Here is a 55,319-nt window from a genome sequence, read left to right as displayed (position 1 = left end):
GGCCGCCGCAGCGTCCGTCGTGATCAGTCCGAGCGTCGTGCACAGCGCGAGGAAGGCGGTGACGATGACGTTCCACAGCTTCATGACCGGGTTCTGGGCCATGGCCCCTCACTTTCGGGTTGGGCGATTTGCGTACTTTGCTAATCATGTGTATGAGGGCTGCGAAGTGGTGGACCGACGCCCGCGACGCCTCGATCTTCGGATGAACACCACCCGTATGGGCGCAAGAGAGTAGAAAAGACAATGAGAGTGCCCAATCGGGGGCCAAAGTCACCGTCCGTGGAGATGTGATCACCCTCAGATCGGAGCGGTGACGTCCGGTTCTACTGCGGTCCGCCGGACGGGAGTTGGGGGTCAACACAGGTCACCGATCGGTCTCGGTCGGTGTGTATAGTCGGGCGGCAGAGGTCCCCTACGTCAAGGAAAGACGAGGTCGCGCGGTGAAGAAGCTTCTCCTGGTCGCACTGGCCGCCATCGGCGGGCTCCTCGTGTACCGCCAGATCCAGGCGGATCGCGCCGAGCAGGATCTGTGGACGGAGGCGACTGACTCCGTGCCCACGGGTTCGTGAGTACCGACATCCGGTTCTGAACAGACCCCGGCCGCCGAGCGGTCGGGGTTTTGTGTTGCCGCAGGGCCCGGAGGCGGGCGTTTCGGACGCTCGCACGCAATGCGCGGATGACGCGCGCTCCCGCGGGGCAGGATGGGCCACGGTCCGCAGTCCGGCAACGACGAGGGGTGGCGCGTGATGGGGCGGCGTACGGCGTGGTGGCGCGCCAGGGCATGGCGCGGTCGTCCGTCGACACACGCACGTACACGCGCGCGCGTGGCGGCCGTGGGAGCCGTCCTGTGCACAACAGCGGCGCTGGTGGCGTGGCCGGCCGGAGCCGCGGCGGCAGCCGGAACGCCGAGTGGCGACTACTCCTCCGCCTATGCCTTCGCGGAGGGCGCTCGGTCCGTCGAAGGCGCCAAGGGCACCACGGACGCCGAAACCCTCGAGCCCGGCAGGACGTACCGGAGCTCCCTCCCCAAGGGCGGGAAGGTCTACTACAGCCTCGAACTCGACGAGTTGTCGAACACCTACGTCTCCGCCACCGCCGTCCCTCGCCCGGGTGCCAAGCTCTCCGTCACCGACGGCATCAGGGTGTCGGTGCAGGACGCCGACAGCCACTCCTGTTCGTACGAGAGCGCGAGCTTCGGCGCCGCCCAGAGCCCGCACCCCATCACGGCATGGGGCGCACGGACGACCGCACCGGCCACCCCCGTATGCCAGGGCGCCGGCACCTACTACGTGGTCGTCGAACGCGTCGGCACGGCGGAGTCCTCCTCCGGCGCCTGGGACCTGGAGCTGGTCGAGGCGACCGAGCCGCCCTTGACCAAGGCGAGTGCGACGAGCTCACCCACAGCGTGGGACTCCGCATCGCCGGCGCCCCTCACCGGCCAGGCCAAGCACCGTCAGGGAGGCGCGGGGTTCAGCCGGGCCACGTCCGTGGGACAGGGCGTCTGGCGCGCCGACATCTCGCCCGGACAGACGCTCTTCTACAAGGTCCCGGTCGACTGGGGGCAGCAGCTGTACGCCACCGCCGAACTCGGCAGCCAGAGCGGCGACAGCCAGGGCTACGCGATCGACGCCCTGGACCTGGCGCTCTACAACCCCGTGCGCGCCTCCGTCGAGGGCGCGAGCGTCGGCTACGACGGGAAGCAGAAAACGGCCCCCCTCCCTCCCGTGCCGGCCGTCGACTACACCAACCGCTACGCCGCCGCCGACCAGGTGAACGGGATGCGGTTCGCCGGCTCGTACTACCTCGTGGTGCACCTGTCGGCGGGAGTGGCCGACGCGTTCGGCGACGGACCGTTCGGCCTGACGCTGCGTGTACGCCTCAAGGGCGCGCCGCAGGCCGGTCCCGGTTACGCAGGGCAGTCCGTGCCGTCGAACGCCTTCGAGGTCACGGCGCAGGACCGGCAGGCGGCCGCCGATGGCGGGGCCGGGGGCGGCGACGCCGCGATGAAGGCAGTCGCCGTGGGCGGAATCGGAGCGGGCACGGTCGTGCTCGTCGTGCTCGGGGTGTGGACGATCACGGCCCGGCGCCGGGCCGGGGCCTGGTGAAGCCGAGGGTCGGCGGCCGTCGGGGCAGCCCGGTGGCCTGTGCTCGGTGGAGGTTCAGATGCGGGTGAGCGCCCAGAAACCCACGGCGTAGCAGGCCAGCGCGAAGAGCAGTAGCGGAACCGCCACCCTGGCCGGAGGGCCGGACCGGCGTGCGGGCCGGGGGGCGCGGTGGTCGCGGCGCGTAATTTCCTGCGCGGAAGGCGGAACCTGCGGGACCTGGGCGGTGTACGAAGCAGTAGAGGCTTCAGCACGGTGGTGGGACATCGACAACGGATCCTGAGCCGGGTGCGGCGGCGCGGACGACCGGGAGGAGGGCAGAACATGCGTGGGGTCGTAGGGGGAGACCTGGGCGGACTGGTGTTGCCCGCCCTGGTGTGGCTGGGCCTGAGCCTCGACGTGGTCCGGTGGCGCCTGTGGTCCCGGAGCTCGGGGGGAGGAGACGGTGCTCTGCGGAGGCGGCAGGTGGAAACTGCCGGTGTCCGACATGCTGGGCGGCTGCGTGGCCGCGGACCGCTCCGGCCGGGACCCGGTGTCCTGACGGGGATCGGACGGAGGCACGACACCCACGGACGGTACGGAGCCGGCGTCCGACCCGGCCGACCGGGAGGCCGACTGGGAAGGTGCGTTTCCCTCAACGGGCCACGACGGCACCGCAGTTGCCCCGCTCACGGGAGCACCGGCCACCGAGCCCGTGTCACTCCCGCCGTTGCCGGGAGAACCCGGTCCCGCGCCCGCTCGCCTCTCCACACCCTGCGCGGGCTTGAGCGGCCCGCCAGGGGAGAACCCCGGTGGGAGCGGCCCGAGTTGGTCGAAGATCTCGATCAACTCGTCGTCCGGGCCCGGCTCCGGCAGGAGCTCCGAAGCCGAGGCGAGCGCCTTGCGCGCCCCCGTGGCCGTGCGGAACCGCGCCTGCGGGTCGGGCTGCAACAACGTCGCCACGACCTGCCACAGCGGCTCGGGAATGCCCTTGGGCGCACTCGGCGTCCCGTGCGCCGCAAAGTACTGCACGAGCGCCTTGGCGTCCGGCTTGGCGCCCTCCAGCAGATACAGCGCGACCAGCCCCACGGCGAACAGGTCCGCCGGGAAGTCCGGTTCGGCGCCCATCATCTGCTCCGGCGCGAGATAACCGGGCGTTCCCACCACGAGGTTGGTCTCCGTCAGCCGCGGCTCGCCCAGCCGCATGGCGATGCCGAAGTCCGACAACCGCAGCCGCGGCCGGCCTGTACCCGTGGCCTCCAGAAGCACGTTGGCGGGTTTGACGTCGCGGTGCACGACGCCCTCCGAGTGGACCGCGGACAGCCCCGACAGCAACTGGTCGAGCAGCGTGCAGACGAAGGCCGGCGGCAGGGGACCGTAGTCCCCGACCAGATGGACCAGCGAGCCGCCGGCGACCAGGTCCATCGTGAACAGGACCTTGTCGTCGTCGGCGGCCCAGCTGGCGGGCGCGAGCACATGAGGGTGATCGATACGCAGAGCCTGCTCACGCACGAAGCGCAGCAGTGAGTGAGCGTCGCGCTGCTGCAGGACCTTGGCCGCCACATAGCGGCGACGGCGGTGGTCCCAGGCACGCCAGACGGCGCCGACTCCTCCACGTCCGATCGGGTCGACCAGTTCGTACCGGCCGGCGAAGACCTCACCCATGGCTGTGCGTCGCTCCTCCCCCTTCGGCTACCCCCTTGCCTGCCCCTCGACGGGTGCTACGACTCCCCCTCGCACTGTTCCTCGATGAGAGACGCGTCGCTCCTCGATGAGAGATACAACCCTGCCCCTCGCGCTCTCCTCGGCCGTCGGCCCGGCAGCCGAACCCCCTTCGGCGACCGGGCCCCCGGCTCAGCTCTGGTGGGACTGGTAGTGCGCCACCGCGTCGGAGGTACGGCCGGCGCCGTACACCCGGAGGAACTCTGCCAGTTCCGGGTGGCTCGGGGCGAGAGTGTCCGCCGCCTCGATGATGTCGCCCGCGGCGGCCACCGAACGCAGCAGCGACTGGATCTCGCGGACCACCCGCTTGACCGTCGGCGCGCCCGAACTGCTCGTCGTGGTCGTGGTGTTGCTGAGCACGGAGCCCCCCTGTGACTTCTTGATCTCCTCCATGCGGTCGGTGGCCTCGGCCGCACTTACGCTGCCGTCCGCGACCTGCCCCGCCAGGTCCTGCAGCAGCTGCACCCGCTGCACGACGGCCGGGTTGCCGATCTTCGCCCGCTGCCCGCTCATCAGCTGTGACAGCATCGGAGCCGACAGTCCGAGCACCCCCGCGAGACGGGCCTGATTGAGGCCCAGATCATCTATGAGCTTACGGAAGAGCGCCCCCAGCGGCTCCCCGTACCAGTTCCGCTGCAGTTCCCGCGCTCTTGCGGTCGCTTCCTGCTGTGCGGCGTCCATTGCGTCTCCCCATCGCTTCCCCAAGTACTGTGGTTCGCTGTAGCGAACCACGCCGAGCATCTTACGGAGAGTGGTCGCCCGCGGGGACCCCCAATCTTTTTGCGAGATCCCGGGGGTGACCCGGTACTCTGGTCAGCGACGCCCGCCGGTACGTGGTTCTCCCGGCTGGACGCTTCACTTCCGGGGCCTTAGCTCAGTTGGTAGAGCGCTGTCTTTGCATGGCAGATGTCAGGGGTTCGACTCCCCTAGGCTCCACCCCACAAGCCCCTCCGACCTCAGAAAATCCTGGTCGGAGGGGTCTTTTCGTCCCCACCACCGAAAGCGCCGAGCCTGCCGCCGACCCAGTGGCGAACGTGATGGCCGGCCGCCGCACCTCCTCCGACGACCGGCGCCTGAGGGCCCATCAGGGCGTAGGACTGCTTTCGTAGCCGGTGCCGGTGAGGACCCGTACCGCGCCACGTCGGCGATGTCGTCCGGAGCGACGCAGGCGTTCGATGAGCCGCCGTACAGAGCCGCCACCGAGCCATCGCGTCGAATGTCGCCCGGGCAAGCCTGCCCGCCCCACTCTCACGCGCCTGCGTGACGTGCGTCACGCGAATGTACCCGAGGGCTTTGCGGAAGTTTGCGCAAATCGATGGTGTCCGTGAGGCCGCAGAGGCCGCCCCGCAGGTGACCGACGTGGCGACAGGGTGGCGAACCGCGGCGCGCAAGCCTGGCGTGAGCTGGCGTGAACGGAGAATCGTAATCAGAAGAACGCGCTCCGTTAAGAAAGTCTGTGCGGGCCTTGCACACGCGGCCCGTTGCAAACGTCATCGTGGACGGAAGGCGTAAACACGCGCCGTCCCGAGGCCGCCACAGATGCCACAGGCCTCGCCTTGCTCAGGAGAGGCAAGACAGTTCGTGACCATCGACCTTGCCGGTGATGTGCTCATCGCGGCACTCGCCCTAAGGGTGTTCGGCCGCGACGCGGTCGTCCTGCTGCGCCGCATGGCCGCAGCCGGCGTGCGGGCCGGCATCAGCGAAATGCACCGGGACCTGAACGAGGGTGCCGACAACGCGCGCGAAAGGGGGCAGGCATGACCCAAGACCACCCGCCCCAGGCACCCCGCGCCCAGCGCACGCAGCAAAAACTGCCACCGGACTTCGAGGCCTTCCACCAGATGTACCGGCCGCTGTACGTGAACTGGGCCAAATCCTGCCTTGGCAACCGCCACGACGCCGAGGAAGCCGTCGACGCCGCCTTCGAACAACTCCTCAAGTCCTGGAGCGCCGTCCTCTCCAAAGAAAGCCCCGCCGCATACGCCTGGCGCGTCCTCAGGAACGCCACCATCGACCTCTCCAGAGCCCGCCACCGTCGCCCGGCACTCATGGGCGAAGCCGCCTTCGAAACCGTGGCACTCGCCCAAGCCGCCGACCCCATCAGCCAGTTCGAGGAAAGCCTCGGCCTCTACGAAGCGATCGGCCAACTCCCACCCCGCCAGAAGGACGTCGTCCTCCTGCACTTCGGACTCGACTACAGCATGGTCGAAATAGCCGACGCACTCGGCATCACCCCCGCCGGCGTACGCTCCACCGTCCGCCACGCCAAACGACGACTGCAGCACGCATACGGCGTGAAGAGGAACCTCACAGCCGCACGCACCAGCGAGGAAGGACAAATCGATGACCTCGCACATTGACGAACTCCTCGCCCGCGCACGCCTGAACCGCGAGCCCTGCACCCAAGCCGCCATCGACGCCGCAGCCCGGCGCCTGGCCGCCCGCGCCGCCACCCCCGAACCACCCCCACCCACCACGTCGACACCCGCGCCACCCGCGGCCGACGACCTCCAGACCCTCTGCGAAACCGTCATCACCCACACCGACGCCCTCGCCGACCTCGAACTCTTCCTCGCCCGCGCCCGACTGCCCGAACCCCCCGGAGCCCGCGTCCTCGGGTGCATGCTCCAACTCTCACAACGCGAGGAATCCGCCCGCTTCTGGTGGCAGTACGCCGCCGGAGCCGGCGACCCCGCCGCCAGCTACTGCCTCTACCTCCACCACCGCGCGCTCGGCGAGGACGAACCCGCCGACTGGTGGCACGCCCAGCACGCCCAGCACACCTCCGCCGAGGACGAAGACGAAATCACCACCACACTCCGCGTGCTGCGCGCCCTCAAGCCCGACAACTCACCCGTCCCCGACCCCGTCAACGCCGTCCTGCACTACGTCCCCGCGGCCATCGCCTACGTCGACGACGACCTCGACCTCCCCCTGCCCGACCCCGACTTCACCGACCGCATACGCGCCCTGTCCGCACCCACCCGCGTCACACCCCAACGTGGCCGCGGACCCACCTCACTGCCCCACCGCCGCCGCACCCGCTCACGAGACCGGCATGGTTCCACGTGAAACATCGCCGTGGGGCGGGAGACCCACAAGTCTCCCGCCCCACGGCACAGTTCGACCGACCGGACGTCACCGCCCCTCGTCGCGCTGAGCGGCCTCCTCCTCGGCCTCCTTCGCCTGCACCTCGGGATCCAGCACGGACTGGCCACTGCCGTCCACCGACGTCAGCCGACTCGACTCGGGCACCTCCGTCGCCGCAGGCGGCTCCACCAGCCAGTCCGGGTTGGCCTGCTTGTCCCACCACTTCCAGGCAGCGAAAGCACCACCCGCCAGAGCACCGAGCACCAGCAGCACCTTCGCGGCACGACCGGCCCTCGCCCGCCGCTCATGCCTGCGGGCCAGCTTCTCAATCTCCTTCGGCGAGACCTGACCACGCAGCGCAGCCAACGCGGCAACGCCACGCGCAGTGGCCTCGTCCCTCACAGGCCCGGCCGCAGCCACCGCCTGCTCAATCCTCGGCCGCGAATACTCCGCCGCCTGCCGGGCAGCCAGACGAGTACGGGCGGCAGCATCATGGGCGGCCTGGTCGACCATCGGCGGCACATGAGTACGGGCCTGCTCGAGGCGCGGCGCGACATGGGCGTCGTACTGGACACGAGCCTGATCGGCCGCCAGCGACACCTTCGGCGCAAGCCGTACGCGTGCCTCGTGTGCGTAGTGCGCGGCCCTGTCCTTGGCCGTGTCGGCGTAGGGCGCCACCACTTCCGCGGCGTGCAGCACGCTGTCCTTCGCCGAACCGGTCGCGGCGCGCACGCTGTCGATGCGGGTCACGGGTTCCTCCTCCTCGGTGGCGTACGGTAATTCGACTTTCCACCCTTTTACGGATCATGCCTGTCAACGGACCCCGGGGCATGTGAGGGCGGGCATCCGGGTCATGCACACCGACTCCAGACGATCTCCCAACAAGAGCTGATCAAGAGCCGATCATGTCCAATAGAGGATGAATACGGGGCAACGGGCGCTTGTCGTCGACAATGCCACGGATCGCCGCCGAGCGCCCCCGGCCCGGGCGTACTCGCCCGGATTTCTGCACCCACCCACCCCCGCAAACGCACCCAGAAGCCGACGCCGGGCGACGCGCGGCGCGGACCGTGCGAGGATCGGGGGGTCACAGGAAGACAACGGAAGGCAGATCGTGGCTGAGCAGCTTTACGCCACCCTGAAGACCAACAATGGCGACATCGAAGTCCGGCTCCTGCCGAACCACGCGCCCAAGACGGTCCGGAACTTTGTCGAACTCGCCACGGGCGAGCGTGAGTGGATCAACCCCGAGACGGGCGCGAAAACCACGGACAAGCTCTACGACGGCACGGTCTTCCACCGGGTGATCAGCGGATTCATGATCCAGGGCGGAGACCCGCTGGGCAACGGCACCGGTGGTCCCGGCTACCAGTTCGAGGACGAGTTCCACCCCGACCTCTCCTTCAACAAGCCCTACCTGCTCGCCATGGCCAACGCCGGACCGGGCACCAACGGCTCCCAGTTCTTCATCACCGTCGCCCCCACGACGTGGCTGAACCGCAAGCACACCATCTTCGGCGAAGTCACCGACGCGGCCAGCCAGAAGATCATCGACGCCATCGCCACCGCGCAGACCAACCCGCGCACCGACCGCCCGGTCAACGACGTCGTCATCGAGTCGGTCGTCGTCGAGACCCGCGAGGGCTGAGTCTCCCGCACGGCAGGAACCAAACGCCCCGCTCATCCGTAAAGATGAGCGGGGCGGTGCAATTTGTGCCGAGCACCCGGACGACGACCCAGGGGACAGCCATGGACCACGCGGCAGGCAGCTCGCAGGACGCCCAGAGCCTGCCCGGCTGCTACCGCCACCCCGACCGCGAGACCGGCATCCGCTGCACCCGCTGCGAGCGCCCGATCTGCCCGGAGTGCATGGTCAACGCCTCCGTCGGCTTCCAGTGCCCCGAATGCGCCCGCGGCGACTCCGGCACCGGACACACACCGGCCGCCTCCCGGCCCAGAACCATCGCCGGCGGCACGGTCACGCGCGACCCACGGCTCGTCACCAAGATCCTCATCGGCCTCTGCATCGCCGCCTACCTGGTCCAGGTATCCGTGGGGGACAGCTTCACCAACCACTTCGAAATGCTCGGCAAGGCCTCCGCCAACGGCTTCCCGCCCTACGAAGGAATTGCCGAAGGCCAGTGGTACCGGCTGCTTACCGCGATGTTCCTGCACGCCAGCCCGATCCACATCATCTTCAACATGCTCAGCCTCTGGTGGCTCGGCGGCCCCCTGGAAGCCGCCCTCGGCCGCGCCCGCTACACCGCCCTCTACTTCGTCTCGGGCCTCGCGGGCAGCGCACTCACCTACCTCCTCGCCGCCCCCAACCAGCCCTCGCTCGGCGCCTCCGGCGCGATCTTCGGCCTCTTCGGCGCCACCGCGGTCCTGATGCGCCGCCTCAACTACGACATGCGGCCGATCATCGCCCTGCTGGTGATCAACCTCATCTTCACCTTCGGCTGGGCCAACATCGCCTGGCAGGCCCACATCGGCGGCCTCGTCGCCGGCCTCATCACCGGCTACGCCATGGTCCACGCCCCACGCGAGCGCCGCGCCCTCGTGCAGTACGGCACCTGCGCCCTGGTTCTGGTCGTCGTGGTCGTCCTGACCCTGCTCAGAACGGCCCAGATCACCTGACGTGCCCGGTTGTCCACACCGGGTGGCGAATCTTGTGCATGGAGTGGGGGAACAGCTGTGCCCCCTGTCACCGGCCCGCGTTTCTGCAGGTCAGGCAGGGGGCGAACTGGTTTTCCAAGGTGGGTGTGACAGTCGTATCGGCGTCAACACCGGACTGGTTATCCACAGATCGTCGTTCTATCCCCAGGGGCCTGTGGATATTGCTCTGGCTGTGGATAACTCAGCGGATACCCCTGGGTAGAGCTATGTCCACCGTGGCGAGGCGCTCGCGTAATGCTTACGCGGGACTTACTTCCACTGCGTGGAGACGCCGAATCCGGCGGCGATGAAGCCGAAACCGACCACGATGTTCCAGTTGTCCAGGCTGTCGATGGGCAGCGAACCGTCCGTCACATAGAAGACGACGATCCAGGCGAGCCCAATGAGGAACATGGCCAGCATCACGGGAGCGACCCAGGCGCGGCTGTTCAGCTTGATGCTGGTCGCCTGCTTCGCCGGCGGTGGCGTGTAGTCGGCCTTCTTGCGGATACGTGACTTCGGCACGAGGGTCTCTCCTGTCGATGCGCTGCGTGGCCGCGCAGGGAACTGTGGCTGGCTCCGGGGCAGCGTACAAGGGGACTCTTAGCGCTCCCCCGGGCGTCCGTTAGCGTAGTGCTTCCGCGGCGCCGAAGGAGATAAGGGTACGTTGAGCAATTCTGCCGACTCCCCCCAGGACGGATCCAGTCCTGCCGCCGGGCGCCGTTTCAGGCCGGTGCGGGTGCTCACGGTGGCCGTCTTCGCTCTCGCGGGGCTCATTTTCTTCACCAGTTTCAATACGGCCAAGGGCACCAATATCCGCACGGACACGTCCCTGCTGAAGCTTTCCGACCTCATCCAGGAGCGCAGCCGCAAGAACAAGGAGCTGGACGAGTCCAACGCCTCCCTGCGTGGCGACGTCGAGTCGCTGGCCGAGCGCGACGACGGCAGCACCAAGGCGGAGGACGAGAAGCTCGCCGGTCTGGAGAAGAGTGCGGGCACGCAGAAGGTGAAGGGCGAGGCGATCACCGTCACGCTGAACGACGCCCCGCCGAACGCCACCGCCAAGCTTCCCGGCTACCCCGAGCCGCAGCCCGACTACCTGGTCATCCACCAGCAGGACCTGCAGGCCATGGTGAACGCGCTGTGGCAGGGCGGTGCCAAGGGCATCAAGATCATGGACCAGCGTCTGATCTCCACCAGTGCCGTGCGCTGCGTGGGCAACACCCTGATCCTGCAGGGGCGGGTCTACTCGCCGCCGTACAAGATCACGGCGGTCGGTGACCCGGACAAGCTGAACCAGGCGCTGTCGGCGTCGAAGGCGATCCAGAACTACATGGTGTACGTGAATGTCTACGGCCTCGGCTGGAAAGTGACGGAGGACGGGACGGTGACTCTGCCCGGCTACTCGGGCACAGTGGATCTGCACTACGCCCAGCCCGTGGAGTGATCTGAGCCGTTCGGGAGCTGCCGGTGCGCGTTGTCGTGAGGACCGTCAGCGAACTGTGCATCACGGTCGGGGCACTGATCTGCCTGTTCGTCGTCTACGTGCTGTTCTGGACCGGTGTGCGGGCGGATGGTGCGATGGACCATCAGATCGATGTCCTGCACGACCAGTGGGCGAAGCAGACGGCGCAGCCGAAGTCGACGGCCGGGAGTTCCGCCGTACCGAAGAAGCCGGCGCCGTACACCCCTGGCAAGCCGTTCGCGATCATGTACATCCCGCGGCTTGGTTTCACGTGGAACAAGCCCGTGCTCGAGGACACGGCCGTGGGCACCCTGAAGAAGGGGCTCGGGCACTATGCGAACACCGGGCAGCTCGGGCAGGTGGGGAACTTCGCGGTCGCCGGTCACCGGCGTACGTACGGCGATCCGTTCGTGGACTTTCCGAAGCTGCGGCCGGGGGATGCGGTGGTGCTGACCGACGGGACCACCTGGTTCACGTATCGGATCGACAAAGGGCCCTACAAAACCGTGCCGACGGACGTTGAGGTGATCGACCCTGTGCCACGTAAGTCGGGGTATACGCGTGAAGGCCGGTATCTGACGCTGACCACGTGCGATCCGGAGTGGGGGCACAGTCATCGGCTCATCGTGTGGGCGCACCTGGACGGCACACAGCCTGTGGAGGAAGGCAAACCGGCGGCGCTGCGCCGTTAGTCTGGTGCGGGTACGGCGTGAGTCCGGTGCCGTGGTGGAACGGAAGGGACGGCATGTACGGCTGGATCTGGCGGCATCTGCCGGGAAACGTGTGGGTGAAGGCGCTGATCTCACTCCTGCTGGTCCTGGTCGTGGTCTACGTCCTCTTCCAGTACGTCTTCCCGTGGGCCGAACCGCTGCTGCCCTTCAACGATGTGACGGTGGACAACCAGTGAGTGCGCGGATTCTCGTCGTCGACAACTACGACAGCTTCGTCTTCAACCTGGTGCAGTACCTGTACCAGCTGGGCGCCGAGTGCGAGGTGCTGCGCAACGACGAGGTGTCGACCTCGCACGCCCAGGACGGCTTCGACGGCGTGCTGCTGTCGCCGGGCCCGGGCACGCCCGAGGAGGCCGGCGTCTGCATCGAGATGGTGCGCCACTGCGCCGCGACGGGTGTCCCGGTCTTCGGTGTGTGCCTCGGCATGCAGTCGATGCAGGTGGCGTACGGCGGTGTGGTGGACCGTGCGCCCGAGTTGCTGCACGGCAAGACCTCGCTGGTCGAGCACGGGGGCAAGGGCGTCTTTGCGGGCCTGCCGTCGCCCTTCACGGCGACGCGCTACCACTCGCTGGCCGCCGAGCCGGAGACGGTGCCGGCCGAGCTTGAGGTCACGGCGCGGACGCACGACGGGATCATCATGGGCCTGCGGCATCGTGAACTCCCGGTCGAGGGTGTGCAGTTCCACCCGGAGTCGGTGCTGACGGAGCACGGCCACCGGATGCTGGCCAACTGGCTGGTGGAGTGCGGTTACGAGGGTGCCGTGGCGAGGTCTGCGGGGCTCGCCCCGGTGGTGGGCAGGGCCACGGCGTGACCGCGCTGCGCCCCGAGCGCGAGTCCGGCGCCTCGTACGGGCAGGAGCCGTACGGGGCGTCCGGTGCGTACGAGGCGTCTGGTTCTTTCGAGGCTTCCGGTACGGCCGGTGCGTTCGAGGAGTGGGGCGGAGATCCGGCGGGGCAGCACGGGGCGTATGTGCCGGTCGGCGACGAGGCGTACGCGGTGCCGGTCGACGGGGGCTATGCGGCGCCTGTCGACGAGGGTTACGTGGCGCCCGTAGAGGTGGATGAGGCGTACTTGCCGCCCATCGACGAGGAGACGGTGGCGTTGCGGATACCGGAGCCGCCGTCGAGGGGGCCCACATCGCCGTCTGCCGCCTCAATGACCTCATCCGCCACAGGAACCACTCCGGGCGGCCGAGCGGCGCGCAGAAAGGCCGCCAAGCGCCGTCATGGGCGTCACGGGGGCCATGGGGGGCCTGGAAGCTCTCGTGCGGACTCGGAAGTCGGCGAGGAGGCGGCCTCCGGGGCTTCCAGGGCGCCGTTGTCGCGTGTGGAGGCCCGGCGGCGGGCGCGTGCCCGTAAGGCCAGTCCGGGTGTGGTCGCCAGCCGGGCGATCGGTGAGGTGTTCATCACCACCGGTGTGCTGATGCTGCTGTTCGTGACCTACCAGCTGTGGTGGACGAACGTGCGGGCGCATGCGCAGGCGGACAAGGAGACGAGCACCCTTCAGGACGACTGGGCGAGCGGCAAGCGTGCGCCGGGTGAGTTCGAGCCGGGGCAGGGCTTCGCGATCCTCCACATTCCCAAGCTGGATGTGGTCGTGCCGATCGCGGAGGGTGTCAGCAACAAGAAGGTGCTCGACAAGGGCATGGTCGGGCACTACAGCGAGGGCAAGCTGAAGACGGCGATGCCCGACGCGAAGACCGGCAATTTCGCGCTCGCGGGGCACCGCAACACGCACGGCGAGCCGTTCCGGTACATCAACAGGCTTCAGAAGGGCGACGAGGTCGTCGTCGAGACGCAGGACAAGTACTACGTGTACAAGATGACGTCGACGCTGCCGGTGACGTCGCCGAGCAATACGAGCGTGATCGGTCCCGTGCCGCCGCAGTCGGGTTTCACCAAGCCGGGCCGGTACATCACCCTGACGACCTGTACTCCGGAGTTCACCAGCAAGTACCGCTTGATCGTCTGGGGCAAGATGGTCGAGGAACGGCCGCGCAGCAAGGGCAAGCCGGATGCGCTCGTCGACTAGGGGCAGATGAACGTGGCAGCGACCACCGACGACACTCAACCGCACACGGATGCTCCCGGGGCGCCACCGGTACGCCGGCGTCCCGGCCGCATCGCCATGGCGGTGAGCGTCTTCGGCGAACTCCTCATCACGGCGGGCCTGGTGCTGGGCCTGTTCGTCGTGTACTCGCTGTGGTGGACGAACGTCGTCGCCGACCGCAAGGCGGACAAGGAGGCCGACAAGGTCCGCGACAACTGGGCCCAGCAGGACACCGGCCCGGGCGCGCTGAACACCAAGAACGGCATCGGCTTCCTGCACGTGCCCGCCATGAAGAACGGCGAGGTCCTGGTCGAGAAGGGCACGTCGACGAAGGTCCTGAACGACGGTGTCGCCGGCTACTACACGGACCCGGTGAAGGCGACGCTCCCCATGTCCGGCAAGAAGGGCAACTTCACCCTCGCCGCGCACCGGGACGGCCACGGCGCGAAGTTCCACAACATCGACAAGCTGAGGAAGGGCGACCCGATCGTCTTCGAGACGAAGGACAAGTGGTACGTCTACAAGGTCTACAACGTCCTCGACGAGACCTCGAAGTTCAACGTGAAGGTCCTCTCCCAGATCCCGAAGGAGTCCGGCAAGAAGAAGGCCGGCCACTACATCACGCTGACGACGTGCACGCCGGTGTACACGTCTCGGTATCGGTATGTGGTGTGGGGGGAGTTGGTGCGGGTGGAGAAGGTGGACAGCGAGCGGACGCTGCCGAAGGAACTGCGCTGATCTGACTGACCTCCTTCGAGGAGGTCAGTCGCCCCATGGCCGAGGCCCGAAGCCGCAACTACCCTTTGCGGCTTCGGGCCTCTTTGCGTCACGCCGTAGCTACTCCAGGATCTTCAGCGGTTCCCCGGCACTCCACTGCTCCAGCATGCCTCGGTGTACGGCGGTGATGCCTGCTTCCGCGGCGATGCTCAGCGCCTCGGCGGTGAAGGGACAAGTGGCCACGTAGAGGGCCACTTCCGCGCTGTACAGCACCTTGGCCGACCCGATGAACTTCTGGACGTCGGGGCTGGTGATGTTGAGGTAGGGGGCGAATCTCTTGCACTGCACGACCAGGCGTCGCCCGTCGGCCGTGAGCCCGATGATGTCGACGCCGCGGTCTCCGTGGCCGCCCTGTACGACGACGTTCGTGCAGCCGTCCCGCATCAGTAGTTTGGCGATGTGACGCTCGAACGCGCGGCCGTTCATGGCGTCCATGGCCGCCATGACTCCGATGGCGGGGCGGTCGTCCCGAACCCCTTCCAGCCGCTGCAGCCGCTCGTGGTGCTGGTGCAGCCGTCGCTCGATGCGCTGGACTCCCGACCGGAGGGCGATCAGCTCCTTGCGGTGCTCGCCCGATGTCTCGATCAGGGCGTTGAACATCGGTACGACCGTCTTGCCGAGGATGTGGGTGATGCGCTGGTCGATGCGGTCGTCGAGGGAGCTGGTGTCTGTGGGGACGGGGTTATCCACAGGTTGTGTGCGCGTCAGGTACTCCATGTCCAGGAGGTACACACGCACCTGACGTGCGACTTCGCTGTCTCGGAGCAGCATGGCGATGTTGAGGACGGTGCGGCGAGAGAAGAGCGCAAGGGACCGTGTGCGTGACTGGATCCCACTGAGGTTCTTGAAGGACCTCAGTTCCTCGCCGGTCAAGAGGCGGTAGCCGTTGGCCTCTAGCTCTGCTCGGTGGTCCTTGACGAGTGACTTGATGGCTTCGAGGCCGACTTCGAAATACACCGCCACCATCGCCGTCGTCACATGCATCCCGTCCGGCAGCAGTGACAGTGCCTTGACTCTGTCGAGTACGTCAGTCCGCTCCAGGACGCTGTCGCGCAGTGTCTTGGACTCCAGCAGTGCTGATTCGTTGATCACGGTTCTGCCCTTCCGTTTCGTGGTGTGGCCGTGCGGCCTGGGCAGAGTTCCGACACCCCGCCCCACCCGATCAACGAGTCGTGACATATGAAGACACGATCTATGTGCGTACTGGTGTGTGTGGCGAGGTCGTGCCAGAACGAACGAAGGGATCCTCGGCGACCGTGAATGGCTGCCGGGGATCCCTTCGTGGTGAGAGCTGTCAGTCCTCCGTGCGGGCTGCTGTTCCGGTGACGCCGCCGAAGAAGTTGGTGCCGCCGTTATTGCCGCCGTTGTTCCCGCCGTTGCCCACGGTCGTGAGGGTGATCGTCGTGCTCCCGGGGTCGTTGACCTGGGTGTTGCCCTGCGGGTCCTGCTGGAGCACGATCGCGTCGTCGCTCTGGTCGCTGCCGTTGGCGAACTGGATGTTGTTGAAGCCGGCCTGCTGCAGGGCCTTCTTGGCGTCCTTGACCCTCTGGCCGACGACGCTCGGGACCTGCGCCTGCTCCTGCTTCTGACCGATGTTGATCTGCACCGCGGTGTTCTTCTTGACCGAGGTGCCGATGGTCGGGTTGGTCGAGATGACCTTGTCGACCTGGTTGTCGTCGGTGGTGGGCGTGTTGACGCAGTTGCCGGTCAGGCCGACGGCCTGGAGTGCGGATTTGGCGTCGTCGCAGCTCTGGCCGGAGACATCAGGCACCGCGACCGTCTCCGGGGCCTTGGCGACGGTGAGGGTGATCGTGGTGCCCTTCTCCTTCTCCGTGTCGCCCTTCGGGTTCTGCGAGAGGACGATGCCCGGTGTCTGGCTGGACTCCTGGGTTTTCTGCTCGACCTCGAAGCCCTTGTCCTCGAGCTGGGACTTCGCCTTGTCGTACGTCAGACCCCTGACGTCCGGAACCGTTACCTTCGGCGCTCCGGTGGACACCACGAGGTTGACCGTGGAGTTCTTCTTGACCTCGGTCCCCTTTGCCGGGTCCTGTGAACAGACGGTGCCCGTGCTCTGGGCCTCGCAGGGCTGCTTCTTGACCGTCCCCACCTTGAGGTCGCTGTTGGTCAGCTGTTTCTCGGCGTCGGACTGACTCAAGCTGACGAGGTTCGGCACAGCCACCGTGTCGTTCCCGACACCCCCGCCACCCCCGAACGCCCACTTGCCGATCAGGATCGCGCCGACCAGCACCAGGATGCCCGCCACGACCAGCAGGATCGTCGAGGTGTTGGACTTCTTCTGGCGGCGGCGGTCCACGCGGTCGTCGTAGCCGTAGCCGCCGTCGTCCGGGTTCATGGGCGGCAGCATCGACGTGGCGCCGCCGTCCGTGGCGCGCAGGGCCGTGGTCGGCTGGTCGTCGGGGTAGCCGCCGTAGCCGACCGAACCCATGGCCGCGGTGGCCGCGACGGGCTGGCCGTCGAGGCAGGCCTCGATGTCGACGCGCATCTCGTCGGCGGACTGGTAGCGGTAGTTGGGGTCCTTGACCAGTGCCTTGAGGACGATGGCGTCCATCTCCGGCGTGATCTCGGGGTCGAAGACGGACGGCGGCTGCGGCTCCTCGCGGACGTGCTGGTAGGCGACCGCGACCGGGGAGTCGCCCACGAAGGGCGGGCGGACCGTCAGCAGTTCGTACAGCAGGCAGCCGGTGGAGTACAGGTCGGAGCGGGCGTCCACCTGCTCGCCCTTGGCCTGCTCCGGGGAGAGGTACTGGGCGGTTCCGATGACCGCGGACGTCTGCGTCATCGTCATGCCGGAGTCGCCCATGGCGCGGGCGATGCCGAAGTCCATGACCTTGACCTGGCCGTTGCGCGTCAGCATGACGTTGGCCGGCTTGATGTCGCGGTGGACGATGCCGTTGCGGTGCGAGTACTCCAGGGCCTGGAGGATGCCGATGGTCATCTCCAGCGTGCGCTCCGGCAGCAGTTTGCGGCCGGAGTGCAGCAGTTCGCGGAGCGTGGATCCGTCGACGTACTCCATCACGATGTACGGGATCGAGACCCCGTCGATGTAGTCCTCGCCCGTGTCGTAGACCGCGACGATCGCGGGATGGTTGAGCGAGGCGGCCGACTGGGCCTCCCGGCGGAACCGGGCCTGGAAGGACGGGTCGCGTGCGAGGTCCGCTCGCAGCGTCTTCACCGCCACTTGGCGCCCGAGGCGGGTGTCATGCGCGAGGTAGACCTCCGCCATGCCACCACGACCGAGCACCTGGCCCAGTTCGTACCGGCCGCCGAGGCGACGCGGCTCTTCCATAGCTTCCTACCAGCCCTCTCCGTCGGTCCCGACCGGCACGGGTGTGCGGTCGGAGGCTGCCGTCCGGGCCTACCGTACCCGGCTAGCTTTGTGTGACCTGGCCAAGTGCGTCACCCGATACAGGACCGGTATCGCAACGTGCACCGATGTGAAGGGGACGTGAGCGGGGTCACTTCTTGGAGTTGATGACCGCCTCCATCACGCTCTTCGCGATCGGGGCGGCCAGGCCGCCGCCGGAGATGTCGTCGCGGTTGGCCTGGTCGTCCTCGATGACGACGGCCACGGCGACCGGCGAGCTGTCGTCGCTGAGCTTGGCGTAGGAGATGAACCAGGCGTAGGGGTTCTCGCTGTTGGCGACGCCGTGCTGGGCGGTACCGGTCTTGCCGCCGACGGTGACGCCGCCGATCTGGGCCTTCTGGCCCGTGCCCTCCTTGACGACCGTCTCCATCATCGACTGCAGGATCTGCGCGTTCTTCGACGACAGGGGCTGGCTGAGCTCCTGCGGGTCGGTCTGCGCGATGGTGTCGAGGTTCGACGACTGCAGCTTGTCGACCATGTACGGCTTCATCAGCTTGCCGTCGTTGGCGACCGCGGAGGCGACCATGGCCATCTGCAGCGGGGTCGCGGCGGTGTTGTACTGGCCGATCGAGGACAGCGCGGTCTGCGAGGAGTTCATGTTCTCGGAGAAGACCGAGGAGCTGGAGCGGACCGGCGTGAACTGCTCGGAGTCGAAGCCGAACTTCTTCGCCTCGGCGAGCATCTTGTCGTTGCCGAGGTCGGAGCCGATCTTGCCGAACACGGTGTTGCAGGACACCTTCAGGGCGACCCGCATCGTCGCGTTCTTGCAGGGGATGTTGCCCTCGTTCTTCAGCTCGGTCGTGGTGCCCTTCATGATGTAGGGCAGCGGCGAGTTCGTGGCCTGGTCCGCGGAGGAGTACAGGCCGTTCTCCAGCGCGGCCGCGGCCGTGACCACCTTGAAGGTGGAGCCCGGCGGGTAGGTCTCGCGCAGTGCCCGGTTGAGCATCGGGTCGGCGGAGTTGTTCTTCTTCTGGAGCTTGGTCCAGTTCTTGGAGTCCGTCGACGTGGAGTTGCCGGCGAACGTCGAGGGGTCGTACGAAGGGTAGGAGGCCAGCGCCAGGATCTTGCCGGTGGACGGGTCGAGCGCGGCGACCGCGCCCTTGCCGCCCTGGGCCTTCAGGCCGTCGTACGCGGCCTTCTGCGCGGCGGCGTTGAGCGTGGTGACGACGTTGCCGCCGGCCTTCTCCTTGCCCGTGATCATGTCGAGGGTGTTGCGGAAGAAGAGGCGGTCGTCGGTGCCGGAGAGGATGCCGTCCTCGACGGACTCCAGCTGGTTGGCGCCGAAGGCCTGGGAGGCGTATCCGGTGACCGGCGCCCACATGGGGCCGTTCTTGTAGGTGCGCTTGTACTTGAGGTCGTTCAGGCCGCTGGTGCTGGTCGTGGTGGACCCGGTGATGGGGTCGCCGTCGACGATGATGTCGCCGCGCGGGGTGGAGTAGCGGGCGATGGTGACGCGGCGGTTCTTCGGGTCGTCCTTGAGGCTGTCGGCCTTGAGGTACTGGAGCCAGTTGTCGCGGAGGAGCAGGGTGAGGACCAGGAGGCCGCAGAAGATCGCGATCCGGCGCAGGGGCTTGTTCATGACGGGCGGACCACCTGGGTCATCTCGGCGTCGGGGTTGCCGGCGGGGGCCGGCGCCGGGCGGCGTGCGGTGTCGCTGATTCTGATGAGGATGCCGATCAGCGCCCAGTTGGCCAGCACGGACGAACCGCCGTAGGCCACGAACGGCATGGTCATACCGGTCAGCGGGATGAGGCCCATGACACCGCCGGCGACGACGAAGACCTGGAGGGCGAAGGCACCGGACAGGCCGACGGCGAGCAGCTTGCCGAACGGGTCGCGGGCGGCGAGGGCGGTGCGGACGCCGCGCTCCACGATCAGGCCGTAGATCAGCAGGATCGCCATGATGCCCGCCAGGCCCAGCTCCTCGCCGAAGGTGGCGAGGATGAAGTCGGAGTTGGCGGCGAAGCGGATGAGGTCCGAGTGGCCCTGGCCGAGGCCGGTGCCGAGGGTGCCGCCGGAGCCGAAGGCCCACAGGGCCTGCATCGACTGCTCGGAGTGGCCGACGACGCCCTTCTGGCTGAGGGTGTACTCCTTCATCGGGTCGAGCCAGGCCTGGACACGCTGCTGGACGTGCGGTTCGAAGCTGGCCACGCCCACGGCGCCGGCCGCGGACATCAGCAGACCGAAGACGATCCAGCTGGTCCGCTCGGTGGCGACGTACAGCATGATGACGAACATTCCGAAGAACAGCAGCGAGGTGCCGAGGTCGGTCTCGAAGACCAGGATGAGGATCGACATCAGCCAGACGACCAGGATCGGTCCGAGGTCGCGGCCGCGCGGCAGGTACAGGCCCATGAAGCGGCGGCTGGCGAGGGCCAGGGCGTCGCGCTTCACCATCAGGTAGCCGGCGAAGAAGATCGCGAGGGCGATCTTCGCGAACTCACCGGGCTGCAGGGAGCCGAGGCCGGGAACGCGGATCCAGATCTTGGCGCCGTAGATGTTGGCGCCGAGGCCCGGCACCAGCGGCAGCACGAGCAGGACCAGGGCGCCGAACATGGAGATGTACGTGTAGCGCTGCAGGACGCGGTGGTCCTTGAGGAAGATCAGCACGACGACGAACAGGGCGATGCCCAGACCGGTGTACAGCAGCTGGCGGGGCGCGGCCGTGAAGTAGTTGGGCAGCGACTGCAGCAGCTTGGACTGGTCGAGCCGCCAGATGACCACGAGTCCGAGTCCGTTGAGGAGCGTGGCCAGGGGCAGCAGCAGCGGGTCGGCGTACGGGGCGAACTTCCGTACGGCGAGATGGCCGACGCCCGCGAGCAGGCCGAGTCCCAGGCCGTAGCTCAGCAGTCCGGCCGGCACCTTGTCGTCGATGGCCAGGCCCACGTTGGCGTAGGCGAAGACCGGGATGACGACGGCGAACAGCAGGAGCGCGAGCTCGGTGTTGCGCCGGCTCGGTGCGCCGATCGCGCCGATCGTGGACGTATGGTGCGTCGGTGTGTTGGTAGTACTGCTCATCGTGTGACGGGGCCTCTCACGGCTTGCCTACTGCTACTGCTTACCGCACAGCGAGACGACCTTCTGCTCATCCTCCGAGAGGGTGGGGCCGGGGCTGGGGGTGGGAGCGGTCGCTGATGTGGACGGGGTCGGGGAGGTCGAGGGGCTGGGTGATGCCTTGGACGTGAGGGAGGTCTTTGTGGTTCCCGTGGTGCCGCCCGCCTGGCCCGTGCCGGTCTTCGAGTTCTTCTCGCTCTCGGCCTGCTGACGCTCCGACTCCTTCTGGCATGCGGAGGCCTGCACGGCGAGCTCGTCGATCTTCGACTGGGCGTCCTTGAGTCCGCCCTCGGCGATCGTGTTCTTGACCTGCTTCTGCTGGTAGGGCGGCAGGTACTTGAGTTCGATCTTCGGGTAGTCCTTCTCCACCTTGGACAGCGAGACCCACGCCAGGTCCTGGCTGATGCCCCGGTACAGCGCGACGTGCTCGTCGTTGGTGCCGACGTAGTACTGGGTCTGTGTCCAGCGCCAGCCGCCGTAGAGGCCGCCGCCGACGACGGCGAGGGCGAGCACGATGTAGAAGGATCTCTTGGCCCACTTGCGGCCCTTGCGGGGTTTGACGAAGTCGTCGTCGGTGTAGTCGCCGAAGCTGCCCGCCGGGATGTAGCCGGTGGTGTCACCGGAGCCGGGCGGGCCGAACTCGCCGCCCCCGCCCTGTCCGTGGCCCTGGCGGCCGAGGCCCGAGGCACGCCCCGCGGGGGTCTGCATGATGCCGTTGTCGTGGTGCTGGTGCTGGTTCTCGGCCACGGCGCCGACCACGACCGGGGTGTCGGAGAGCTGCCCGGCGAGGGTGTCTCCGGTGTCCAGGTCCAGTACGTCGGCGACGATGACCGTGATGTTGTCGGGGCCGCCGCCGCGCAGCGCGAGCTGGATCAGCTCCTGCACGGTCTCCTGGGGGCCCTGGTAGCTGGCGAGGGTGTCCTCGAGCGTCTGGTGCGAGACAACGCCGGACAGGCCGTCGGAGCAGATCAGGTAGCGGTCACCGGCGCGGACCTCGCGGATGGAGAGGTCGGGCTCGACGTGCTCGCCGCTGCCCAGCGCGCGCATCAGCAGGGAGCGCTGCGGGTGGGTGGTGGCTTCCTCTTCGGTGATACGGCCCTCGTCGACCAGGCGCTGCACCCAGGTGTGGTCCTGCGTGATCTGGGTCAGTACGCCGTCGCGGAGCAGGTACGCGCGCGAGTCGCCGACGTGGACGAGACCGAGGCGCTGGCCGGTCCACAGCAGGGCGGTGAGCGTGGTGCCCATGCCCTCCAGCTGCGGGTCCTCCTCGACCATCGCGCGCAGCTGGTCGTTGGCGCGCTGCACGGCGGTGCCGAGGGAGGTGAGGATGTCGGAGCCCGGCACGTCGTCGTCGAGGGCGACGATGGTGGAGATGGCCTCGGAGGAGGCGACCTCGCCGGCGGCGGCGCCGCCCATGCCGTCGGCGATCGCGAGCAGGCGCGGACCGGCGTATCCGGAGTCCTCGTTGCCCTCCCGGATCATGCCTTTGTGCGATCCGGCGGCGAAGCGCAGTGACAGACTCATGCGCACCTCGCCCGTCGGCTCCGGGTACATCCGCACGGTGCCCACCCTCCGGTCGGGAGCGCGCCGGGGCCCGTTGTGGGGGCCACCGCTGCGTGCTCGCTCCGCTCGCTCATTGTCGTACTACTTCCGCAGCTCGATGACTGTCTTGCCGATGCGGATCGGCGCGCCCAGCGGAATCGGCGTGGCGGTCGTCAGCCGGCTCCGGTCGAGGTACGTGCCGTTGGTGGAGCCCAGGTCCTCGACGATCCAGTTGCCGTCGCGGTCCGGGTAGATCCTGGCATGGCGGCTGGAGGCGTAGTCGTCGTCCAGCACGATCGTGCTGTCGTGCGCCCGGCCCAGGGTGATGGTCTGGCCCTGGAGGGCGACGGTGGTGCCGGTGAGGGTGCCCTCGGACACGACCAGCTTGGTGGGGGCGTTGCGGCGCTGGCGGCCGCCGCCCTGCTGGCGCTGCTGCGGCGGCGCGGCCTGTTGGCGGGCGGGCTGCTGCTGGCGCCCGGCCTCCCTGCGCGACCCGCGCTGGGTGACGCGCGTACCGAACAGGTCGCTGCGGATGACCTGCACGGCCACGATCACGAACAGCCACAGTACGGCCAGGAAACCCAGCCGCATGACCGTGAGGGTCAGCTCTGACATTGCCCCCGCTTCACCCTTCGGCTTGCCGGTAAATGATGGTGGTGCTGCCCACGACGATCCGCGAGCCGTCGCGGAGCGTAGCGCGGGTGGTGTGCTGCCCGTCCACCACGATGCCGTTGGTGGACCCGAGATCCTGGATCGTCGAGGGCGTTCCGGTCCGGATCTCACAGTGCCGGCGCGAGACGCCGGGGTCGTCGATCCGCACGTCGGCTTCGGTGCTGCGGCCCATCACCAACGTCGGGCGGGAGATCTGATGGCGGGCGCCGTTGATCTCGACCCAGTAGCGGGTTCGTCCGCCGGCCGCCGGAGCGGCCGGGGCCGACTGGAGATAGGGCGCGGAGCCGCCGCGGCCGCCGGGCGGCGGTGCGGCGGGCATGGGCGGGGCGCCCGCAGGGGCGGCGGCGGGCGGATAGCCGTAGCCGCCGGGCCGTCCCGCGGCCGGGGGCGCCGCCGGAGCGGCGGACCCGGGAGCCTGCTGGTTGGTGGAGGAGGCGAGCGTACGGCTGCGCACCCGGTACAGGCCGGTGTCGAGGTCGTCCGCCTTCTCCAGGTGGACCTTGATGGGCCCCATGAAGGTGTAGCGCTGCTGCTTCGCGTAGTCGCGCACCATGCCGGCGAGCTCGTCGCCGAGCTGCCCCGAGTAGGGGCTGAGGCGCTCGAAGTCCGGCGCGCTCAGCTCCACGATGAAGTCATTGGGTACGACGGTCCGGTCGCGGTTCCAGATCGTCGCGTTGTTGTCGCACTCCCGCTGGAGCGCACCGGCGATCTCGACCGGCTGGACCTCGGACTTGAACACCTTGGCGAAGGTGCCGTTGACCAGACCTTCGAGGCGCTGCTCGAACTTCTTCAGGACTCCCATGGGGCACCTCCTCCGTCGTTGCCACTGTGTCGTGCCTGGTACTGCTTACTGATCGTATCCACGCGCCGTTGAATCGGCTGGTTCCCCCTGTCGGCCCCGTCGACGGGTGTCGACGCCTGTCGAAGTTCCCTCCGGAGGTTCCCTCCGAAGCTCCCCTTCGAACTCGTCCCTCGAACTCCTTCTGCCCAGGATCGTAGAGGCGGCCGCAGACCAGTGTCCCGCACCTGACTGTGGACCCTGCCCGGCTCCTGGGGAGACGGGCCGTACCGGTACGAGGTTGATACGTGAACCGGCACGTGTTGATACGGAGCAGGCTGCGGCGCGGGTCGGCCGACGGCCGGCCGGATCGGGAGACCGTGCTGGTGAGCGGCTGCCCGCGGATAAGGGATGTGAACCCACCCCTGCCAGCGTGCTAATGTTCTGCGTGTCGGAAGGCGCCAAACCCAAGGGGCGAGGGGCCGGAGGACACACCCAATGCGCGGGTGGCGGAATAGGCAGACGCGCTGGATTCAGGTTCCAGTGCCCGCAAGGGCGTGGGGGTTCAACTCCCCCCTCGCGCACCAGCCGGAAGCCCCCAGGTCTCGGACCTGGGGGCTTCCGCGTTGTCCGGGCCGGTGTGAGGCGTATTACCTGGTGAGGACAATCACACGGGCCCGCCTCGCGGTCGGCGGGAAGGGTTTTCCACAGGCGCCGAGTTGTCCACAGGGTCTGACGCGTTCCGGCCACCGGCTGTACGGTCTCCACGAGTTGATGTTCGTGGGCGTGCGTTTTCGGGCGTGCGGTGGAGGCGGTCGCTGTGACTGAAGACGTGGTGAGGGCGGGCGTGGGCCGGTTGCCCCGGGTGCGCGGGTTCGCCGACTGGCCCGTGGCGGGGTCGCCCAAGGACGAGGGCAAGGCGCTGCGCAAGGTCGTCCCGCGCAGTGCGCACTCCGCGCTCGACCTCGACGGCTCCCGGCCCCATGCGGTCAGCGCCGTAGAGGAGTCCAACCGCGGCCGGATCGCCGAGCTCACCCCGATACGGGCGGGCCGGATGGCGGCCACGCCCTTCGCCTTCCTGCGCGGCTCGGCCGGCCTCATGGCGTACGACCTCGCGCGCACGCCCATGACCCGGATCGGGGCGCAGATCTGCGGCGACGCCCACGCGGCGAACTTCGGTCTGTACGGGGACGCGCGCGGAGACCTGGTCATCGACCTGAACGACTTCGACGAGACGGTCCACGGCCCCTGGGAGTGGGACCTCAAGCGGCTCGCCGCCTCGCTCGTGCTCGCGGGCCGGGAGGCCGGTGCCGACGAGGACCGCTGCCGCAAGGCCGCCTACGACGCGACCGGTGCCTACCGCCGCACCATGCGGCTGCTCGCCAAGCTGCCGGTGCTGGACGCGTGGAACGCCATCGCGGACGAGGAACTCGTCTCCCACACCGACGCCCACGACCTCCTCGGCACGCTGGAGCGGGTCTCCGAGAAGGCGCGGGCCAACACCAGCGGACGGTTCGCGGGCAAGTCGACGGAGCAGACCGAGGACGGCGGGCGGCGCTTCGTCGAGGCGCTGCCGGTGCTGCGGCGGGTGCCGGACGCGGAGGCCGCGGCGGTGGCGGCGGCCCTCGAGCAGTACGTGACGACGCTCTCCGAGGACCGGCTCCCACTGCTGGCCCGGCACGCGGTGCACGACGTGGCGTTCCGGGTCGTCGGCACGGGCAGCGTGGGCGCGCGGTCGTACGTGGTGCTGCTCCTGGACCACCGGGGCGAACCGCTGGTGCTTCAGGTGAAGGAGGCCCGCCCCTCCGCGCTGGTGCCGCACCTGGTGACCGCCGGCTTCGAGGCGCCCGAGGTGGAGCACGAAGGGCGCCGGGTGGTCCTCGGTCAGAAGCGCATGCAGGTCGTCAGCGACATCCTGCTGGGCTGGACCTCGGTGGACGGACGGCCCTTCCAGGTACGGCAGTTCCGCAACCGCAAGGGCAGCGTCGACCCCGCGGCCCTGGCCGCCGACCAGATAGACGACTACGGCCGCATGACCGGCGCCCTGCTGGCCCGCGCCCACTCCCACAGCGCCGACCCGCGCCTGGTCGCCGGGTACTGCGGCAAGAACGAGGAGCTCGACGAGGCGATCGCCGACTTCGCCGTCGCGTACGCCGACCGCACGGAGGCGGACCACGCCGATCTTGTGGCGGGCGTGCGGGCGGGGAGGGTTGCGGCGGAGATGGGGGTTTGACGGGAGGACGCGAGAACAGGGGGGCGGGAGGGGGGAGGGGGGAGGGGGAGGGGAACCCCCCGAAGGCGGTGACCGTGTGCCGCAAGGGCCGCCCCGGTCGTGGCCTACGCTGGTCGGGTGACGAGCCCGGAAGCTGAGCAGGGTGGTGTCGCCGGCGAGGCGCAGGCGACACCCGAGGACGGTGTGCCGCGCCCCGAGGAGCGGCTGGAGCGGGCCGTGCGCGCCGCCGAGCAGGCGCTGATCGAGTACGAGATCGCCGTCGAGACCTTCCGCGTGGAGGTCGAGAACTTCTCCCGGCTGCACCACCAGAAGCTCGGCCCGATGTACGCCCGCCTCGACGAGCTGGACGCGCAGATCGCCGAGGCCCGGGCCGCCCGTACCGGCGACCCCGAGGACCTGCGCAAGGCGGACGAGGCGCGTGCCCGGGTGATGCCGATGCCCGGCGTCGAGGAGCTGTTCCACGGCTGGATGGACGGGGAGGGGCTCTTCCCGGAGGCCGTGGCGATGCTCACCGACCAGCCCGTGCGGCCCCCGCAGCGGGTGCGTCCCAGCGACGAGGCCCGCAAGCTCTACCGCGAACTGGTCCGCAAGGCCCACCCCGACCTGGCGCAGGACGACACGGAGCGGGCGCGGCGCGAGGAGTTCATCACCCGCGTCAACGCCGCCTACGCCCGCGGTGACGCGGCCCTGCTGCAGGAGCTGGCCGAGGAGTGGGCCAAGGGGCCGGCGCCGGAGGAGCGCGGTCCGAGCCGCAGCGAGGAGCTGTACGCCCGCCTCGAATGGCTCGCCCAGCGCAAGGAACTGCTCACACTGGTCGCCAAGGAGCTGGAGGAGGGCGCGATCGGCGCGATGCTCCGGCTGGCGCCGGACGATCCCGACCGGCTTCTGGACGAGATCGCCGAGAAGCTCCTGGCCGATGTCGCCCAGCGTGAGGCGGATCTGGCCGAGCTGCTCGGGTAGACCGGATCGGCGCATGCCGGTGGCGGGCGGTCCCGAGGCGGTCTCGGGCGGCCCGTTCGCGGCCCGCCCGCGTCGGGTAGCGTCTCAGGCATGCATTTCGGAGCTGGTGTGCCCACGGTCGAGGTCGGAGACCTCAAGGACGGCGACTTCCTGCTGGACGTCCGCGAGGACGACGAGTGGCAGGCGGGTCACGCCGAAGGGGCGCTGCACATCCCCATCAGTGAGTTCGTGGCCCGCTACGGCGAGCTGACCGAGGCCGCCCCGCAGGACGGCCGCGTCAACGTGATCTGTCGCTCCGGCGGCCGCTCGGCGCAGGTCGCGATGTACCTCGTCCAGCAGGGCATCGACGCCGTGAACGTCGACGGCGGCATGCAGGTGTGGGCCGCCGCGGGTCGGCCCGTCGTCACGGACGAGGGCCAACCCGGGTTCGTCCTGTAGGACCTGGGTCCGGGGGCTGGACCTGGGTTCAGTGGCGGTCAGCCCAGAGGGTGCGCCGCCAGCAGGTCGCCCAGGGTCTCCTCGTGCGCCGCTGCCGGGCCGAGCGACAACTCCAGGTGCTTGGCCCAGGCGTGGTACCGGTGCAGGGGGTATTCGACGTCCGCCCCGAATCCGCCGTGCAGATGCTGTGCCGTCTGCACGACCCGTCGTACGCCCTCCGAGGCCCAGATCTTGGCGACGGCGACGTCTCCAGAGGCGGGCAGCGCGCCGGACGCTCCCGAGGCGATCCGCCAGGCGGCCTGCCACAGGGTGGCCTCCATGGCGCGCAGGTCGATGTAGCGGTCGGCTGCCTGTACGGCGACGGCCTGGAAGGTGGCGACCGGGAAGCCGAACTGCTCCCGCTTGCCGGTGTATTCACTGGTCATCGCCAGGACCCGCTCACCCAGGCCGAGCGCCAGCGCACACGTGCCGGTGGCCAGCAGCTCGCGCAGCCATTCCCACGCGCCTTCGGCATCGATGACATCCCGGGCGGCGATCCGCGCGGACTCCAAGCGCAGTTCGCCGAGCCGCTCGCCGGTGGTGGAGATCTGCTCGGCCAGACCGACACCTGGATGGACCCGGGGGACCACGGCGAGGAGCGTGCGGTCGGTGGTCGTATGGGCCGGTACGAGGACGAAGTCGGCGGTGTGCGCCCACGGCACGGCCGTCTGCACCCCGTCCAGGATCCACTCTCCCCCACTCTCGGCTTCGCTCGAGCGGGCGGTGCCCCCGTCGTCCTGCCGTGCGGTCACGGCGAGTTCGGCCGGGTCGTGACCGGTACGGCCGTTCGCGGCGACCGTCAGTACCGTCTCGCCCCGGCCCGCGCGGGCGAGCAGCGCCGCCTTCAACTCCTCGCCGCCGTATGCCTGTACGGCTGCCGCGGCCGCGCTGCTCTCCAGCAGCGGCACCCGCGCCAGTACCTTGGCCGATTCCCGCAGCACCAGGCACAGCGCGATGGCGTCCAGCCCCGCCCCGCCGTGGCGCGCGTCCAGCAGCAGGCTCAGCAGGTCCGCCTCGGCGAGCCTCGCCCACAGCGCGCGGTCGAAGTCGTCGGCGACGGCACCGGGGACGAGGGAGGGACTGGGCACCGCGTCCGGCTCGACCCCGGCGAACACCCCCCGTGCCGCCTCGGCCGCCGCCTGCTGCTCCTCGGTGAAGGTGAAGTCCACGGTCCTGTCCCTCCGGAGGGTCCGCTGATCTGACGGACCGTCAAGATAGAACAGGTTCTAGAAGAAGGGAACGGTCTGCCTGCTCCCGAACAGCTGCCGTGGGTTCACCGGTCGAAGTCCAGCTCCACCTTCTCCGTCACCGGATGCGACTGGCACGCCAGCACATAACCGGCCTCCGTCTCCTCCGGCTCCAGCGCGAAGTTGCGGTCCATGCGGACCTCGCCGGTGACCAGGAACGCCCGGCACGTCCCGCACACCCCGCCCTTGCAGGCGTAGGGCGCGTCGGGCCGGTTGCGCAGGACCGTCTCCAGCAGGGACTCGCCGTCCTGCACGGGCCAGGTGCCGCCGCGGCCGTCGAGCCGGGCGGTGACCGTGCTGTGCGCGGGGGCGGTCACGGTGACCGTGGGGGCGGCGGCGTCCACGTGGAAGATCTCCTCGTGGATGCGGGTGCGGGCGACGCCGAGTCCGCGCAGGGTCCGCTCCGCGCCCTGCACCAGACCGAACGGCCCGCACAGGAACCAGCCCGCCACCTGCCCCACCGGCAGCAGCGCCGGAAGCAGCCCGGTCAGCCGCTCCTGGTCGAGCCGCCCGGACGGCAGCCCTGCCTGCTGCTCCTCCCGGGACAGCACCGTCACCAGCTGGAACCGCTGCGGATGGCGGTCCTTCAGGTCGGCCACCTCGTCCAGGAACATCGTCGAGGCGGCCGTACGGTCGCTGCGTATCAGACAGAACCGGGCCTTTGGCTCGCGTGCCAGCAGCGTCGAGACGATCGACAGCACCGGCGTGATGCCGCTGCCGCCGACGATCGCGGCGTACAGGCCGGGTGCCGGGTCGAGGGTGAAGCGGCCGGCCGGGGTCATCACCTCCAGCTCGTCGCCGACGTTGATCTCCTTCAGGGCGTACGTCGAGAAGGCCCCGCCCTCGACCAGCCGCACCCCGACTCGCAGGGTGTGCGGACCCGCGCCGTCGGCGGCGGGTGCCGGGGAGCAGATCGAGTAGGTGCGTCGTATCTCCTGCCCGTCGACCAGGCGCCGCAGGGCGAGGTGCTGGCCTGCCGCGTGCCGGTACTCCTCGCGGAGTTCCGGGGGCACGGTGAGGGTGAGGGCCACGGAGTCGTCGGTGAGCCGGTCGACCGCCGCCACCGGGAGCGCGTGGAAGCGGGCCATCACAACTCCTTGAAGTGGTCGAAGGGTTCACGGCAGGCGAGACAGCGCCGCAGCGCCTTGCACGCGGTGGAGGAGAAGCGGCTGAGCAGCTCGGTGTCGGTGCTGCCGCAGTGCGGGCAGCGGATCGGGTCGGGGTCGGGGGCGCCTTCGTCGGCGAGCGTGCGGGTACGCCCCAACTCCAGGGCCACGGGGCCGGAGTCCCGCCCTGTGCGTGGCGGTGCGATGCCGAACTCCCTGAGTTTGCGCCGCCCTTCGGCCGTGATGTCGTCGGTCGACCAGGCGGGCAGCAGCACCTTGCGGACGGTGACCTCGCGCATGCCGTGCGCGTGCAACGCCCGCTCTATGTCCGAAGACATCGCCTCGAGGGCCGGGCAGCCGGTGTACGTCGGGGTCAGCTCGACCTCGACCGAGTCCGTGCCGGACAGGTGCACCGCGCGCAGGACGCCCAGCTCATGGAGGGTGAGCACCGGCAGCTCGGGGTCGGGCACCGAGCCGGCGATCTCCAGGAGTTCCGCCTCCAGGGCGGTGGCCGTCACCATGACGCCCCCGGGTGACTGCGGTGCAGATGCTGCATCTCGGCGAGCATCCGCCCGAAGGGCTCGGTGTGCACGCCCTGGCGGCCCGCGCCGGCCGTCCACGCTCCGGTCTGCGGTCCTTCGGGGACGGTCAGGGTCGCCCGGCGCAGTATGTCCGTGACGGACTCGAGCCAGGTCTCCTCCAGCCCGGCCCGGTCGACGTCCAGACCGTCCACCGGCTGGAACATCTCGCCGGTGAACCGCCACAGGGCCGTGCACGCGCGCTGCATCCGCTCGTGGCCGACCTCCGTACCGTCGCCGAGGCGCAGGGTCCACTGCTCGGCGTGGTCGCGGTGGTAGGCGACTTCCTTGACGGCCTTCGCGGCGAGACCGGCGAACGGGCCGTCCCCGGCGGCCAGTTCGGCGTACAGCAGGTGCTGGTAGGTGGAGAAGTAGAGCTGGCGGGCGATGGTGTGGGCGAAGTCGCCGTTCGGCTGTTCCACCAGCTGGAGGTTGCGGAAGGCACGCTCCTCGCGCAGATACGCGAGCTCGTCCTCGTCGCCGGCCATCGACAGCAGCACCCGGGCCTGGCCCAGCAGGTCCAGCGCGATGTTGGCGAGGGCGACCTCCTCCTCCAGGACGGGCGCGTGGCCCGCCCACTCACCCAGGCGGTGCGAGAGCACCAGGGCGTCGTCGCCGAGGGCGAGGGCGGCGGCGTTCGCGGTCACGTCGACGGTCACAGGTGCTTCACCCCCTCCGGGATCTCGTAGAACGTCGGATGCCGGTACGGCTTGTCGGCGGACGGCTCGAAGAACGGGTCCTTCTCGTCCGGCGAGGACGCCGTGATCGCGGACGAGGGGACGACCCAGATCGAGACGCCCTCGCCGCGCCGGGTGTACAGGTCGCGGGCGTTGCGCAGGGCGAACTCCGCGTCCGGCGCGTGGAGGCTGCCGGCGTGGGTGTGCGAGAGGCCGCGGCGCGAGCGCACGAAGACCTCCCACAGGGGCCAGTCGGTGTTCGTCATGCTCGGGTCGCTCCTGTCTCGCCGGTGTGCTTGGCCGCGTAGGCCGCGGCCGCCTCCCGTACCCAGGCGCCCTCTTCGTGGGCCCGCCTGCGCTGGGTGATCCGCTGTTCGTTGCACGGGCCGTTGCCCTTGAGGACCTCCCGGAACTCCGTCCAGTCGATCGCGCCGAAGTCGTAGTGACCCCGCTCCTCGTTCCACTTCAGGTCCGGGTCGGGCAGGGTCAGGCCCAGTGACTCGGCCTGGGGGACGCAGATGTCGACGAAGCGCTGGCGCAGCTCGTCGTTCGAATGCCGCTTGATCTTCCACGCCATCGACTGCGCCGAGTGTGCGGACTCGTCGTCGGGCGGGCCGAACATCATCAGCGACGGCCACCACCAGCGGTCCACCGCGTCCTGCGCCATCGCCTGCTGCTCGGGGGTGCCGCGGCCGAGGGCCAGCAGCAGCTCGTACCCCTGGCGCTGGTGGAAGGACTCCTCCTTGCAGATGCGGATCATCGCGCGCGCGTACGGGCCGTAGGAGCAGCGGCACAGCGGGACCTGGTTGGTGATCGCGGCGCCGTCCACCAGCCAGCCGATCGCGCCGACGTCCGCCCAGGTCAGCGTGGGGTAGTTGAAGATCGAGGAGTACTTCTGGCGGCCGGAGTGGAGCTTGTCGAGCAGTTCGTCGCGGCCGGTGCCGAGGGTTTCGGCCGCGCTGTAGAGGTAGAGGCCGTGTCCTGCCTCGTCCTGGACCTTGGCCATCAGGATGGCCTTGCGGCGCAGCGAGGGCGCGCGCGTGATCCAGTTGGCCTCCGGCTGCATGCCGATGATCTCGGAGTGGGCGTGCTGGGCGATCTGGCGGACCAGCGTCGCGCGGTAGGCGTCGGGCATCCAGTCGCGCGGCTCGATGCGCTCGTCGGCCGCGACGGCGGCGTCGAAGGCACGCTCGTACGCACCGGTGGCGGCGGTGTCTTCCTCGGTGTCGTACGTCTGGTGCGCGGCTGCTGTCGCCATGAGGCCCCCTCGACCTGGACTCTGTCCGGAGCTGGCTCCCGACCGATCGTTCGGTTCGTGCGATTCCATGGTGAGACGGGCGCCGTAAGGTGTCAACCGCTGTGGATAACCTGCGCACGTGCCCTGTGGACAAGTGGGGAGATCCCGTGCGCTGCGGCGAGGTCTTCCGAGAGGGGCTGTGCGCCGCGGGCGGGCCTGAGTACCGTTCCCGTGCGAGTGGGCCCGGAAGTGGGACCGGGATCGGGAGACGGGGTGGAATGGACGCGTACGGCACAGACTCGGACGCCCGGCAAGGGCCGGACGAGCCGGGCAGTGCGCCCGAGCCGGCCGATGTGGCCGCGCCGAGCGGTGCGCCCGGGCCGTTCCCCGAGCCCCGCACCGGTGTGGCCGCCCTCTCCCTGCGGTACCAGATAGGTGCCGCGCTGGCGCTCGCCGTCGTCGCCGTCGTCGTCTGCGTCCACGTCGGCATGGTCTTCCTGCACGTCGCGCCGTCGAACACGGTCACCAAGGCGCACGGCAAGGCGATCGACGACTGGATCTACCCGGAGTTCGAGCAGAACTGGAAGCTGTTCGCGCCGAACCCGCTGCAGCAGAACATCTCGGTCCAGGTCCGCGCCGACGTGCGGACCGGGGACGGCGGGCTGCGCACCACCGGCTGGTACGACCTGTCCGCCGAGGACGGCCGGGCCATCGACGGCAATCTGCTGCCCAGCCACACCGAGCAGAACGAACTGCGCCGGGCCTGGGACTTCTTCGTTGCCACGCACGACGGCAACAACCGTCCGACCGGCCTGCGCGGCGCACTGTCAGAGGCCTACATACGGCGCATCGTGGTGCTGCGCCTGGACCGTGAGGACGCGGCCGGAAAGGGCGGCGTCATCGACAGGGTCCAGGTCCGTTCCCGTACCACCAATGTGACCCCGCCGAAGTGGAGCCGGGAGAAGATCTCGGACCAGCCGATCTACCGCGTGCTGCCCTGGTGGCCGGTCACGGCCTCGGACACCGTCGGAGGCGCCGAGTGAACCGCTTCACCCTGTCGGTGTCCGCCGGCATCGCCCGCATCACCGAATCGGCGCTCGGCCCGTACCAGACCGCCGTGGTCCGCATCGGCTTCAGCGCGACCTGGCTGCTGTTCCTGCTGCGCGAGTTCCCCCACCGCGAGGAGCTCTACGGCCCCTCCGGCCCGTGGAGCTGGGATCTCGCCCAGCAGTTGATCGCCTCCAACAGCGCCTTCACGGCCCTGATGTGGTCCGACGGCCGGGGCTGGTTCGAGTTCGTCTACGCGCTCGCCGTCCTGTCGAGCGTGCTTCTGCTGCTCGGCTGGCGCACGCGCGCGATGTCCGTGGTGTTCATGGTCGGCGTGCTCTCACTGCAGAACCGCAGCGTCTTCATGGGCGACGGCGGCGACAACGTCCTGCACCTGATGTCCGTCTACCTCGTGTTCACGCGCTGCGGCCAGGTCTGGTCGCTGGACGCGCGGCGGGCACGGCTCGCGCGCGAGGCACGCGAGCGTGGAGAGCGCGTTTCGGACCGGGCCGGGCCCGCGCTGTGGGGCGTGCTCGGGTTCGCGCTGGTCGCGGCGACCGCCGGAGGCCGCTTCGAGGGTGTCGGCCCGACCGTGCCGGTGATCCTGTGGGGCGTGTGGCTCGCACACGCCGTGTGGTGGGTCGTCGACCGCCGCGCGAGGACCGCACAGCCGCGGATCCTGCTGGACGTCGTCGCCAACATCGTGCACAACGGCGCCCTCTTCGTGATCATGGCCGAGGCCTGTCTGATCTACGCGACGGCCGGCTGGTACAAGATCCAGGGCACGCGCTGGCAGGACGGCACCGCGGTCTACTACCCGCTCCACCTGGACTACTTCTCGCCCTGGCCCGGGCTCGCCGACCTGCTGTCGTCCAGCGGCACGATGGTGATGCTCGTGACCTACGGGACCGTCATCGTGCAGGTCGCCTTCCCGTTCACGCTGTTCAACCGGCGGGTCAAGAACGCCCTGCTGGCCGCCATGATGACCGAGCACGCCGTGATCGCCGTGGTGCTGGGGCTGCCGTTCTTCTCGCTGGCGATGATCGCGACGGACGCGGTCTTCCTGCCGACGTCGCTGCTGCGCCGCCTGGGCGAGTGGGCGGCACGCGCGCGTGGGCGCGTCCTCGCCCGCCGTGGCCGTACGGCGCCGTCCGCGCCGCGCGCCCCCGAGAATCCCGAACCCACGCATGCGAGCTCCACGGCGTGAACGCCCTGCACACGCGCACGTAGGCTGCACGCCATGACCGACCCCGTGAGCGCTTGGCACCGCCTCGCAGACACCTGTGTGCTGCTCGACGGCTTCCACGCCCTGAAGCACGCCGTGCGCTTCGGAGCCGAGGTCCCGGTGGCGGTCACCGCCGACCGGCGGGCGGCGCTCGCCCTCGCCGACGAGCTGGCCCCCGACGTACGGGACACGCTGGCCGCACTCCTCAGCGAGGTGCCGGAGCCGACGTACCGGAGCCTGGTCCCGCGCCCGCATCCCACCGCCGTGGCCGCCCTGGCCGTACGACCCCCTCGCGCGGACAACCTCGAGAAGCTCGCGCACACCCCTCGCACCGCGCCCGTCGTGGTCCTCGACAACCCGCGCAACCTCGGCAACGCGGGCGCCGTGATCCGCCTGGCCGCCGGTTTCGGCGCGACCGGCGTGGTCACCACCGGCACGCTCGACCCGTGGCACCCCACGGTCGTGCGCGCCGGCGCGGGGCTGCACTTCGCGACGGCCGTGGAACGACTGGACGTCGACGAGCTGCCGGCCGGCCCGCTGTTCGCGCTCGACCCGGAGGGCGACGACATCCGGGGCGTCAAGCTCCCGGACGACGCCGTCCTCGCCTTCGGCTCCGAGCGCAGCGGGCTGTCCGCCGAACTACGCGCGCGTACCGACCACTTGCTGTCCCTGCCGATGCGCCCCCAGGTCTCCAGCTACAACCTGGCGACGAGCGTGGCCATGACGCTGTACCACTGGAGCGCGACGGCTGCGTTCTAGGCCTCCCGGCGGACTTCCACCACTCGGAAGCGGTTGGCGACGAACGCCCCGTCCGTGAGCGCCGAGTTGGCCGCCGGGTTGCCACCCGAACCGTGGAAGTCGGAGAACGCGGCAGTCTGGTTGACGTACACCCCGCCCGTCAGGTTCAGCGACAGCTGGGCCGACTCCTCCAGGCAGACCTCCTGGACCGCCTGCTCGACCTCCTCGTCGGTCGTGTACGCCCCGACCGTCATCGCGCCCTTCTCACGGATGGTGCGCCGCAGCAGCTCCGCGCCGTCCGCGGCCGAGTCGACCGCGACCGCGAAGGAGACCGGACCGAAGCACTCGCTCATGTAGGCGGCCTCGTCGTCGGGCTTGGCGCCGTCCAGCTTCACGATCACAGGCGTGCGTACGACCGCGTTCGGGAACTCCGGGTTGCTGATCTCCCTTGACGCCAGGGCGACTTCACCGAGACCGGCCGCCGCCTCCAGGCGGGCCTTCACGTCCGGGTTGACGATGGCGCCGAGCAGGGCGTTCGCGCGCGCGTCGTCGCCGAGGAGGCCGTCGACGGAGCGGGCGAGGTCGGCGACGACCTCGTCGAAGGTCCTGGGGCCCTCGTCGGTGCGGATGCCGTCGCGGGGGATCAGCAGGTTCTGCGGGGTCGTGCACATCTGGCCGCTGTACAGGGACAGCGAGAACGCCAGGTTGGACAGCATGCCCTTGTAGTTCGCGGTCGAGTCCACGAGCACCGTGTTGACGCCGGCCTTCTCGGTGTAGACCTGCGCCTGGCGGGCGTTGGACTCCAGCCAGTCGCCGAATGCCGTCGAGCCCGTGTAGTCGATGATCCGGATCTCGGGGCGGGTGGCCAGCGTCTTCGCGATGCCCTCGCCGGGGCGCTCGGCCGCCAGCGCCACCAGGTTCGGGTCGAAACCGGCCTCGGCGAGCACCTGGCGCGCGACCTGCACGGTGAGCGCGAGCGGCAGCACCGCGCGCGGGTGCGGCTTCACCAGGACCGCGTTGCCTGTGGCCAGCGACGCGAACAGGCCCGGGTAGCCGTTCCACGTCGGGAAGGTGTTGCAGCCGATGACCAGCGCGATCCCGCGCGGGACCGGCGTGAACTGCTTGGTCAGCGCGAGCGGTTCCCGCTTGCCCTGGGGCTTGGTCCACTCCGCCGTGTCGGGTGTGCGGACCTGTTCCACGTACGCGTAGGCCACCGCCTCCAGGCCGCGGTCCTGTGCATGCGGGCCGCCCGCCTGGAACGCCATCATGAACGCCTGGCCGGAGGTGTGCATGACCGCGTGCGCGAACTCGTGCGTCCGGTCGCTGATCCGCTTGAGGATCTCCAGACACACCACCGCGCGAGCCTCCGCCCCCGCGTCCCGCCAGGCCTTCTGGCCCGCCTTCATGGCGGGCAGCAGCACGTCGAGGTCCGCGTGTGGGTACTCCACGCCCAGCTCGATGCCGTACGGCGACACCTCGCCGCCCACCCAGTCGTCCGTGCCCGGCTGGCCGAGGTCGAGGCGCGTGCCCACGAGGGCGTCGAAGGCGGCCTTGCCCGCCGCCATGTCCAGGCTGCCGTTCTCGCCGTATGCCTTGGGGTGCTCGGGGTGCGGGGACCAGTACGCACGTGTGCGGATCGCTTCCAGCGCCTGGTCGAGGGTGGGCCGGTGCTTGGCGATCAGCTCGTGCGCGGTCAGTTCGGCGGCCATGCGGGACCAACTCCTCGTCTTGTGAACTCTTCGTTGAGCTCATGACCTGGGCAGAAACATGGGCAGGAACAGCCAGTCAGAGTTAGAGTAACCGAACGATCGGTCGGGACAAGGGGGCCTGCCGCATCTGTGGAAAACCCCGTGCGGGAGGATCGCGCACATGACAGCACTCGACCTCAGCAGCCCCGTGGCCGTCGTCGGCACCGGCACCATGGGCCAGGGCATCGCCCAGGTCGCGCTGGTTGCAGGCCATCGCGTACGGCTGTACGACGCCGTCCCGGGGCGCGCCCCGGAAGCGGCCGAAGCCATCGGCGCGCGCCTCGACCGGCTGGTCGAGAAGGACCGGCTCACGGCCGCCGACCGGGACGCGGCACGCGCGCGTCTGCTGCCCGCCGCGGACCTCGCCGACCTCGCGGACTGCTCCCTGGTCGTCGAGGCCGTCCTGGAGCGGTTGGACGCCAAGCAGGAGCTCTTCAGCAAGCTCGAGGACATCGTGGGCGAGGACTGTCTGCTCGCCACCAACACCTCGTCCCTGTCGGTGACGGCCATCGGCGGCGCCCTGCGCAACCCCGGCCGCTTCGTCGGTCTGCACTTCTTCAACCCGGCGCCGCTGCTGCCTCTCGTCGAGGTCGTCTCCGGGTTCGCCACCGACGTCACCTCGGCCACGCGCGCGTACGAGATGGCGCGCGCCTGGGGCAAGACGCCGGTCGCCTGCGCCGACACCCCCGGCTTCATCGTCAACCGCATTGCCCGGCCCTTCTACGCCGAGGCCTTCGCGGTCTACGAGGCCCAGGGCGCCGACCCCGCCACCATCGACGCGGTGCTGCGCGAGTCCGGCGGCTTCCGGATGGGCGCCTTCGAACTGACCGACCTCATCGGACAGGACGTCAACGAGTCCGTCACGCACTCCGTGTGGCAGTCCTTCTTCCAGGACGTGCGCTTCACGCCCTCACTCGCCCAGCGGCGCCTGGTCGAGTCGGGCCGGCTCGGCCGCAAGAGCGGGCACGGCTGGTACGACTACGGCGACGACGCCGAGCGCCCCGAGCCGCACTCTGCCGAGAAGCAGCAGCGGCCCGCGTACGTGGTCGCCGAGGGCGACCTGGGTCCCGCGTCCGAACTGCTCGCGCTGATCCGCGAGGCGGGCATCCAGGTGCGAGAGGAGGACGAGGACCACGGCACCCGCCTGGTGCTGCCGGGCGGCGGCCAGCTGGCCCTCGCCGACGGCCAGACCTCGGTGGAGTTCCGGGACGTCGTCTACTTCGACCTCGCCCTGGACTACCGCAGGGCCACCCGCATCGCCCTGTCCGCCTCCCAGGACACCTCGCCGCAGACCCTCGCCGAGGCCACCGGCCTCTTCCAGGCGCTCGGCAAGGACGTCAGCGTCATCGGCGACGTCCCGGGCATGATCGTCGCCCGCACGGTCGCCCGGATCGTCGACCTGGCGCACGACGCCGTCGCCAAGGGCGTGGCCACCGAGGAGGACATCGACACCGCGATGCGCCTGGGTGTCAACTACCCGCTCGGGCCCTTCGAGTGGAGCCGCAGGCTCGGCCGCAACTGGGCGTACGCCCTCCTCGACGACCTGCATCTGCGCGACCCCTCGGGGCGCTACGCGCCGTCCCTCGCGCTGTACCGCCACGCGTACGCCACCGACAAGCGGGAGGGCAGCACGTCATGACCACCGCCAAGCGCGACACGTACACCCCGGAGACGCTGCTGTCCGTCGCCGTCCAGGTCTTCAACGAGCGCGGCTACGACGGCACCTCCATGGAGCACCTCTCCAAGGCGGCCGGCATCTCCAAGTCGTCGATCTACCACCACGTGGCCGGCAAGGAGGAACTGCTGCGCCGCGCCGTCAGCCGGGCCCTCGACGGGCTCTTCGGGATCCTCGAGGAGGAGCACGCGCGCGTGGGGCGCGCCGCCGAGCGCCTCGAGTACGTCGTGCGGCGCATGGTCGAGGTGCTGATCGGCGACCTGCCGTACGTGACGCTGCTGCTGCGCGTGCGCGGCAACACGGACACCGAGCGGTGGGCCCTGGAGCGGCGCCGCGACTTCGACCACCAGGTGGCCGAGCTGCTGAAGGCCGCGGCCGCCGACGGGGAGGTGCGCGGCGACGTCGAGGTGCGGCTCGCGACGCGGCTGGTCTTCGGGATGATCAACTCGATCGTCGAGTGGTACCGCCCCGACGGGCGCGGGATGAGCGAGCGCGAAGTGGCCGACGCGGTGGCGCAGTTGGTCTTCGGCGGCCTGCGCAAGGAGGCCTGAGAGAGCCGCAAGAAGGTTCAGCCCTGCGGCTCCAGGTCCTCCTCCTCGAACACCAGCAGCGTGCGTGTGCTGAGTACCTCGGGCATGGCCTGGAGGCGGGTGAGCACCAGTTCGCGCAGCGCCTTGTTGTCGGGTGTGTGGACGAGCAGCAGGACGTCGAAGTCGCCGCCCACCAGGGCGATGTGGGAGGCGCCGGGCAGCTGTCTGAGCTGTTCCCGCACCGTGCGCCAGGAATTCTGGACGATCTTCAGGGTGATGTAGGCGGAAGTGCCCTGACCTGCGCGTTCATGGTTGACGCGGGCGCCGAAGCCGCGGATGACGCCATCCTCGATGAGGCGGTTGATACGCGCGTAGGCGTTCGCGCGCGACACGTGCACCCGTTCTGCGACCGACCGTATCGACGCGCGGCCGTCCGCCTGGAGCATCTGGAGGATGTCCGAATCGATGGCGTCGAGCGGACGCGGCAGCGGCAGGGGGCTTCCGCCTTCCGATCCCTCGGCCATTTGTTCAGGTGCCATGTCCCCCCGCCTCCCTACCATGGACGTACTGCGTTCATTTGAGGTTGTGGAGAACCGATTGTCCACAGCCCGAAGGGGCCTGTAGCCAAAATGTGCCGGCGACCGAACAATCGGTAGGTGAGGCGCGACACACACCCGTGGTGCGCCTGAAGCCGCTCCCACGAGGAGGTGCCGTCATGACGGTCATGGAGCAGCGGGGCGCGTATCGGCCATCGCCGCCGCCCGCCTGGCAGCCCCGCACCGACCCCGCGCCGCTGCTGCCCGACGCGGAGCCCTACCGCGTCCTCGGCACCGAGGCCGCCGGCAAGGCCGACCCGGCCCTGCTGCGCCGTCTGTACGCCGAGCTGGTGCGCGGCCGCAGGTACAACGCGCAGGCGACCGCGCTCACAAAGCAGGGCCGCCTCGCCGTGTACCCCTCCAGCACCGGCCAGGAGGCCTGCGAGGTCGCCGCGGCACTCGCCCTTCAGGAGCGCGACTGGCTCTTCCCCAGCTACCGCGACACCCTCGCCGCCGTCGCCCGTGGCCTGGACCCCGTCCAGGCGCTCACCCTCCTGCGCGGCGACTGGCACACCGGCTACGACCCGCACGAGCACCGCGTGGCCCCTCTGTGCACCCCCCTCGCCACCCAGCTCCCGCACGCCGTGGGCCTCGCGCATGCCGCCCGTCTCAAGGGCGACGACGTGGTCGCGCTCGCCATGGTCGGCGACGGCGGCTCCAGCGAGGGCGACTTCCACGAGGCGCTGAACTTCGCCGCCGTCTGGCAGGCCCCGGTCGTCTTCCTCGTCCAGAACAACGGCTTCGCGATCTCCGTACCGCTCGCCAAGCAGACCGCGGCCCCGTCGCTGGCCCACAAGGCCGTCGGCTACGGCATGCCCGGCCGCCTGGTCGACGGCAACGACGCGGCCGCCGTGCACGAGGTCCTCACCGACGCCGTACGGCACGCGCGCGAGGGCGGCGGCCCGACGCTGATCGAGGCGATCACCTACCGCGTCGACGCCCACACCAACGCCGACGACGCGACCCGCTACCGCGGCGACGCCGAGGTCGAGGCCTGGCGCGCGCACGACCCCATCGCGCTCCTGGAGCACGAGCTGACCGAACGCGGCCTGCTCGACGAGGACGGCATGCGGGCCGCCCGCGACGCGGCCGAGACCATGGCCGCCGACCTGCGCGAACGCATGAACCAGGACCCGGTGCTCGACCCCATGGACCTGTTCGCCCACGTCTACGCCGAGCCCACCCCGCAACTGCGCGAACAGCAGGCCCAGTTGCAGGCCGAACTGCACGCGGAACAGGAAGGCGGCCACTGATGACCACCGTCGCCGTCAAGCCGGCCACCATGGCGCAGGCCCTCACGCGCGCGATGCGCGACGCCATGGCCGCCGACCCCACCGTGCACGTCATGGGCGAGGACGTCGGCACCCTCGGCGGTGTCTTCCGCGTCACCGACGGACTCGCCAAGGAGTTCGGCGAGGACCGCTGCACGGACACACCCCTGGCCGAGGCCGGCATCCTCGGCACCGCGGTGGGCATGGCGATGTACGGCCTGCGCCCGGTCGTGGAGATGCAGTTCGACGCGTTCGCGTACCCCGCCTTCGAGCAGCTGATCTCGCACGTCTCCCGCATGCGCAACCGCACCCGCGGCACCATGCCGCTCCCGATCACCATCCGCGTCCCCTACGGCGGCGGCATCGGCGGCGTCGAGCACCACAGCGACTCCTCCGAGGCCTACTACATGGCGACTCCGGGGCTCCATGTCGTCACGCCCGCCACGGTCGCCGACGCCTACGGCCTGCTGCGCGCCGCCATCGCCTCCGACGACCCCGTCGTCTTCCTCGAGCCCAAGCGCCTGTACTGGTCGAAGGACTCCTGGAACCCCGAGCACCCGACGGACGTTGAACCGATAGGCCGCGCGATGGTGCGGCGCTCGGGCCGGAGCGCCACGCTCATCACGTACGGACCGTCGGTTCCCGTCTGCCTCGAAGCCGCCGAGGCGGCACAGGCCGAGGGGTGGGACCTCGAAGTCGTCGACCTGCGCTCCCTGGTGCCGTTCGACGACGAGACGGTCGGCGCCTCGGTACGGCGGACAGGGCGCGCGGTCGTCGTACACGAGTCGGGCGGGTTCGGCGGCCCGGGCGGGGAGATCGCGGCCCGTGTCACGGAGCGCTGCTTCCACCACCTGGAGGCGCCGGTGCTGCGCGTGGCCGGGTTCGACATCCCCTACCCGCCGCCCATGCTGGAGCGTCACCACCTGCCCGGCGTGGACCGGATCTTGGACGCCGTGGGGCGTCTGCAGTGGGAGGCCGAGAGCTGATGGCACAGGTGCTCGAGTTCAAGCTCCCCGACCTCGGGGAGGGGCTCACCGAGGCGGAGATCGTGCGCTGGCTGGTGGAGGTCGGCGACGTCGTCACGGTCGACCAGCCGGTCGTCGAGGTCGAGACGGCCAAGGCGATGGTCGACGTGCCCTGCCCCTACGGCGGTGTGGTCACCGCCCGCTTCGGTGAGGAGGGCACGGAACTGCCCGTCGGCGCACCGCTGATCACGGTGGCTGTCGGCGCGCCGGTCCCGGCCGGCGAGGCCGAGGCCCCGGAAACCGAGGGCTCGGGCAACGTGCTCGTGGGCTACGGCACTTCCGAGGCGCCCGCCCGGCGGCGCAGGGTCCGGCCGGGGCAGCCGGTGTCCGCAGCGGTGAACGGGCAGTCCACGACTCCTGAGGCGGTCGAGGGACCCGTCCCCGTGATCTCGCCCCTGGTGCGTCGCCTCGCCCGGGAGAACGGTCTCGACCTGAGGGAGCTCGCCGGCTCCGGACCGGACGGGCTGATCCTCCGGGCCGACGTCGAGTACGCACTGCGGGCCGCGGCCGCGCAGGGCCGGGCGACGGCACCCGCCGAGCCGCAGAAGGCACCGGCGCCCGTACGGACCGCACCCGGCGCCACCGGCATCCGCGTCCCCCTCAAGGGCGTCCGCGGAGCCGTCGCCGACAAGCTCTCCCGCAGCCGCCGGGAGATACCGGACGCGACCTGCTGGGTGGACGCCGACGCGACGGAGCTGATGCGCGCGCGGACGGCGATGAACGCAGCCGGCGGCACCAAGATCTCCCTGCTCGCCCTCCTGGCAAGGATCTGCACCGCCGCCCTCGCCCGCTTCCCCGAGCTCAACTCCACGGTCGACATGGAGGCCAGGGAGGTCGTCCAGCTCGAACACGTGCACCTCGGCTTCGCCGCGCAGACCGAGCGGGGCCTGGTCGTACCGGTCGTACGGGACGCACATGCGCGGGACGCCGAACTGCTGACCGCGGAGTTCGCCCGCCTGACCGAGGCGGCCCGGGCGGGAACGCTCACGCCCGGGGAACTCACCGGCGGGACCTTCACGTTGAACAACTACGGAGTGTTCGGCGTCGACGGCTCCACACCGATCATCAACCACCCCGAGGCGGCCATGCTCGGCGTCGGCCGCATCGTCCCCAAGCCATGGGTGCACGAGGGCGAGCTCGCGGTGCGGCAGGTCGTCCAGCTCTCGCTCACCTTCGACCACCGGGTCTGCGACGGCGGCACGGCGGGCGGCTTCCTGCGGTACGTGGCGGACTGCGTGGAACAGCCGGCGGTGCTGCTGCGCACACTCTGATCCCGCGGGATCGGCGGCCTCCCCTGCGTTCCCTGTGATCGCGGCGGCACGCATACTCGGGGGGTGACCTCGTACGAGCCGACGGACGCGCAGGGCGCCGCCGAAGCCGGGTCCGTCGCGTATGACGCCGTCGTCCTCGCCGGCGGCGCCGCCCGGCGGCTGGGCGGTGCGGACAAGCCCGGCCTGCGCGTGGGCGGCCGGGCCCTGCTCGACCGGGTCCTGACCGCCTGCGCCGACGCCCGCACCACCGTCGTCGTCGCCGACTCCCGGCCCACCGCCCGCCCCGTGCGCTGGACCCGCGAGGACCCGCCCGGCGGGGGACCCCTCGCGGCGCTCGGCGCCGGGCTGCGGCACACCACGGCGGAGCAGGTCGTCGTCCTCTCCGCCGACCTGCCCTTCCTCGGCGCTCGGACGGTACGGCGGCTGCTGACCGCCCTGCGCGGGGGCGCCGCCGACGGCGTCCTGCTCACCGACGCCGACGGCCGCGACCAACCGCTCGTGGCCGCGTACCGCACACCCGCGCTGCACCGCGAACTCGCCGCGCTCTCCACCGAGCACGACGGCCTCACCGGCCTGCCGCTGCGCAGGCTCACCGCCGCCCTCGACCTCACCCGCGTCCCCGACCCCGTCGCATCCTTCGACTGCGACACCTGGGACGACATCGCCACCGCCAGGGCACGTATCAGGGAGCATGGGCACGTGTTGGATGAATGGATTTCCGCAGCCAAGGACGAGCTGGGCATCGACCTCGACGTCGACACCGGCGTCCTGCTCGACCTAGCCCGCGACGCCGCCCACGGTGTGGCCAGGCCCGCGGCACCACTGACCACCTTCCTCGTCGGCTACGCGGCCGCCCAGGCCGGCGGGGGCCCCGAGGCCGTCGCCGAGGCCGCCCGCAAGGCCGTGGCCCTCGCCCTGCGCTGGGCGCAGGAGGACAACCCCGACGCCAAGCCCGACACGGACGCAGGATGACCACCCACTCCACCCGGACCGGTCAGGACCCCGAGGACCTCGACGTCGAGGAGGTGCTCGCCCTGGTGAACGACCACGGCGGCCGCACACCGGGCGACCCCGCACCCGCATCCACGCCGCCCGCACCCAGTGCCCAGCCCGCCACCGCCCACCGGCCCGACGTCCACCACAGGGCCACCCACTGGCCCGAGGCCCGAGCGATCGCCGCCCGCGCCGGTCGGTCCGCCACCCGCCGCGCCCCCGTCTCCGTCTCCCTCGACGGCGCTCTCGGACTCACCCTCGCCGCGCCCCTCCCCGCCCTCACCGACCTGCCCTCCTTCGACACCTCGGCGATGGACGGCTGGGCGGTCGCAGGACCCGGCCCCTGGGACGTACGCGACGCGGGCGTCCTCGCCGGACACGCCGACCCGGAGCCCCTCACCGACGGCGAGGCCGTCCGTATCGCCACCGGCGCCCGCATCCCCGCGGACACCACCGCCGTCCTGCGCAGCGAGCACGGCCGTATCGACGACAAGGGCCATCTGCACGCCGGCCGCGAGATGCAGCACGGCCAGGACATCCGCCCCCGCGGCCAGGAATGCCGCTCCGGCGACCAACTCCTGCCCGTCGGCACCCTCGTGACCCCCGCCGTGCTCGGGCTCGCCGCGGCCGCCGGCTACGACACCCTCACCGCCGTCCCCCGCCCCCGCGTCCAAGTCCTCGTCCTGGGCGACGAGTTGCTCACCGAGGGCCGGCCGCACGACGGCCTGATCAGGGACGCCCTCGGCCCGATGCTGCCGCCCTGGCTGCGCGCGCTCGGCGCCGAGGTCACCGCCGTACGCAGGCTCGGCGACGACGCGAAGGCCCTGCGCAAGGCCATCACAGGCTCCGACGCCGACCTGATCGTCACCACCGGTGGTACAGCCTCGGGGCCCGTCGACCACGTTCACCCCACCCTGGAGCGGATCGGCGCGGAACTCCTGGTAGACGGCGTCAAGGTGCGCCCCGGCCACCCCATGCTGCTGGCCCGCACCAAGGAGAACCAGCATCTCGTCGGCCTCCCCGGCAACCCCCTCGCCGCCGTCTCCGGCCTGCTCACCCTCGCCGAACCCCTGCTGCGCAGCCTCGCCGCGCGCCCCGCCCCGGAGCCGTACACGCTGCCGATCCAGGACGCGGCCCACGGGCACCCGCACGACACCCGGCTCATCCCCGTCGTGCTGCGCGGCGACCGTGCCGTGCCGCTGCACTACAACGGCCCCGCCATGCTGCGCGGCATCGCGGTCGCCGACGCGCTCACCGTCGTACCACCGGGTGGCGCCCGTGCGGGTCAGGAGCTGGAACTCCTCGACCTGCCCTGGGCGTCCGCCGGAATCGGGGTGTGTTTCACGTGAAACTTCCGGGCCATGACGCGATCGCCCGCCAGGCGGACGAACATCTCGTGACCCATAGGGTGAAACTCCCGAAGAAGGTGGTCGAGCGACCGATCCGACAGGTCGGCAAACGGCTGCTGCTGGCCCTGCTGGTGCTGGTTGCGACCGCCTTCATTGTCTACGCCGACCACGACGGCTACAACGACAACTCCGACGGCTCCGTCGACCTCCTCGACGCCTTCTACTACGCGACCGTCACCCTCTCCACCACCGGATACGGCGACATCACCCCGGTCAGCGACGCCGCCCGGCTCACCAACATCTTCGTCATCACGCCCCTGCGCGTGCTCTTCCTGATCATCCTGGTCGGCACCACCCTCGAGGTCCTCACCGAACGCACCCGGGAGGAATGGCGCCTGAACCGCTGGAGGTCCGCCTTGCGCGATCACACCGTCGTCGTCGGCTTCGGGACGAAGGGACGCTCGGCGATCCAGACCGTCTGTGCCACGGGCCTGAAGAAGGAGCAGGTCGTGGTGGTCGATCCCAGTTCCAAGGTGATCGACGCCGCGACGGCCGACGGCTACGTCGGTGTCATCGGGGACGCCACGCGCAGCGAGGTGCTCAAGCGGGCCGAGGTGCACAGGGCACGGCAGATCATCATCGCGACCCAGCGCGACGACACCGCCGTGCTCGTCACGCTGACGGCCCGGCAGCTCAACCGCGGGGCGAAGATCGTGGCGGCGGTGCGCGAGGAGGAGAACGCGCAGCTGCTCCAGCAGTCCGGCGCCGACGCGGTCATCACCAGCGCCAGCGCGGCCGGACGCCTGCTCGGCCTGTCCGTGCTCAGCCCCGCCGCCGGCATGGTGATGGAGGACCTCATCCAGCAGGGCAGCGGGCTCGACATCGTCGAACGCCCGGTCATAAAGGCCGAGGTGGGCAAGAGGCCGCGCGAGACGGACGACCTGGTGGTGAGCGTCGTACGAGGGCATCGGGTGCTCGGATACGACGATCCGGCCGTCGGGACACTGGAGTTGACGGACCGGCTGATCACGATCGTCCGGGCGACGCCGGGCGCCCGGGTCGCCCCGGACGTCCGGCCCCTGCGACAGAACTGAGTCCTACTTGCGGTTGTAGAGGCGCATCGTGACCGGCCCGAAGACCAGCACGAACAGTCCGGCCCACCCCAGCGACCAGGCGACCTCGGCCGCCGGCCAGTCACCGGCCATCAACCCGCGTACCGCGGACGACAGATGGGTGATCGGGCTGTTGTTGACGAACGCCTGCAGCCAGCCCGGCATGGTCCTCGGGTCGACGAAGACGTTGGACAGGAAGGTCAGCGGGAAGATCACCATCATGCTGACGCCCATCACCGACTTCTCGGTGCGCAGCAGCAGCCCGAACATGGTCCAGATCCACGAGAACGCGAACGAGAACACGACCAGCAGCGCGATCCCGGCGAGCACCCCGCCGACCCCGCCGTCCGGGCGGTAGCCGAGGATCACGCCGACGGTGAGCATCACCACGGACGCGATCGTGTAGCGCAGGGCGTCGCCCAGCAGATAGCCGACCATCGTCGACGGCCGCCAGATGGGCAGCGAGCGGAAGCGGTCGAAGACGCCCTTCTCGATGTCGGTGTTCACCGAGACTCCGGTGTACATCGTGATCATCACGACCGACATCACCAGGATGCCCGGCAGCAGGAACTGGATGTACTCCTTCGGCGACCCGGCCAGGGCGCCCCCGAACAGGTACGTGTACATCAGCACCATCATGATCGGGAACGCGGTGACGTCGAAGAGCTGCTCAGGCACGTGCTTGATCTTGAGGACGGCCCGCCAGCCGAAGGTCAGCGAGGCCGACCAGGCGCTCGGGCGCGGCGGCCGCTCCCCGGCGACCAGCAGCGCGGCGAGCGACTCGGCGCTGACGGGGGCCAGGTCCTGCGTATCCGTGGTCGTCGCGGTGCTCATGCCGCCACCTCGTCCTCGTCCTTGTCGTCGCCCTTCGGGCTGTGTGTGTCGTGTCCGGTGAGGGCGAGGAACACCTCGTCCAGGCTGGGCTGCCCCAGCGCGAAGTTGTCCACGGTCACGCCGGAGCGGGCCAGTTCGCCGAGCGCCCGGGCGGCCTGCTCGGCGGCGATGCCGCTGGTCGCCGTACCGACACGGGCCGTCAGCGCGACCGGGTCGGGCTCCAGCTGCACCTGTGCGTCCAGGGTCCGCCGCAGCACCTCGGCCGCCTCGGGCCGCTGCTGCGCGTCCCGCAGCCGCAGATGTACGGAACCGGCGCCGACGGATGCCTTCAGCTCGCCCTTTGTGCCCTCGGCGATGACCCTGCCGTGGTCGATGACGGCGATCCGGGATGCCAACTGGTCGGCCTCGTCCAGGTACTGCGTCGTCAGCAGCACCGTCGTGCCCTGGGCGACGACCGCGCGCACGATGTCCCAGACCTGGTTGCGGCTGCGCGGGTCGAGCCCGGTCGTCGGCTCGTCGAGAAACAGCAGGTCGGGGGTGTTGAGGATGGACGCGGCGATGTCGATACGGCGCCGCATGCCGCCCGAGTAGTGCTTGACCTGCTTTCCGGCGGCCTCCGTCAGCCCGAAGGCCTCCAGGAGCTGCCCTGCACGCACCAGCGCGGCCTTCTTGCCGTGGCCCAGGAGGCGGCCCAGCAGGACCAGGTTCTCCGTGCCGGTGAGGTCCTCGTCGACGGAGGCGTACTGGCCGGTGAGGCTGACGCGGCCGCGGACCTCGTCGGCCTCGCGCACGACGTCATGGCCGAAGACGTGCGCCTCGCCGGCGTCCGGCCGCAGCAGGGTGGCGAGCATCTTCACGGTGGTCGTCTTGCCTGCGCCGTTCGGGCCGAGGACGCCGTAGACCGTGCCGGCCGGGACGGCGAGGTCGACGCCGTCGACGGCCCGGGTCTCACCGAACGTCTTCACCAGTCCCGCGGTCTCGATGGCCAGGCCGGACGTGTGCTGGCTCATGGTGGGGTGTCCTTCCGCGCACTTGGGTTACGCATGGGGAGACCTTTACCGTCGCCCGAACTCATCGGTGATCGCACACTTTTTTCCCTCGCCCCCGCCGCCGCAGGGCACGCGGGGGCGAGGAGTAGCGTCCCCCTCATGCATGCGATCACGATTCCCGAACCTGGTGGACCCGAGGCGCTGGTGTGGGACGAGGTCCCGGATCCGGTGGCCGGCGAGGGCGAGGTGCTGGTCGAGGTGGTGGCCGGTGCCGTCAACCGCGCCGACATCCTGCAGCGGCAGGGCTTCTACGACCCGCCGCCCGGCACGTCCCCCTACCCCGGCCTGGAGTGCTCGGGCCGGATCGCCGCGGTCGGACCCGGCGTCTCCGGCTGGGCCGTCGGCGACGAGGTGTGCGCGCTGCTCACGGGCGGCGGCTACGCGGAGAAGGTCGCGGTCCCGGCCGGACAGCTGCTGCCCGTCCCCAAGGGCCTCGACCTCAAGCAGGCGGCCGCACTGCCCGAAGTCGTCTGCACGGTCTGGTCGAACGTGTTCATGATCGCCCAGCTGCGCCCCGGTGAGACGCTGCTCGTGCACGGCGGCTCCAGCGGCATCGGCACCATGGCCATCCAGCTGGCCAAGGCGATCGGCGCCAAGGTCGCCGTCACGGCGGGCACCGAGGCGAAGCTGGAGCGCTGCGCCGAACTGGGCGCCGACATCCTGGTCAACTACCGGGAGCAGGACTTCGTCGCCGAGGTCAAGAAGGCCACGGACGGCGCGGGTGCCGACGTCATCCTCGACAACATGGGCGCCAAGTACCTGGACCGCAACGTCCAGACCCTCGCCGTCAACGGCCGCCTCGCGATCATCGGCATGCAGGGCGGCATCAAGGGCGAGCTGACCATCGCCACGCTTCTGAACAAGCGGGCCGCCATCAGCGCGACCACGCTGCGCGCCCGCCCGCTCGCCGAGAAGGCGGCCATCGTCGCGGCCGTACGCGAACACGTCTGGCCGCTGCTCGACGGCGGCCACGTCCGCCCGATCGTCGACCGCGAGATCCCCATGAGCGACGCGGCAGCAGCCCACCGGGTCGTGGAGGAGAGCGGCCACGTGGGCAAGGTGCTGCTGGTCGTGCCCTGAGGCACCCGGACAGACCCTAGCCGCGCCGCAGCCGCAGGCCGACGAAGGCGAGGCCCAGGCCGAGTCCGATCAGGACCAGTCCGCCGCCCAGCGGGAGGATCCGCAGGACGGGCTCGGTGGGGCCTTCGGCCTGCGTGTCGGCAGGCTGCGCGGTGTGCGCCGAGGGCTTCGGCGGTACCAGGCCGGCTTCCGCGGGCGGTGACGCGGACACGGCCGGGCCCGTATCGGCCTGGCCCTCCGAGTTCGCCGTGTCCCGGCCTCCGTCGCCGTCCCCCTCCTCCGAGGGATCGCCCGTGAAGTCGTCCGCCGTCTCCCGCCGTCCCGGCCGCTCCCGCCCCTCACCGGCCACGCTTCCGGCCCGCGAAGGCTCGGGCGGCTTGTGGGAGGCAGTGGGGGAGGCCGCCGCGGACTCGGCCACCCGGGGGACGAGAGTGGGCGTACGCGTGGCGTCGTCCGTCGGCACGGCTGCGTACGTCGATACGGGGCCGTACGACGACACGGCGCCGTACGACGCAACACTCCCGCCGGGCGGAAACACGATCACGCCGGCCCCCACCCCCACCACCAGTCCCGCCCCTCGCAAAGTCCGCAGCCATGGATTCACGCCCCAAGCCTCACATCGGCCCGCACTTCCGGCATTCCGGGTTCCGCCGAAATGCCGAACCCGCTGCACAATCCGGGTATGTCGATACGTCACGGGCTGCTGGCGCTCCTGGAACAAGGCCCCCGGTACGGCTCACGGCTGCGCACCGAGTTCGAGGCGCGCACCGGTGGCACCTGGTCCCTGAACATCGGGCAGGTCTACACGACGCTCGGCCGGCTGGAGCGGGACGGCATGGTCGCGCAGGACGGCGTGGACGCGGCCGCGCGGGTGCTGTACGCGCTCACGGACGCGGGCCGGGCCGAGCTGCGGGCCTGGTTCGCGCGGCCCGTGGAGCGGGCGAGCCCGCCGCGCGACGAGCTGGCGATCAAGCTGGTGCTCGCCGTCGGCGCACCCGGCGTCGACGTGCGCCAGGTCGTCGAGGCGCAGCGCCGGCACGTCGCGGAGGCCCTGCACGAGTACGTACGGCAGCGGGCGCAGGCGCTGGGCCGGGCGCCCGGGCACCCGGACGAGCTGGCGCGGCTGCTGGTCCTGGAGCAGCTCATCTGCCATGCGGAGGCCGAGATCCGCTGGCTCGACCACTGCGAGGCCCGGCTGCTGCGGCTGACCATCGCGCGCGAGGGCGGCGACTGACGCAAACTCCCGCACCTCAAACGGTGGATCACCCTGCATGGGGGGCACCACGGTGATGAGATGCACGGGTGCGAGAGAATGGCGGCATGGAGATGCCGAGGAACGAACGGTCGCCGGAGACCCCCCAGATCCTGGTCGTGGGCCAGGACGGCATGGCAATCGGCGGTGGAGACGACGACTCCCGCGAGATTCCGGTGACGGAGCAGGTCGAGCAGCCGGCCAAGGTGATGCGGATCGGCAGCATGATCAAGCAGCTCCTGGAGGAGGTGCGCGTCGCTCCCCTGGACGAGGCGAGCCGGGTCCGGCTCAAGGAGATCCACCGCAGTTCGGTGAAGGAGCTGGAGGACGGCCTGGCGCCGGAGCTGGTCGAGGAGCTGGAGCGGCTCTCCCTGCCCTTCACGGACGACGGCACCCCCAGCGACGCGGAACTGCGCATCGCGCAGGCCCAGTTGGTGGGCTGGCTGGAGGGCCTCTTCCACGGGATCCAGACCACGCTGTTCGCCCAGCAGATGGCCGCGCGGGCCCAGCTGGAGCAGATGCGCCGCGCCCTCCCGCCCGGCGTGGGCGGCCACGAGACGGGCGAGGACGGCCACACCGGCGGCCGCGCGGGCGGACCCTACCTGTAAAGAGACGCACGAAGGGCCGGGCAGCTCCGCAGCTGCCCGGCCCTTCGCATGTGCCGGAGGTCAGGACGGCGGGTTGCCCGTCGAGACGCTCAGCTCGATCTCCGGCATGTCCTTCTCGGAGACGTCCGTGTCGGCCGAGGGGAACTGGTCGATGACCGCGCCCTGGCCGTAGGTGTTCTCGTTGACGTCCTTGATCTTCAGCTGCCAGCCGGCGGCCTGGAAGCACTCCTTGACCGACTGGATGTACTTGAACCGGAAGTCCGGCAGCCGGATCTTCTTGGGGTCGTTGTACGACTCCTCCGGTTCCGTGCACTCGGACGTCTCGATCTTCTTCGAGGTGTCCGGACCGCGGTAGCCCGCCGCCTTCGTCGTCGACGCGCTCGCGCTGCTGCCGCCGCCCTTGCTCTCGTCACCGCCGCTGCCGCCGTTGAGCATCAGCGCCGCGATCAGACCGCCGACGGCGACCAGCGAGACGACGATCGAGCCGATGACCACCGGTTTGTTGTTCTTGCCGCCGCCCGCGGGGGTCGTGGCGGGCTGGGGAGTGATGTTGTACGGCGGCGGGGTCTGCGGCTGCGCATACGGGGACGGGGTCTGGTAGCCGCCCTGCTGCGGGTAGCCGTACGCCGGAGAAGGAGTGGGCGACGGCGTGCCGTACGGGTTCGGAGCCGGCTGGTACGGCGTCTGTACGGGGCCCGTCGGCGCCGGAGTGGCCTGGTCGACCGGCGGGAACACCGCGGAGCCGACGCCGGCACCGCTCGAGGTCTGGGCGCCCGGGACGATGCTCGGCGGGGCGGCCTGGAAGGAGGCGGCCACGCGCAGGCATTCGTCGCGCATGGACTCGGAGCTCGGGAAACGCTCGTTCGGGTTCTTCTTCAGCGCGCGGGCGACCAGCGCGTCCACCGCGGGCGGCAGCGACCGGTTGATCGAGGAGGGCGCCACCGGCTCCTCCTGCACATGCGCGTACGCGATCGCCAGCGGGGAGTCGGCCTCGAACGGCAGCCGCCCGGTGACCAGTTGGAACAGCATGATGCCGACCGAGTACAGATCGGAACGGGCGTCCACGCCGCGGCCGAGGGCCTGCTCGGGCGAGAGGTACTGCGGGGTGCCGACGACCATGCCGGTCTGCGTCATGGACGTGACACCGGACTGCATGGCGCGCGCGATGCCGAAGTCCATCACCTTGACGACGCCGCGCTTGGTCATCATCACGTTGCCCGGCTTGATGTCCCGGTGGACCAGCCCCATCTCATGGCTGATCTCCAGCGCCGCCAGCACGTCCGCCGTGATCTTCAGCGCCTTGTCGGCGGGCATCGCGCCGAACTGCCGTACGTCCTCGTCGAGCACGGAGCCCAGCGGGCGGCCCTCGATGTACTCCATGACGATGTACGGCGTCGTCATCCCGTCGAGGGTGTCCTCGCCGGTGTCGAAGACCGAGACGATGTTGGTGTGCGTGAGCTTGGCCACGGCCTGGGCCTCGCGGCGGAAGCGCTCACGGAAGGCCTGTTCCCGGCCGAGATCGGTGTGCAACGTCTTGATCGCGACCTGGCGGTCGAGCACGGAGTCGTACGCGAGGTGCACCGAGGCCATGCCGCCCTCGCCGAGCAAGTCGCGCAGCTGATAGCGCCCGCCGGCAACCGCGCGCCCCGCGTACCGGCCGTGTGCGCCGTCCTGGCTCATGTTTCCGCGTCCCCCATCGGCCTTCAGGCGCCGGCCCGGCTGTAGTTGATCGAATAGCTCATTCCCGGCCAAGTCTGCCCGAGGGCACTGACACGTCAAGCTCGGTGCCCGTTCCGTGACCGTACGCGAAAGAAGCGTCTCGGGAGCGTTACAGAGGTTGTACGGGCGGTACACAGAATTTGCACCAGGACACAAGATGACGGTTTGATGGCCGGTCCGTCCTGTGCCGGTTCCGGCCCCCTTCTCGGACCGGCGGCTTGCGTTGAGGCTGTAGCGTGGCCGACGGAGACCGTAACAACACCGCGCGCACCGCGGGCAGAAACGACGGCGAGGACTGATGGCACAGCAGCAGCGCGCTCAGGGCCCGTCCGACCCCGAGGCGACTGGCGGCGGTATGTCAGATGCGCCGGAAATGTGGGGTAACGGCGGGCTTGTCGGGGACGGCCGGTACCGGCTGACCCGCAGACTCGGCCGGGGCGGCATGGCAGAGGTGTTCGCCGCCGAGGACGTGCGCCTCGGGCGCACCGTCGCGGTCAAGCTGCTGCGTGCCGACCTCGCCGAGGACCCGGTCTCCAAGGCCCGCTTCACGCGCGAGGCCCAGTCCGTGGCCGGCCTCAACCACCACGCGATCGTCGCCGTGTACGACTCCGGCGAGGACTTCGTGGGCGGCCAGAGCGTCCCGTACATCGTCATGGAGATCGTCGAGGGCCGCACGATCCGCGACCTGTTGATCAACGCCGAGGCGCCGGGCCCCGAGCAGGCCCTGATCATCGTCTCCGGTGTCCTGGAGGCGCTCGCCTACTCGCACCAGCACGGCATCGTGCACCGCGACATCAAGCCGGCGAACGTCATCATCACGCACACCGGTGCGGTGAAGGTGATGGACTTCGGCATCGCGCGTGCTCTGCACGGCGCGCAGTCGACGATGACGCAGACCGGCATGGTCATGGGCACGCCGCAGTACCTCTCCCCGGAGCAGGCCCTCGGCAAGGCCGTCGACCACCGCTCCGACCTGTACGCGACGGGCTGCCTGCTCTACGAACTCCTCGCGCTGCGGCCCCCGTTCGTCGGCGAGACCCCGCTGTCGGTGGTCTACCAGCACGTCCAGGACATCCCGGTCCCGCCGTCGCAGATCTCGAGCGGCGAGGCGCCGCCGGAGCTCGACGGTCTCGTCATGCGCTCCCTCGCCAAGGAGCCGGACGACCGCTTCCAGACCGCCGAGGAGATGCGCGGGCTGGTCCAGTACGGGCTGCAGATGCTGTACGACCAGGGCGGCCACACCGGCACCTGGAACACCGGCCCGGTCGACATGCACGAGGGCCGGCACACCCCGGCCGCCGGTTTCGCCGGCACGCAGGTGCTGCCGCACCCCGGGGACTCCTCCGGTACGACGCAGATCCCGCAGCCGATCCTGCCCGCCGGTTACGGGGGCGGCGACGACGGCGGCTTCGAGGGGCACGGCAACCGGGGCAGCGGCCGCGGCAAGCTGTGGATCCTCGCCGTCCTCGCGGTGATCGCCATCGCGGCCGGCGTCGCGCTGGCGCTGCACAACACCGGTGGGGGCGGTGGGGGCAAGGGCACGACGCAGTCGCCGACCTCGACGAAGTCCACGAAGGACGACACGTCCTCGGCGACGCCGAGCGACGAGGCGACCGACGAGACGACGGACACGTCCACGGACGACAGCTCGACGAGCAGCGGGTCCGGGGACTACACCCCG

55 protein-coding genes and 2 tRNA genes (2 of these 57 cut by a window edge) are annotated in these 55,319 nt (G+C 70.0%); 33 read left to right on the top strand and 24 right to left on the bottom strand.

Going from position 1 to position 55,319, the window contains the following annotated elements; genetic code table 11:
* Positions 1–102 carry the 5' portion of a DUF6344 domain-containing protein gene (locus ACFY1L_RS34585; RefSeq protein ID WP_388833030.1) on the bottom strand. 219 nt of this gene lie to the left of the window's left edge, so the window shows 102 of its 321 coding nt (coding positions 1–102); it begins with the start codon at positions 100–102; its stop codon lies beyond the left edge, outside the window.
* Between the two features lie 338 nt (positions 103–440).
* On the opposite strand from ACFY1L_RS34585, the gene ACFY1L_RS34580 reads away from it, so the two are divergent.
* Together ACFY1L_RS34580 and ACFY1L_RS34575 are read left to right on the top strand one after the other, a co-directional pair.
* On the top strand, positions 441–569 hold the full coding sequence (locus ACFY1L_RS34580; protein ID WP_003999697.1) for a DLW-39 family protein: 129 nt from the start codon (positions 441–443) through the stop codon (positions 567–569).
* Between the two features lie 255 nt (positions 570–824).
* Complete coding sequence (locus ACFY1L_RS34575) at positions 825–2,105, top strand: hypothetical protein (RefSeq protein WP_388833027.1); 1,281 nt, start codon at positions 825–827, stop codon at positions 2,103–2,105.
* A gap of 54 nt (positions 2,106–2,159) precedes the next feature.
* Here the strand turns inward: ACFY1L_RS34575 and ACFY1L_RS34570 are convergent, their stop codons facing one another.
* Positions 2,160–3,746, bottom strand: a complete 1,587-nt coding sequence (locus ACFY1L_RS34570) for a protein kinase (RefSeq protein ID WP_388833024.1) — start codon at positions 3,744–3,746, stop codon at positions 2,160–2,162.
* Between the two features lie 189 nt (positions 3,747–3,935).
* A complete protein-coding gene (locus ACFY1L_RS34565) occupies positions 3,936–4,484 on the bottom strand; it encodes a DNA-binding protein (protein ID WP_361268038.1) in 549 nt (182 codons plus the stop codon).
* Between the two features lie 182 nt (positions 4,485–4,666).
* Here ACFY1L_RS34565 and ACFY1L_RS34560 point away from each other — a divergent pair.
* The 4 genes from ACFY1L_RS34560 to ACFY1L_RS34545 all read left to right on the top strand — a co-directional run bounded on the left by ACFY1L_RS34560 (position 4,667) and on the right by ACFY1L_RS34545 (position 6,875).
* Positions 4,667–4,739 (top strand) — tRNA-Ala (locus tag ACFY1L_RS34560).
* A 645-nt stretch (positions 4,740–5,384) separates the two neighbouring features.
* Positions 5,385–5,564: a hypothetical protein gene (locus ACFY1L_RS34555; RefSeq protein WP_388833021.1), complete on the top strand. Its 180-nt coding sequence runs from the start codon at positions 5,385–5,387 to the stop codon at positions 5,562–5,564.
* Positions 5,561–6,163: an RNA polymerase sigma factor gene (locus ACFY1L_RS34550; protein WP_388833018.1), complete on the top strand. Its 603-nt coding sequence runs from the start codon at positions 5,561–5,563 to the stop codon at positions 6,161–6,163. Before ACFY1L_RS34555 ends, ACFY1L_RS34550 begins: the two co-directional genes overlap by 4 nt.
* Positions 6,147–6,875: a hypothetical protein gene (locus tag ACFY1L_RS34545; RefSeq protein WP_388833015.1), complete on the top strand. Its 729-nt coding sequence runs from the start codon at positions 6,147–6,149 to the stop codon at positions 6,873–6,875. Before ACFY1L_RS34550 ends, ACFY1L_RS34545 begins: the two co-directional genes overlap by 17 nt.
* Positions 6,876–6,941: 66 nt before the next feature.
* Here the strand turns inward: ACFY1L_RS34545 and ACFY1L_RS34540 are convergent, their stop codons facing one another.
* Positions 6,942–7,643: a DUF5324 family protein gene (locus ACFY1L_RS34540; RefSeq protein WP_388833013.1), complete on the bottom strand. Its 702-nt coding sequence runs from the start codon at positions 7,641–7,643 to the stop codon at positions 6,942–6,944.
* A 364-nt stretch (positions 7,644–8,007) separates the two neighbouring features.
* Between ACFY1L_RS34540 and ACFY1L_RS34535 the strand changes: the two genes are divergently transcribed.
* Complete coding sequence (locus tag ACFY1L_RS34535) at positions 8,008–8,541, top strand: peptidylprolyl isomerase (RefSeq protein ID WP_388833010.1); 534 nt, start codon at positions 8,008–8,010, stop codon at positions 8,539–8,541.
* A 101-nt stretch (positions 8,542–8,642) separates the two neighbouring features.
* Positions 8,643–9,530 carry a rhomboid family intramembrane serine protease gene (locus tag ACFY1L_RS34530; protein WP_388833008.1) on the top strand — a complete coding sequence of 296 codons (888 nt, stop codon included), beginning with the start codon at positions 8,643–8,645 and terminating at the stop codon, positions 9,528–9,530.
* A gap of 288 nt (positions 9,531–9,818) precedes the next feature.
* On the opposite strand, the gene crgA is transcribed toward ACFY1L_RS34530, so the two are convergent.
* Positions 9,819–10,073, bottom strand: coding sequence for a cell division protein CrgA (crgA, locus tag ACFY1L_RS34525; RefSeq protein ID WP_361268058.1), 255 nt, complete (start codon positions 10,071–10,073; stop codon positions 9,819–9,821).
* Between the two features lie 142 nt (positions 10,074–10,215).
* Between crgA and ACFY1L_RS34520 the strand changes: the two genes are divergently transcribed.
* Genes ACFY1L_RS34520 through ACFY1L_RS34495 form a run of 6 tightly spaced genes read left to right on the top strand, consistent with a single transcriptional unit; the run spans position 10,216 to position 14,531 of the window.
* Positions 10,216–10,995 carry a DUF881 domain-containing protein gene (locus ACFY1L_RS34520; RefSeq protein ID WP_388833005.1) on the top strand — a complete coding sequence of 260 codons (780 nt, stop codon included), beginning with the start codon at positions 10,216–10,218 and terminating at the stop codon, positions 10,993–10,995.
* A gap of 23 nt (positions 10,996–11,018) precedes the next feature.
* Positions 11,019–11,705 carry a class E sortase gene (locus ACFY1L_RS34515; RefSeq protein WP_388833002.1) on the top strand — a complete coding sequence of 229 codons (687 nt, stop codon included), beginning with the start codon at positions 11,019–11,021 and terminating at the stop codon, positions 11,703–11,705.
* Between the two features lie 17 nt (positions 11,706–11,722).
* The gene (locus tag ACFY1L_RS34510; RefSeq protein ID WP_361268067.1) at positions 11,723–11,920 is read left to right on the top strand and encodes a hypothetical protein; all 198 of its coding nucleotides are present in this window, start codon (positions 11,723–11,725) and stop codon (positions 11,918–11,920) included.
* Complete coding sequence (locus ACFY1L_RS34505) at positions 11,917–12,555, top strand: aminodeoxychorismate/anthranilate synthase component II (RefSeq protein ID WP_383600699.1); 639 nt, start codon at positions 11,917–11,919, stop codon at positions 12,553–12,555. The genes ACFY1L_RS34510 and ACFY1L_RS34505 overlap by 4 nt, the downstream gene beginning before the upstream one ends.
* The gene (locus ACFY1L_RS34500; protein WP_388832997.1) at positions 12,552–13,775 is read left to right on the top strand and encodes a class E sortase; all 1,224 of its coding nucleotides are present in this window, start codon (positions 12,552–12,554) and stop codon (positions 13,773–13,775) included. Before ACFY1L_RS34505 ends, ACFY1L_RS34500 begins: the two co-directional genes overlap by 4 nt.
* Positions 13,776–13,787: 12 nt before the next feature.
* On the top strand, positions 13,788–14,531 hold the full coding sequence (locus ACFY1L_RS34495) for a class E sortase (RefSeq protein WP_388833629.1): 744 nt from the start codon (positions 13,788–13,790) through the stop codon (positions 14,529–14,531).
* A 99-nt stretch (positions 14,532–14,630) separates the two neighbouring features.
* Here ACFY1L_RS34495 and ACFY1L_RS34490 read toward each other — a convergent pair whose 3' ends face one another.
* The 7 genes from ACFY1L_RS34490 to ACFY1L_RS34460 all read right to left on the bottom strand — a co-directional run bounded on the left by ACFY1L_RS34490 (position 14,631) and on the right by ACFY1L_RS34460 (position 24,025).
* On the bottom strand, positions 14,631–15,662 hold the full coding sequence (locus ACFY1L_RS34490; protein WP_388832994.1) for a restriction endonuclease: 1,032 nt from the start codon (positions 15,660–15,662) through the stop codon (positions 14,631–14,633).
* 202 nt (positions 15,663–15,864) lie between these two features.
* Positions 15,865–17,877, bottom strand: coding sequence for a Stk1 family PASTA domain-containing Ser/Thr kinase (pknB, locus tag ACFY1L_RS34485; protein WP_388832991.1), 2,013 nt, complete (start codon positions 17,875–17,877; stop codon positions 15,865–15,867).
* 169 nt (positions 17,878–18,046) lie between these two features.
* A complete protein-coding gene (locus tag ACFY1L_RS34480; protein ID WP_388832988.1) occupies positions 18,047–19,534 on the bottom strand; it encodes a penicillin-binding transpeptidase domain-containing protein in 1,488 nt (495 codons plus the stop codon).
* Positions 19,531–20,973 (bottom strand): FtsW/RodA/SpoVE family cell cycle protein, encoded by a 1,443-nt coding sequence (locus ACFY1L_RS34475; RefSeq protein WP_388832985.1) that lies wholly within the window; start codon positions 20,971–20,973, stop codon positions 19,531–19,533. The genes ACFY1L_RS34480 and ACFY1L_RS34475 overlap by 4 nt, the downstream gene beginning before the upstream one ends.
* Positions 20,974–21,006: 33 nt before the next feature.
* Positions 21,007–22,563, bottom strand: a complete 1,557-nt coding sequence (locus ACFY1L_RS34470) for a Stp1/IreP family PP2C-type Ser/Thr phosphatase (protein ID WP_388833626.1) — start codon at positions 22,561–22,563, stop codon at positions 21,007–21,009.
* Positions 22,564–22,653: 90 nt separating this feature from the next.
* Positions 22,654–23,166 carry an FHA domain-containing protein gene (locus ACFY1L_RS34465; RefSeq protein ID WP_361268091.1) on the bottom strand — a complete coding sequence of 171 codons (513 nt, stop codon included), beginning with the start codon at positions 23,164–23,166 and terminating at the stop codon, positions 22,654–22,656.
* A 10-nt stretch (positions 23,167–23,176) separates the two neighbouring features.
* Positions 23,177–24,025, bottom strand: a complete 849-nt coding sequence (locus ACFY1L_RS34460) for a DUF3662 and FHA domain-containing protein (protein WP_361268093.1) — start codon at positions 24,023–24,025, stop codon at positions 23,177–23,179.
* A 476-nt stretch (positions 24,026–24,501) separates the two neighbouring features.
* Between ACFY1L_RS34460 and ACFY1L_RS34455 the strand changes: the two genes are divergently transcribed.
* The 4 genes from ACFY1L_RS34455 (at position 24,502) to ACFY1L_RS34440 (ending at position 27,632) form a co-directional block, all read left to right on the top strand.
* A tRNA-Leu gene (locus ACFY1L_RS34455) sits at positions 24,502–24,588 on the top strand.
* Positions 24,589–24,821: 233 nt separating this feature from the next.
* Positions 24,822–26,234: a DUF2252 domain-containing protein gene (locus ACFY1L_RS34450; protein WP_388832980.1), complete on the top strand. Its 1,413-nt coding sequence runs from the start codon at positions 24,822–24,824 to the stop codon at positions 26,232–26,234.
* A 117-nt stretch (positions 26,235–26,351) separates the two neighbouring features.
* Positions 26,352–27,194, top strand: coding sequence for a J domain-containing protein (locus ACFY1L_RS34445; protein WP_388832977.1), 843 nt, complete (start codon positions 26,352–26,354; stop codon positions 27,192–27,194).
* Positions 27,195–27,302: 108 nt separating this feature from the next.
* Entirely contained in the window at positions 27,303–27,632 is a 330-nt protein-coding gene (locus ACFY1L_RS34440) for a rhodanese-like domain-containing protein (RefSeq protein WP_388833623.1), read from the top strand.
* Between the two features lie 38 nt (positions 27,633–27,670).
* Here ACFY1L_RS34440 and ACFY1L_RS34435 read toward each other — a convergent pair whose 3' ends face one another.
* The 6 genes from ACFY1L_RS34435 to paaA form a co-directional block, all read right to left on the bottom strand.
* Complete coding sequence (locus tag ACFY1L_RS34435; RefSeq protein WP_388832974.1) at positions 27,671–28,840, bottom strand: acyl-CoA dehydrogenase family protein; 1,170 nt, start codon at positions 28,838–28,840, stop codon at positions 27,671–27,673.
* 104 nt (positions 28,841–28,944) lie between these two features.
* Positions 28,945–30,006 (bottom strand): 2Fe-2S iron-sulfur cluster-binding protein, encoded by a 1,062-nt coding sequence (locus ACFY1L_RS34430; RefSeq protein WP_388832971.1) that lies wholly within the window; start codon positions 30,004–30,006, stop codon positions 28,945–28,947.
* Positions 30,006–30,545 (bottom strand): 1,2-phenylacetyl-CoA epoxidase subunit PaaD, encoded by a 540-nt coding sequence (gene paaD / locus ACFY1L_RS34425; RefSeq protein WP_388832968.1) that lies wholly within the window; start codon positions 30,543–30,545, stop codon positions 30,006–30,008. Before paaD ends, ACFY1L_RS34430 begins: the two co-directional genes overlap by 1 nt.
* Entirely contained in the window at positions 30,539–31,261 is a 723-nt protein-coding gene (gene paaC / locus ACFY1L_RS34420; RefSeq protein WP_388832965.1) for a 1,2-phenylacetyl-CoA epoxidase subunit PaaC, read from the bottom strand. Before paaC ends, paaD begins: the two co-directional genes overlap by 7 nt.
* Positions 31,258–31,545 carry a 1,2-phenylacetyl-CoA epoxidase subunit PaaB gene (paaB, locus tag ACFY1L_RS34415; RefSeq protein WP_054242083.1) on the bottom strand — a complete coding sequence of 96 codons (288 nt, stop codon included), beginning with the start codon at positions 31,543–31,545 and terminating at the stop codon, positions 31,258–31,260. Before paaB ends, paaC begins: the two co-directional genes overlap by 4 nt.
* Complete coding sequence (gene paaA / locus ACFY1L_RS34410; RefSeq protein WP_388832962.1) at positions 31,542–32,537, bottom strand: 1,2-phenylacetyl-CoA epoxidase subunit PaaA; 996 nt, start codon at positions 32,535–32,537, stop codon at positions 31,542–31,544. Before paaA ends, paaB begins: the two co-directional genes overlap by 4 nt.
* A 257-nt stretch (positions 32,538–32,794) precedes the next feature.
* On the opposite strand from paaA, the gene ACFY1L_RS34405 reads away from it, so the two are divergent.
* From ACFY1L_RS34405 to ACFY1L_RS34395, 3 genes are read left to right on the top strand one after another with little or no spacing between them, the layout of a single operon-like run.
* Positions 32,795–33,559 (top strand): DUF5819 family protein, encoded by a 765-nt coding sequence (locus ACFY1L_RS34405; protein ID WP_388832960.1) that lies wholly within the window; start codon positions 32,795–32,797, stop codon positions 33,557–33,559.
* A complete protein-coding gene (locus tag ACFY1L_RS34400) occupies positions 33,556–34,770 on the top strand; it encodes an HTTM domain-containing protein (protein WP_388832957.1) in 1,215 nt (404 codons plus the stop codon). The genes ACFY1L_RS34405 and ACFY1L_RS34400 overlap by 4 nt, the downstream gene beginning before the upstream one ends.
* Before the next feature lie 33 nt (positions 34,771–34,803).
* Positions 34,804–35,547, top strand: a complete 744-nt coding sequence (locus tag ACFY1L_RS34395; RefSeq protein ID WP_388832954.1) for a TrmH family RNA methyltransferase — start codon at positions 34,804–34,806, stop codon at positions 35,545–35,547.
* Here the strand turns inward: ACFY1L_RS34395 and paaN are convergent.
* The gene (gene paaN, locus ACFY1L_RS34390; protein WP_388832951.1) at positions 35,544–37,235 is read right to left on the bottom strand and encodes a phenylacetic acid degradation protein PaaN; all 1,692 of its coding nucleotides are present in this window, start codon (positions 37,233–37,235) and stop codon (positions 35,544–35,546) included. The genes ACFY1L_RS34395 and paaN overlap by 4 nt on opposite strands.
* A 160-nt stretch (positions 37,236–37,395) precedes the next feature.
* Between paaN and ACFY1L_RS34385 the strand changes: the two genes are divergently transcribed.
* Positions 37,396–38,913 carry a 3-hydroxyacyl-CoA dehydrogenase gene (locus ACFY1L_RS34385; protein ID WP_388832948.1) on the top strand — a complete coding sequence of 506 codons (1,518 nt, stop codon included), beginning with the start codon at positions 37,396–37,398 and terminating at the stop codon, positions 38,911–38,913.
* Positions 38,910–39,500: a TetR/AcrR family transcriptional regulator gene (locus ACFY1L_RS34380; RefSeq protein WP_388832945.1), complete on the top strand. Its 591-nt coding sequence runs from the start codon at positions 38,910–38,912 to the stop codon at positions 39,498–39,500. The genes ACFY1L_RS34385 and ACFY1L_RS34380 overlap by 4 nt, the downstream gene beginning before the upstream one ends.
* 17 nt (positions 39,501–39,517) lie before the next feature.
* Here the strand turns inward: ACFY1L_RS34380 and ACFY1L_RS34375 are convergent, their stop codons facing one another.
* Positions 39,518–40,018 carry an Lrp/AsnC family transcriptional regulator gene (locus tag ACFY1L_RS34375; RefSeq protein ID WP_388832942.1) on the bottom strand — a complete coding sequence of 167 codons (501 nt, stop codon included), beginning with the start codon at positions 40,016–40,018 and terminating at the stop codon, positions 39,518–39,520.
* A gap of 176 nt (positions 40,019–40,194) precedes the next feature.
* On the opposite strand from ACFY1L_RS34375, the gene pdhA reads away from it, so the two are divergent.
* From pdhA to ACFY1L_RS34345, 6 genes are all read left to right on the top strand, one after another.
* Positions 40,195–41,328 carry a pyruvate dehydrogenase (acetyl-transferring) E1 component subunit alpha gene (gene pdhA / locus ACFY1L_RS34370; RefSeq protein WP_388832939.1) on the top strand — a complete coding sequence of 378 codons (1,134 nt, stop codon included), beginning with the start codon at positions 40,195–40,197 and terminating at the stop codon, positions 41,326–41,328.
* Positions 41,328–42,332, top strand: coding sequence for an alpha-ketoacid dehydrogenase subunit beta (locus ACFY1L_RS34365; RefSeq protein ID WP_388832937.1), 1,005 nt, complete (start codon positions 41,328–41,330; stop codon positions 42,330–42,332). Before pdhA ends, ACFY1L_RS34365 begins: the two co-directional genes overlap by 1 nt.
* Positions 42,332–43,642: a dihydrolipoamide acetyltransferase family protein gene (locus ACFY1L_RS34360; RefSeq protein ID WP_388832934.1), complete on the top strand. Its 1,311-nt coding sequence runs from the start codon at positions 42,332–42,334 to the stop codon at positions 43,640–43,642. Before ACFY1L_RS34365 ends, ACFY1L_RS34360 begins: the two co-directional genes overlap by 1 nt.
* Before the next feature lie 63 nt (positions 43,643–43,705).
* A complete protein-coding gene (locus ACFY1L_RS34355; protein ID WP_388832931.1) occupies positions 43,706–44,614 on the top strand; it encodes an NTP transferase domain-containing protein in 909 nt (302 codons plus the stop codon).
* A complete protein-coding gene (locus tag ACFY1L_RS34350; protein WP_388832928.1) occupies positions 44,611–45,984 on the top strand; it encodes a molybdopterin molybdotransferase MoeA in 1,374 nt (457 codons plus the stop codon). Before ACFY1L_RS34355 ends, ACFY1L_RS34350 begins: the two co-directional genes overlap by 4 nt.
* Entirely contained in the window at positions 45,981–47,078 is a 1,098-nt protein-coding gene (locus tag ACFY1L_RS34345; protein WP_388832925.1) for a potassium channel family protein, read from the top strand. Before ACFY1L_RS34350 ends, ACFY1L_RS34345 begins: the two co-directional genes overlap by 4 nt.
* A 3-nt stretch (positions 47,079–47,081) precedes the next feature.
* Here the strand turns inward: ACFY1L_RS34345 and ACFY1L_RS34340 are convergent, their stop codons facing one another.
* Positions 47,082–47,930, bottom strand: coding sequence for an ABC transporter permease (locus ACFY1L_RS34340; protein ID WP_388832922.1), 849 nt, complete (start codon positions 47,928–47,930; stop codon positions 47,082–47,084).
* A complete protein-coding gene (locus ACFY1L_RS34335) occupies positions 47,927–48,940 on the bottom strand; it encodes an ATP-binding cassette domain-containing protein (protein WP_388832919.1) in 1,014 nt (337 codons plus the stop codon). Before ACFY1L_RS34335 ends, ACFY1L_RS34340 begins: the two co-directional genes overlap by 4 nt.
* Positions 48,941–49,078: 138 nt before the next feature.
* Between ACFY1L_RS34335 and ACFY1L_RS34330 the strand changes: the two genes are divergently transcribed.
* A complete protein-coding gene (locus ACFY1L_RS34330) occupies positions 49,079–50,059 on the top strand; it encodes an NAD(P)H-quinone oxidoreductase (RefSeq protein ID WP_388832917.1) in 981 nt (326 codons plus the stop codon).
* A gap of 16 nt (positions 50,060–50,075) precedes the next feature.
* On the opposite strand, the gene ACFY1L_RS34325 is transcribed toward ACFY1L_RS34330, so the two are convergent.
* Positions 50,076–50,603 carry a hypothetical protein gene (locus tag ACFY1L_RS34325; protein ID WP_388832914.1) on the bottom strand — a complete coding sequence of 176 codons (528 nt, stop codon included), beginning with the start codon at positions 50,601–50,603 and terminating at the stop codon, positions 50,076–50,078.
* A gap of 138 nt (positions 50,604–50,741) precedes the next feature.
* Between ACFY1L_RS34325 and ACFY1L_RS34320 the strand changes: the two genes are divergently transcribed.
* Entirely contained in the window at positions 50,742–51,293 is a 552-nt protein-coding gene (locus ACFY1L_RS34320; protein ID WP_388832911.1) for a PadR family transcriptional regulator, read from the top strand.
* A gap of 86 nt (positions 51,294–51,379) precedes the next feature.
* The gene (locus tag ACFY1L_RS34315) at positions 51,380–51,919 is read left to right on the top strand and encodes a bacterial proteasome activator family protein (RefSeq protein ID WP_388832908.1); all 540 of its coding nucleotides are present in this window, start codon (positions 51,380–51,382) and stop codon (positions 51,917–51,919) included.
* 60 nt (positions 51,920–51,979) lie between these two features.
* On the opposite strand, the gene ACFY1L_RS34310 is transcribed toward ACFY1L_RS34315, so the two are convergent.
* On the bottom strand, positions 51,980–53,599 hold the full coding sequence (locus tag ACFY1L_RS34310) for a protein kinase (RefSeq protein ID WP_388832905.1): 1,620 nt from the start codon (positions 53,597–53,599) through the stop codon (positions 51,980–51,982).
* Positions 53,600–53,936: 337 nt separating this feature from the next.
* Here ACFY1L_RS34310 and ACFY1L_RS34305 point away from each other — a divergent pair, with 337 nt between their 5' ends.
* Positions 53,937–55,319, top strand: the 5' portion of a protein-coding gene (locus ACFY1L_RS34305; RefSeq protein ID WP_388832902.1) for a protein kinase. It continues 183 nt past the right edge of the window; the window shows 1,383 of its 1,566 coding nt (coding positions 1–1,383); it begins with the start codon at positions 53,937–53,939; its stop codon lies off the right edge, out of view.

The sequence above is a fragment of the Streptomyces sp. NPDC001663 genome, from assembly GCF_042893105.1.
Classification (GTDB): Bacteria; Actinomycetota; Actinomycetes; order Streptomycetales; family Streptomycetaceae; genus Streptomyces.
The sequence above is the reverse complement of the archived record's forward strand: the minus strand, read 5'-3'. Positions and strand labels throughout refer to the sequence as shown.

Bases quoted from the DNA above. Each gene is read 5' to 3' on its own strand.
- ACFY1L_RS34430 (WP_388832971.1), bottom strand. From the start codon at position 30,006: ATGGCCCGCTTCCACGCGCTCCCGGTGGCGGCGGTCGACCGGCTCACC.
- paaD (WP_388832968.1), bottom strand. From the start codon at position 30,545: ATGGTGACGGCCACCGCCCTGGAGGCGGAACTCCTGGAGATCGCCGGC.
- ACFY1L_RS34570 (WP_388833024.1), bottom strand. From the start codon at position 3,746: ATGGGTGAGGTCTTCGCCGGCCGGTACGAACTGGTCGACCCGATCGGA.
- ACFY1L_RS34385 (WP_388832948.1), top strand. From the start codon at position 37,396: ATGACAGCACTCGACCTCAGCAGCCCCGTGGCCGTCGTCGGCACCGGC.
- ACFY1L_RS34565 (WP_361268038.1), bottom strand. From the start codon at position 4,484: ATGGACGCCGCACAGCAGGAAGCGACCGCAAGAGCGCGGGAACTGCAG.
- ACFY1L_RS34375 (WP_388832942.1), bottom strand. From the start codon at position 40,018: ATGGCACCTGAACAAATGGCCGAGGGATCGGAAGGCGGAAGCCCCCTG.
- ACFY1L_RS34545 (WP_388833015.1), top strand. From the start codon at position 6,147: ATGACCTCGCACATTGACGAACTCCTCGCCCGCGCACGCCTGAACCGC.
- paaB (WP_054242083.1), bottom strand. From the start codon at position 31,545: ATGACGAACACCGACTGGCCCCTGTGGGAGGTCTTCGTGCGCTCGCGC.
- ACFY1L_RS34550 (WP_388833018.1), top strand. From the start codon at position 5,561: ATGACCCAAGACCACCCGCCCCAGGCACCCCGCGCCCAGCGCACGCAG.
- pdhA (WP_388832939.1), top strand. From the start codon at position 40,195: ATGACGGTCATGGAGCAGCGGGGCGCGTATCGGCCATCGCCGCCGCCC.
- ACFY1L_RS34335 (WP_388832919.1), bottom strand. From the start codon at position 48,940: ATGAGCCAGCACACGTCCGGCCTGGCCATCGAGACCGCGGGACTGGTG.
- ACFY1L_RS34380 (WP_388832945.1), top strand. From the start codon at position 38,910: ATGACCACCGCCAAGCGCGACACGTACACCCCGGAGACGCTGCTGTCC.
- ACFY1L_RS34315 (WP_388832908.1), top strand. From the start codon at position 51,380: ATGGAGATGCCGAGGAACGAACGGTCGCCGGAGACCCCCCAGATCCTG.
- ACFY1L_RS34530 (WP_388833008.1), top strand. From the start codon at position 8,643: ATGGACCACGCGGCAGGCAGCTCGCAGGACGCCCAGAGCCTGCCCGGC.
- paaA (WP_388832962.1), bottom strand. From the start codon at position 32,537: ATGGCGACAGCAGCCGCGCACCAGACGTACGACACCGAGGAAGACACC.
- pknB (WP_388832991.1), bottom strand. From the start codon at position 17,877: ATGGAAGAGCCGCGTCGCCTCGGCGGCCGGTACGAACTGGGCCAGGTG.
- ACFY1L_RS34310 (WP_388832905.1), bottom strand. From the start codon at position 53,599: ATGAGCCAGGACGGCGCACACGGCCGGTACGCGGGGCGCGCGGTTGCC.
- ACFY1L_RS34465 (WP_361268091.1), bottom strand. From the start codon at position 23,166: ATGTCAGAGCTGACCCTCACGGTCATGCGGCTGGGTTTCCTGGCCGTA.
- ACFY1L_RS34470 (WP_388833626.1), bottom strand. From the start codon at position 22,563: ATGTACCCGGAGCCGACGGGCGAGGTGCGCATGAGTCTGTCACTGCGC.
- ACFY1L_RS34320 (WP_388832911.1), top strand. From the start codon at position 50,742: ATGTCGATACGTCACGGGCTGCTGGCGCTCCTGGAACAAGGCCCCCGG.
- ACFY1L_RS34360 (WP_388832934.1), top strand. From the start codon at position 42,332: ATGGCACAGGTGCTCGAGTTCAAGCTCCCCGACCTCGGGGAGGGGCTC.
- ACFY1L_RS34365 (WP_388832937.1), top strand. From the start codon at position 41,328: ATGACCACCGTCGCCGTCAAGCCGGCCACCATGGCGCAGGCCCTCACG.
- ACFY1L_RS34405 (WP_388832960.1), top strand. From the start codon at position 32,795: ATGGACGCGTACGGCACAGACTCGGACGCCCGGCAAGGGCCGGACGAG.
- ACFY1L_RS34480 (WP_388832988.1), bottom strand. From the start codon at position 19,534: ATGAACAAGCCCCTGCGCCGGATCGCGATCTTCTGCGGCCTCCTGGTC.
- ACFY1L_RS34330 (WP_388832917.1), top strand. From the start codon at position 49,079: ATGCATGCGATCACGATTCCCGAACCTGGTGGACCCGAGGCGCTGGTG.
- ACFY1L_RS34475 (WP_388832985.1), bottom strand. From the start codon at position 20,973: ATGAGCAGTACTACCAACACACCGACGCACCATACGTCCACGATCGGC.
- ACFY1L_RS34340 (WP_388832922.1), bottom strand. From the start codon at position 47,930: ATGAGCACCGCGACGACCACGGATACGCAGGACCTGGCCCCCGTCAGC.
- ACFY1L_RS34350 (WP_388832928.1), top strand. From the start codon at position 44,611: ATGACCACCCACTCCACCCGGACCGGTCAGGACCCCGAGGACCTCGAC.
- ACFY1L_RS34395 (WP_388832954.1), top strand. From the start codon at position 34,804: ATGACCGACCCCGTGAGCGCTTGGCACCGCCTCGCAGACACCTGTGTG.
- ACFY1L_RS34460 (WP_361268093.1), bottom strand. From the start codon at position 24,025: ATGGGAGTCCTGAAGAAGTTCGAGCAGCGCCTCGAAGGTCTGGTCAAC.
- paaN (WP_388832951.1), bottom strand. From the start codon at position 37,235: ATGGCCGCCGAACTGACCGCGCACGAGCTGATCGCCAAGCACCGGCCC.